The sequence below is a fragment of the Brucella pseudogrignonensis genome (assembly GCF_032190615.1).
Classification (GTDB): Bacteria; Pseudomonadota; Alphaproteobacteria; order Rhizobiales; family Rhizobiaceae; genus Brucella; species Brucella pseudogrignonensis_B.
The window spans coordinates 812,501-869,551 of record NZ_JAVLAT010000001.1; the positions used below are offsets into that span (position 1 = coordinate 812,501).

Genomic DNA, 57,051 nt, shown 5'->3' on the forward strand with positions numbered 1-57,051 from the left:
TCGATGATGCAGACATTGATGCAGCTGTAGACGGTGCCATGCTTTCAAAATATCGCAATGCCGGTCAGACCTGTGTTTGCGCCAACCGCATCTATGTTCAGCGCGGCGTTTACGACAAGTTCGCTGAAAAGCTGGCGCTCAAAGTGAAAGAGCTGAAAGTCGGCAACGGCACCGAGCCGGGCGTCGTCATCGGCCCGATGATCGAAGAAAAAGCCATCACTAAGGTCAAATCGCATATTGAAGATGCGGTTTCAAAGGGTGCGAAGCTTATTGCAGGCGGCAAGGAACTGGGTGGCCTGTTCTTTGAACCGGGCATTCTAACCGGCGTTACCTCGGATATGCTTGTTGCCAAGGAAGAAACCTTCGGACCGCTCGCACCGCTCTTTGCCTTCGACACTGAAGAAGAAGTGATTGCTGCTGCCAACGACACGATCTTCGGTCTGGCTGCCTACTTCTATACGGAGAACTTCAGCCGCGCGATCCGCGTCAGTGAAGGACTGGAATATGGTATGGTCGGACACAATACCGGCCTGATCTCCAACGAAGTCGCACCTTTCGGCGGCGTGAAGCAGTCGGGCCTCGGTCGCGAAGGCTCTAAATATGGCATCGAAGAATATCTCGAAACCAAATATATTTGCAGCGCCTACACGCGTTAAAATAGACTTGATCGACATTAAGAGGTGGCGCGCATTGTTCGTGCCACCTTTTTTATTTATAGAGAGTGCAAATATCCCCGAATGTTTGCACCTATAACAATCCGGAAAAATCATGCTGCGCCGACTCTATGACTGGACGATCTCGCTTGCTGCCCGAAAGTCTGCCGAATATTGGCTCGCTTTCATCGCTTTTGTAGAAAGCTCAGTGTTTCTGGTGCCCGCCGATGTGCTCTTTCTTCCGATGGCGCTCGCACGCCCTGAACGCGCCTATCGCTATGCGCTTGTGGCGACGATCTTTTCCGTGCTTGGCGGTATAGCAGGTTGGTATCTTGGCTATCATGCCTATGAACAGGTCGCGAAACCTGTGCTTGAAATGTATGGTAAGCTCGACACATTCGAGCAGATGCGTGGCACGACCAGCGCCGACATGATTTTGCTGATGCTTATCACATCCGGCCTATCGCATTTGCCGCCGATCAAAGTTGTCACCATTCTGTCCGGTGCTGCGGGCATAAATATCTGGCTATTTATTGCATCGGCAATTATCGCTCGCGGTGCACGCTTCTTCTTCCTTGCATGGCTGTTGAAGCGTTATGGCGAACCGATCCGCCACTTTATTGAAAAGCGCCTCGGCCTACTGGCTGGTCTGGTCGCCGTGGTGCTGATTGCACTGTTCCTAGCGGTTAAATATTTTCATTTTTGATTTTGCCTCAAGTCAGTCAAATTTAATTGCTTGGAAGCAAACTAGAATTCTAGACTACTGATAAAGCCAGTGTGGCGCAGGAAATTTCATATGGCATTTGCCCTTAATAGACCCGTGGGCAAAATTCAGGCTTGGACCGCAGGCATCATGACAGTCGGACTTGCAGCGACGGTCGGTACAGCTCTGGGCTTCGAGCATCTGGCTGGCTTTATGCCGTGTAAGCTCTGCCTTGAAGAACGCACACCATATTATATCGGCATTCCGGTTTTGGCTGCGGCTTTGGTTTCTTATGGCTTGAAGTGGCCACCGATCCTCACACGCGGTCTCATCCTGATCGGCGCGCTGCTGATGACCTTTGGTCTGGCACTTGCGATCTATCACACCGGCGTTGAGCTTAAATATTGGCCGGGTCCGGCTGATTGCAGTGCAGCCACCATGAAGGTCACACTCGATGCAGGCAATCTGCTTGGCGATCTCAACGCGACCCGCCCACCAGCATGCGATAGCGCGCCGGGCTTTTTCCTCGGCCTGTCATTTGCCGGATGGAACGTCGTCGCAAGCCTGCTCTTTGCAGCAATTGGCTACTACGGCGCTTTTGCAAAAGGTGAGAAGTAAGAGCGAATTCTGAGGAAGTTTTTCTTTCTTCGCAAGAGCTCAAGTATTTTGATCGAAAAGCGGCAGGCCGTGGCGAAAATGGTGATTTTCGAGTACCGAAATGGAGTGTACTTTTGGGTACATGAGCATCGGAACGCAGACAAATTGCCATTTGCAGACCGGCATGGCGACTTTTGGAACAGATACTAAGGTTCCAATTCGACATCCCAGTAAAGAAAGTCGAGCCAGCTATCGTGGAGATGGTTCGGTGGGAAAAGACGTCCGTTTTTATGCAGATCATGCATCGTGGGTTGAACCGGCTTCTGGCGTGGCCACATATGCGCGCGCGATGGCATCAAGCCGCCCTTGCGCAAATTGCATGGAGAACAGGCGGCGACCACATTTTCCCACGTCGTCGCACCGCCATGGCAACGCGGGGTAACGTGATCAAACGTCAGATCATGCGGTGAGCCGCAATACTGACACTCAAAACGGTCACGCAGAAAAAGATTGAAGCGGGTAAACGCCGGATGGCGCGGCGGCTGCACATAATCCTTGAGACAGATCACGCTTGGCAAACGCATGGAAAATGTTGGCGAGGATACGACCTGATCATATTCCGCCACGATATGCACGCGTTCAAGAAACACGGCCTTGATCGCATCCTGCCATGACCAAAGCGACAGAGGATAATAGCTGAGCGGCCTGTAATCCGCATTGAGAACCAGAGCAGGCAAACCACTGCTCGACACCGTTCGGGGAGAGACGGCTACATTCAAAGGCACACCTCCTTCAGAACAATTCCGAAAGAAAAGTGCGAATGGCTTTCCATGCGGAACTGCGCTTCTGACGAGAGCGCCGCGCGTCCATCATGGGCGCAACCTACGACGCTCCAACCTTGTAATAGCATTTCCAGCAAAAGTACGAAGCGGTTTTGCGTGGGATAATGCGTAGAAACAGATGGTTACAGCGGCCTTACCGCTGTAAGGCGGCAGTGCGATAGGCAGGGTACCAAGTTTCTGCGAATCGAAATGCCGTCATTCACCTGATGCGAATAATGTAATCCCGACATGACAGCATTGTGAAGCAGAAACGCATTTATGTCCCCGTAAACACGCAAGATTTACATAAGCGGCGCCGCCTCCCGCCCCTTGATCGCAGCGTAATATGACCAAAATAAACGCGCTGCCACACCGCGCCATGGCGACCAGTCTTCCGCAAGCAAGCGAAGCGCCTTTGTATCGGGTCTCGTTTCATGTGCAAAAGCGTGACCGACAGCCGTTTGCAACGCCACATCGCCAGCCGGAAACACATCCGGATGACCAGCGGCAAACAGCAGATAGACTTCAGCCGTCCATGGACCGATTCCTTTGATAGCGGTCAGCGCCTTGATCGCTTCTTCGGCAGGCAGATCGCACAGCCCATGCAGATCGATTGCCTCTTCTGCCAAAGCTTCACTCAAAGCAAACAGCGTTCTCTGTTTTGGCCGCGAAAGTCCGGCAAAACGCCATGCGTCTTCCCCGCCTGCAATATAAGCTTCCGGTGTCATCGGATCGATCACCTGCTTGAACCGCGCCCATATTGCTGCCGCGCTTGCAGTTGAAACCTGTTGCGCAACGATAATCGAGGCAAGACTTTCAAAACCCGGCTCAGATCTTCGAAGCGAAATAGCGTGGGACCGACTGCGGATATCAAGCAACCGTGCGTCGGCTAATCCCAATGCTTCAAGCCCGGCTTCAATATCATCCAATGTATCGATCCGCCGCATCGTCAGGCCTTTCATTTCAGTGTGGCACAACGTACCAATGCAGTCAGATGACAATCAACTGACATGATCATGACCCAGCCAGTATATCGCTTCGCTCCAAGCCCCAATGGGCAATTGCATCTTGGTCACGCCTATTCCGCCCTTCTCAATGCACAAATGGCGCAGACAAGCGAAGGGCGCTTTCTGCTTCGCATGGAAGACATCGACACCGCCCGCTGCACGCCGGAACTTGAACAGGGCATCTACGACGATCTCCACTGGCTCGGGCTTGAATGGGAACAGCCGGTACGCCGCCAGTCAGAGCATTTCGGCGAATATCGCAACGCCCTGACCAAGCTCGCCGACAAGGGGCTCGTCTATCCCGCCTTTCTGAGCCGCACCGAAGTGCGCGAGATTATCGGCGAAGCCCATGCCAAAGGCCAGGAATGGCCCACCGACCCTGACAGCACGCCGCTGTACCCGCATGGTGAACGAAACTTCAGCGAAAAAGAGCAGATGGAGCGCATCGTCTCCGGTGCGCCCTATGCATGGCGGCTCAATATGGAGAAAGCGCTCGAGGTGGCTGGCGAAACGCTGTTCTGGAACGAAAGCGGCTACGGCCCGAATGGCGAAACCGGTCGCGTGAACGCCGATCCCGCTCAATGGGGCGACGTGGTGATTGCCCGCAAAGACACCCCCACCAGCTATCATCTTTCCGTCGTGGTGGATGATGCGCTGCAAGGCATAACCCATATTGTCCGCGGACGCGATCTGTTTCATGCAACATCCGTGCATCGGCTTCTGCAAAAGCTTCTGGACTTACCGCAGCCACTTTATCATCATCATGATCTTATACTCGGCGATGATGGTTTGAAACTATCCAAAAGCCGCAAGGATACTGCACTCAGCAGCTTGCGCGAACAGGGCTTTACGCCTGACGATATCCGCGCAAGACTGTCGCTGTAAAAACTATTTTCGCCGCAGCGTCACAGATGATGTGCCCGCACGCTGATTGACGAAAGCGCGCTAAAGCGGTTCAAAGACAGCATGATAGCTGGCACTGAAGGGTGCTGGCGGTGATTTTGTTTATTTTGAAGGAGGCAGAGCCATGGTTTCTCAGAAAGCCGGTAACTACGTTGAGATAGAAGGCTTGCGCGTTGCCCCTGAACTGGTGGAGTTTCTGGCCAAGGAAGCAGCACCCGGCACTGGCGTTGAACCAGACGCCTTCTGGAAGGGCTTCGCTGCCATCATCCGCGATCTCGCACCGAAGAATCGCGCCCTCCTCAAAAAGCGCGACGACCTGCAGGCCAAGATCGATGCCTGGTACAAGGACAATCGCGACAAAGGCTATTCGCAGGCTGATTACCAGCAATTCCTGAAAGACATCGGCTATCTCCTGCCCGAAGGCGGAGAGTTCAAGGTTTCGACCGCCAATGTCGATCCGGAAATCATGCATATTGCAGGACCGCAGCTTGTCGTTCCGGTCATGAATGCCCGCTATGCGCTCAATGCCGCCAATGCACGCTGGGGTTCGCTCTATGACGCGCTTTACGGCACCGATGCTATTTCTGAAGATGACGGTGCGGAAAAAGGCAAAGGCTACAACCCGAAGCGCGGCGAAAAAGTCATCGCATGGGCCAAGAATTTCCTCGACGAAAGCGCACCGCTCAATGCGGGCAAGTGGGCCGACGTCACCGGCCTTTCCGTTAACGACGGCAAACTCGGCTTAACGCTTGCCGACGGTTCGGGCACCGCCTTGAAGGACGGGAGCCAGTTCAAGGGATATAATGGCGATGCGGCGGCACCGACCAATGTGCTGCTGGCCAAGAACAACATGCATGTTGATATCGTAATCAATGCGGACAGCCCGATCGGCAAGAGCGACCCGGCCCATATAGCAGACATGGTTCTGGAATCGGCGATCAGCACGATCCAGGATTGCGAAGATTCGATTGCAGCAGTCGATGCGGAAGACAAGGTTGCCGTCTATCGCAACTGGCTCGGCCTAATGAATGGCAAGCTCGAAGACACCTTCGAAAAGGGCGGCAAGCAGATGACGCGCCGCCTTAATGGCGACCGCAGCTATAAGGCTGCCGATGGCTCGGAACTTAGCCTCAAGGGCCGTTCGCTGATGCTGGTGCGCAATGTCGGCCATCTGATGACCAATCCGGCGATCATTGATTCCGAAGGTCATGAAGTGCCGGAAGGCATCATGGATGCCGCCTTCACCAGCCTGATCGCACTGCATGATATTGGCGCGAATGGTCGCCACATGAATTCGCGCGAAGGCTCGGTCTATATCGTCAAGCCAAAGATGCACGGGCCGGAAGAAGTGGCATTCGCCAATGAAATCTTCACCCGCACCGAAGAGCTGCTTGGTATGAAGCCGAACACGCTGAAAATCGGCATCATGGATGAGGAACGCCGCACCACGGTTAACCTCAAGGAAGCGATCCGCGCTGCCAAGGAACGCGTCGTCTTCATCAATACCGGCTTCCTTGACCGCACTGGCGACGAAATCCATACCTCGATGGAAGCTGGCCCGATGATCCGCAAGGGCGACATGAAGCAGGCTGCCTGGATCGGCGCTTATGAACAGTGGAATGTCGATATCGGTCTTGAATGTGGCCTTTCCGGCCATGCGCAGATCGGTAAGGGCATGTGGGCCATGCCGGACCTGATGGCTGCGATGCTGGAACAGAAAATTGCCCATCCGAAGGCTGGTGCGAACACCGCCTGGGTGCCATCGCCAACCGCTGCAACGCTCCACGCAACCCATTATCATCAGATTGATGTTGCAAGCGTTCAGGAAAAGCTGAAGAGCCGCCCGCGCGCCAAGCTCGACGATATTCTGTCGGTGCCGGTCGCCCCGCGTCCAAACTGGACGCCGGAAGACATCCAGCACGAAATCGACAACAACGCACAGGGCATCCTCGGCTATGTCGTGCGCTGGGTCGATCAGGGTGTTGGCTGCTCGAAAGTGCCGGACATCAACAATGTCGGCCTGATGGAAGATCGTGCAACGCTGCGTATCTCGGCACAGCACATCGCCAACTGGCTCTATCATGGCGTGGTTTCGGAAGCGCAAGTCATGGAAACGCTGAAGCGCATGGCAGCTGTCGTCGACAAGCAGAATGAAGGCGATCCGCTTTATCGTCCGATGGCCGCAAACTTCGACAATTCGATTGCTTTTCAGGCCGCTTGCGATCTGGTTTTCAAGGGCCGCGAACAGCCAAATGGTTACACCGAGCCAGTCCTGCACCGCCGCCGGTTAGAACTGAAAGCGCAAGGCTAATCAGGAATTATTCGGACAGAAAGAAAGCGGCGGGAGAAATCCCGCCGTTTCTGTTTTCGAAATCACTTGACTCCATTATAATAGATATTAATTCTAAGATAATGGAAAACATGAATGAGCATCTCGACAACGCCATTGGCGAAAATCTGCGCCGCCTGCGCCTTGCGCAAGGCATGACGCTGGATGCGCTTGGTGACGCGTCAGGTGTCAGCCGCGCCATGATATCGCGGATCGAGCGTGGCGAAACCAGCCCAACCGCACAGCTTCTGGCGCGCATTTGTGCAGCGCTCGGCACATCGCTCTCAGCTTTCTTTGCTGATGCGGAAGCCCCCGCCTATCCCTTGCTCACGCATGATCGCCAGCCAGTCTGGCGTGACCCGGATACGGGCTATATCCGGCGGTCTGTTTCGCCACCGGCAACGGGGTCGAATATCGACATGATCGAGGTCGAATTTCCCGCAGGCGCAAAGGTCACTTTTGCACCACAGGCAGCCAATGCAGGCATCACGCAGCATTTGTGGCTCCTGAATGGGCAGATGGAAATCACCGTTGGAGCAACCGCCTATCAGCTTCATACCGGCGACTGTCTTTATATGCCGCTCGTTGAAGGCATCACCTTTCATAATCCCGGCACCTCGACCGCACGTTATACAATCGTACTCGAACGCCGCAGCAGTCTCTGAAAGTACAATATGATTCGTGTCCTTAACTACGAAGATGCTGGCTCCTCGCTTCTCCCACTGGCAGAAATCCTGACCGATTGCGTTAATGATGGCGCGTCAGTTGGTTTCATGGCGCCATGTGAATGGCAGGGCTTCATCCCTTACTGGAACCACGTCTTTAATGAAGTAGAGCGAGGCGACACGGCCCTTCTGGTTGCCGAACATAACGGCGAAATTGTCGGTACAGTTCAGCTTGGTCTCGCACAGATGCCCAATCAGCCGCATCGCGCCGATCTTAAAAAACTGCTGATCCATCGTAAGGCGCGCGGCCTTGGTCTTGCACGCAAGCTGATGGAAGCCGTTGAAGAAGAAGCACGTAACCGACGCAAGACACTTCTCTGCCTCGACACGGCGACCGGCAGTCCGGCGGAGGCGATTTACACACATCTTGGCTGGGAACGTGTCGGCACTATCCCGAATTATGCGCTCTATCCTGACGGCAGCCCCTGCGCGACCACACTTTTCTATAAAGGCCTGTGAAATGACCCTCACCATCCGCTTTGCCAACGAAGCTGACCTCCCTGCTCTGCTTGCGATCTACAATGATGCAGTCGAGAACACGCTTGCGATCTGGAACGAAACGCTTGTCGATCTGGAAAACCGTCGCGAATGGCTCGAAGCCCGCAACCGCGACGGCTTTCCGGTTCTGGTGGCCGAACGTGAGGAACAGGTCGTCGGCTATGCGAGTTATGGCCCATTCCGCCCGTTTGAAGGTTTCCGCCACTCATCGGAACTCTCTGTCTATGTGGCAAGCGATGCACGCGGCGGCGGTATCGGACGCGCACTTTTGGCCGAGCTTGTGGAAGAAGCACGCGAGCGTAAAGTCCATGTGCTGGTGGCGGGCATTGAAGCAGGCAACACCGCATCCATCGCGTTGCACAAATCGCAAGGCTTTGAAGATAGCGGCACGCTGAAACAGGTCGGCCAGAAATTCGGACGCTGGCTTGATCTGACCTTCATGCAAAAGATACTCTAATCAGCACCGTGCAATAGAAAGCGCAGCGGGCCATTGCCCTGCTGCGCTTTTTTTGTTTATACAGGCGTATTCGCAAGGACCCGGTGAAAGCCCGGGTGGCTCTTCTGGCCGCCTATCCGCCAGACAACGCAACAACATCCCCCATTTTTACAATCGGCCATGTTGAATCGGACGGCTCTCAACGCCCGTCTTCTATTTGCGGAAAATTCAATGACACGTCTTGCTGCCTACCGCCGCGAGTGGTTTTCCAATATTCGCGGCGATATTCTTTCCGGCATCGTCGTAGCACTTGCCCTTATCCCGGAAGCCATCGGCTTTTCGGTCATCGCTGGCGTCGACCCCAAGGTCGGCCTCTTCGCCTCTTTCGCCATTGCCTGCGTTTCCGCCTTCACTGGTGGACGTCCTGGCATGATCTCTGCTGCAACCGCTGCAACTGCTGTGGTGATGGTCTCGCTCGTCAAGGAACACGGGTTGCAATATCTCTTTGCAGCCACGATCCTGATGGGCATTCTGCAAATCTTTGCAGGCTTTCTCAAACTCGGGCGCCTGATGCGGTTTGTATCGCGCTCGGTCATCACCGGCTTCGTCAATGCGCTTGCGATCCTCATTTTCATGGCGCAGCTGCCTGAACTCATTCATGTTCCGGTTGAGACCTACTGGATGATCGCAGGCGGTCTCACCATCATCTATCTCTTCCCGCGCTTAACCAAAGCCATCCCCTCGCCGCTCGTTGCGATTGCCGTGCTCACCACCCTTGCATGGACCAGCGGCATGGATCTGCGAACCGTTGGCGATCTCGGCGAGTTGCCATCCGCATTGCCGATCTTCGCGCTTCCACAAGTACCGCTGACGCTGGAAACGCTGCAGATCATCCTGCCTTACTCGATCACGCTGGCGGCTGTCGGCCTGCTTGAATCGCTGATGACGGCCCAGATTGTCGATGACATGACGGATACCAACAGCAACAAAAACCAGGAATGTATTGGTCAGGGCACCAGCAATATCGCATCCGCCATGATTGGCGGCATGGGTGGTTGCGCCATGATCGGACAGTCGGTGATCAATGTGTCGTCCGGCGGTCGCGGCAGGCTGTCGACCTTTGTTGCTGGCTCTTTCCTGCTGTTTCTCATCTTGGTTCTCGACGATCTTGTGCGGATCATTCCGATGGCCGCACTGGTGGCCGTGATGATCATGGTCTCTATCGGCACCTTCTCATGGCGCTCGATCCTCGATCTGCGCCGCAACCCGCCATCCTCCTCCATTGTCATGCTCGCAACCGTCATAACGGTGGTTTCCACCCATGATCTTGCCAAGGGGGTTCTGGTCGGTGTGCTGCTTTCCGGCGTGTTCTTCGCAGGAAAAGTCGCAAAGATGTTCCGCGTGAGCGAAACAACGAGCGAAGATGGAACCGAGCGCACCTATACCGTTCAGGGTCAGATCTTCTTTGCCTCGGCACAAAACTTCATTGCCGCGTTCGACTTTTCATCACCTGCAAAAAGGGTAACGATCGATGTCAGCAATGCCCATCTGTGGGACATCACCTCGGTCGGTGCGCTCGACAAGGTGGTACTAAAATACCGTGCCAGCGGTACCGATGTTTCGGTGATCGGCTTTAATGAAGCAAGCAGCGATATGATCGACCGCTTCGCTGTCCATGATAAAGAACCGGGCAGCGCAAAGCTCGCAACACATTAAACAAAGAAAAAGGGCCGCTTTTGCGGCCCTTTTTTTATCAGTTCGGCTGTGGAACGGCAGTCCCGGTCGAAAGCTCTGTCAGACCGATATCACCTTCAACCTGATCGCTGCGGGCCATCAGGTAGAGGCCGAGCACAGAGGTCAGAACCGCGATAAACACCAGATACCAGGCATGTGCCATCGGGTTGACCGCCAGAAGCGAGGTTACAATTACGGGAGTCAATCCGCCAAAAATCGCATAGGAAATATTGTAGGAAAACGACAGGCCCGAGAAGCGAACGGGTGCCGGGAATGCGCGCACCATCACATAAGGGACCGCGCCAACCATGCCCACCGAAAGACCCATCACCGCATAAAGCGCGAACAGAACAGGCAGGGAAACCGCCGCATAGGTGTAGAACACGAAAGTCGCAACACCGAAGAAAATGCCTGCAACCGCAAAGAAGCGGCCGCTGCCAATGCGATCAACAATCGCGCCAGCGCTCACCGTTCCGAACATCAGAAACAGCGTGCCGAAGCTTGTGGCGGCAAGCGACTGCAAAGGCGTGTAGCCATAAAGCTTCTGCAGGAACGTCGCAGTCATCAATGTGGTGACGACGATGCCAGCCGACAGAATCCATGTCAGCAGCACGGAAATGATAACGCCATGCATGTGGTTGCGCAGAACAGTGCCGAGCGGCAGCTTGTCCTTGAGAAGATGGCTGTTCTTCATCTCGGTGAAGATCGGCGTTTCAGCCAACCAGCGGCGCAGGTAAACGGCGAACAGGCCGAAAATACCACCGATGAAGAACGGAATGCGCCATGCGTAACCGGCAAGGTCTTCCGGCGTGAAAATCCAGTTGATGGCGGTCGCAATCAGCGAGCCGATCATGATGCCGAGCGTCAGGCCGGAACAAAGGAAACCACACGCCATGCCAACACGATTGGCAGGGACATGTTCAGCCACAAAGGTCCAAGCGCCGGGGACTTCACCACCGATGGCAGCGCCCTGCAACATGCGGAAGATAATCAGTAGGATCGGCGCGCCAACACCAAGCGTTGCATAGGTTGGCAGACAGGCCATGGCCAATGTCGAGATCGACATCAGAAACACCGAGAACGCGAAGACGCGCTTGCGGCCAAACTTGTCGCCAAAATGCGCCAGTACAATGCCACCCACGGGGCGCACCAGATAACCAGCTGCGAAAATGCCAAAAGTCTGGATCAGCACCAGCCAGTCCGGCATGTCAGGCGGAAAAAACAGATGTCCGATAACGCTCGCAAAAAATACAAAAATGATGAAATCATAAAACTCCAGCGCGCCACCCAATGCCGAAAGGCCAAGGGTGCGGAAATCCTGCCGGTTGAGCGGTCGGGGATTGATGCTTGTATGGGAGTTTGTCGATGCCATCGATTCGTTCTCTTCTGATCGGGAATCCTGATATGGAGCCTCGTTTAAAGGCTGCGGTTTAATGCGCCAATTATGCCTTCGCTGCAAGGCTTGACTTTTAGCCAGTAAAACTTATTTTAGAATTATTCTAAACTATGGATTTGAGAAATGCTCAGCCGGTTCTTCAGCAATGGTCGTCGCCCCTTTGATTCACTCTCCGAACAGGAGATACTAGCGCTCGCAATTTCGTCTGAGGAAGACGATGCGCGCATCTATCTTGCCTATGCGGATGGGCTGCGCGACGAATTCCCACAATCTGCGAAAATCTTTGAGCAGATGGCCGCTGAAGAGCATGAACACCGCGATGCATTGATTGAGCGACATCGCGCTCGTTTCGGCGATCGCATCCCGCTTGTTCGTCGCGAACATGTGAGCGGCTATTACGAGCGCAAGCCGGACTGGTTGGTGCGCCCGCTTGGCATCGACAAGGTGCGCGATGCGGCAGCGCAAATGGAAGAGCAGGCCTATCGCTTTTACATTGAGGCCGCAAAACGTGTGACAGATGCACAGACCCGCAAGCTTCTCGGTGATCTGGCCCAACAGGAAAAGAAGCACGAAGCAAAAGCAGAGTCGCTGGAGAACGAACTCACGCCCAATGCTGTTCAGGACGAAGAACGTGCGCTGGAACGCAAGCAGTTCATCCTGACTTACGTGCAGCCTGGGCTGGCGGGATTGATGGATGGCTCTGTCTCCACCCTCGCGCCAATCTTTGCCGCTGCTTTTGCTACACAGGACACATGGCAGACATTCCTCGTGGGCCTCTCGGCTTCAGTCGGCGCGGGCATTTCGATGGGGTTCACGGAAGCCGTGCATGACGACGGTAAGCTTTCAGGTCGCGGCTCTCCGATCAAGCGGGGCATTTCCTGTGGCGTGATGACGACGCTGGGCGGCCTTGGCCACACATTGCCTTATCTCATTAAAGATTTCTGGACTGCAACGAGCATCGCAGCAATTCTGGTTTTCTTTGAGCTTTGGGCAATCGCCTTCATTCAGAACCGTTATATGGAAACACCTTTCTTCCGCGCAGCCCTTCAGGTCGTGTTCGGTGGTGCGCTTGTTCTTGCGGCAGGCATATTGATTGGCAGCGCTTAAACCGACATAGCATCCTGCGGCAAGGAAACAGGACCAGCAAAATCATCGATGGAAATGCGGCCATGCCGGGAAACAGTGACGAAACTGTTTGCTGGCACAGCCATCCAGTTTGCAGCCTCACCGTCCAGCGGCTCGGATACAACACAGATGCCGGATACACTGCCGAGCGTCGCTGTATAAAGCGTCGGCGCAAATGCATCGGTGGCATAACGGATTGCATATAGCTGATTGCCATCGGAAAAAGCTGCTGTCAGCCGCAAGAATGGTGGCACTCCCGCACCTATAGCCTCTTCCACGATTGTTCCGACCATCCGCTTCATAGCCAACACGGGATCGCTTTCAAGACCAAATTCGAGCAAGAGCAGAAAGATCAGCTCCGAATCTGTTGCGCCATGTTTCTGACGATAAATGTCGTCGCTCAGATGGCCTTCAAGCCTCCGTCGCACCCGGTCAAAATTACCGATCTGTCCGTTATGCATGAAACTCCAGCGCCCGGAGACAAACGGATGGCAGTTGGAACGACTTGTCAAACCACCGGTCGAGGCGCGAACATGAGCAAGAAAAAGGCGCGACCGGATCTGCCGCGCAAGACTGTGTAAGTTCTGATCCGACCAGGCGGGCAGAATATCGCGGTAAAGCCCCGGCTCGCTCCGATTGCCATACCAGGCGACGCCGAAACCATCGCCATTGGTCCGCGTTTTGGCTTCATGTGCATCGTGGCTTTGCGCCACGAGCGAATGACAGGGAGACGAGATAATGTCTTCCAGATAGGTTTCAGGTCCGAGATAGGCGGCCCAACGACACATTTTCGATCCGGTGTTTACCGGCCCCGGTTATGAGTCCGCTCATAAAGCTGGCGAACAATTGTGCTCGCAGTCTTCTCGAACAAAAATGGCAAAATTGCATGAATGAGTGCAGCGAATGCTGCACAAAAAAGCTTGAATGAAAAACGACCAGCAAAGGCCATATGCTGAAAATAGGTTTCGTCGACTGACTCTGGATGTTCAGTAAAGAGGCGTGTGATGCGAGTGGTCATTGGAAATACTCCCGTCGATGAGCAATTTGTTCCCGTTTATCCAGCGCAATCGCGCCTTTCTGGAAAATCATTTTAGCAAAAGCGGGCGAGATGAAATCTCAATTTATCCTTGATAATTGACATTATATGAGACAATCATCCCAATATGAAACTCACTTTAGACGAAATTGATCGAAAAATCTTGAATGAACTGCAAATTGACGGCACTTTGTCCGTTGATTCTCTCTCCGAGCGCGTACACCTTTCCCGCAATGCCTGCTGGCGACGCGTCAAGCGCATGGAAGATGATGGAATCATCAAAGCGCGCGTTGCTTTGATTGATGCTGAAATGGCTGGTTGCGGCCTGTCCGTCTTCATTCTGGTTCGCACATCGAGCCACGACCCCGATTGGCTTGGCAAGTTTCGCAGCGCCATGACACGCTTTCCAGAGATTGTTGGCGTTTACCGCATGACTGGCGATCTTGACTATGTGCTCAAAGCACGCGTTTCCGACGTGAAAGCTTATGACCGACTCTATCAGCGATTGATTGCAAGCGTTCCCTTATCGGATGTATCAGCGTCTTTCGTCATGGAGGAGATAAAGGAGACGACAGCCGTGCCATTAGAGCGCGATTAATTCGCCACTAAAGGGTAACTCATGGTGTAAAAGCATGATCCTGTGCCGCACTATCATTGCAAAACTCAAAATAGGCGGTACACCTTTGATGTGTTTTCACGTATGAGCGTCGCCAATTTAACTTCACGTAGGAAAGGCCCCCTCATGACAGCACCAACGCTCGGCATTATTCGCCTTGAACATGCGGAAGGCCTTGAACTCCCCGCTTATGAAACGTCCGGCTCCGCTGGTATGGATCTTCGTGCAGCCGTTGCCGAAGACCGTCAGATCGTTCTTCTCCCAGGTCGTCGCACTCTGGTACCAACCGGCCTTATCTTTGAAATCCCGGACGGCTATGAAGTGCAGATCCGCCCGCGTTCGGGCTTGGCTTTCAAGAACGGTATTACATGCCTCAACACGCCGGGAACAATCGATTCTGACTATCGCGGCGAAGTGAAAGTGTTGCTCATTAATCTTGGCGATGAAGATTTCCGCATCGAACGCGGCATGCGTATCGCGCAGGCTGTCTTCGCTCCGGTCGTCCAGCCAAAGATCGAAGAGCGTTCACAGGTAAGTCAGACAGCACGCGGTGCTGGTGGTTTCGGCTCCACAGGGACTGCCTGATTAAGCAAGATCAGAAAATTCAGACAGCCGGGTTCAACCCGGCTTTTCTTCTGTGCTCATACATTTCAACAATCACATTTAAACCATAAAACAACCGCTTAAAGGTCCTTCATATTAGGACTTTTGGGCGCATGACAAATAATTAAGATGAATTCCTGACTGCGCAGGCATAGATATCCGCCTAACACTATTTTTAAAATTGATTTCTCAGGGGTTACCGGGTGCTTAAATCCACTCATTCACTTGCCACAGCTCGAAAAAAGACTGCCACACGCAAACGCAATCGTTTGTGGATCGGTTTGGCTGTTGCGGCCATTGCCTTGGGAGCAGGCTGGTATTTCCTCAGTGGCAAAGAAACAGGCAGCCAAAAAAGCACCTATCTCGCTGAGACTGTTGAGCGCGGAAATATCGAAAATTCAATCACTGCGGTGGGAACATTGAGCGCGCTACGCAGCGTCAATGTTGGTGCTCAGGTATCAGGCCAGCTCAAAAGCGTCAAAGTTGACATCGGCGACACTGTAAAACAGGGTGACCTTCTGGCCGAGATAGACCCCTCGCCTTTTGAAAAAAAGATGGAAATCGCCAGCGCACAACTCGATAATCTCAAAGCGCAACTAGTGAGCAAACAAGCACAGCTCACGCTCAAAAAAGCCAATGCTGCACGCCAGCGCTCTCTGCTTGCAAGCCGAAACGCATCGCAATCAACAATTGATCAGGCCGATGCCGAACTAGCCGTGGCCGATGCCGATGTAAAAGCACTCAGTGCACAGATTCGTCAGCAGGAAGCCCAGCTATCCAGTGCCAAAGTAGATCTCGGATATACCACGATATATAGCCCGATTTCTGGCACAGTCGTCGACCAGACTTCTAAAGAAGGCGAAACACTGAACGCAGTGCAAAGTGCGCCCACAATTGTAACTGTAGCCGACCTTACGGTGATGACCGTAGAAGCACAAGTATCAGAAGCCGACATCAGCAAGTTAAAGCCAGGGATGCCAGTTTATTTCACCCTGCTTGGCCAGCCTGAAAAGCGCTTTACAGGTAAACTCCGTCAAATCAAACCGACACCCGAAACTGACAATAATGTTGTTCTTTATTACGCGCTGTTCGACGTTCCCAACCCGACTGGCGAACTTATGATCAATATGAGCGCGCAGGTTTACTTCGTTCTCGACAACGCCGAGAATGTACTCATTGTTCCAACGGCTGCACTAAATACAAAGAATAACAAAGAGAGTAAGCCGGAGGTCACGGTACAAGTCGTAGACAAAAATGGCGGCACAACGGAACGCGCCGTTGAAGTTGGCGTGCGAAATCGTGTGCAGGCAGAAATCAAAAGCGGTCTTGAGGAAGGAGACAAGGTCGTCGTTACGTCAGCATCAGGAACTACGAGTTCCAGCCAGCGTGGTCGCAGACCTGGCGGTATGTTCTTCTGATGGAGCGCGCCATGACCGATACTCCGCTCATAAGATTGCTGGACATTCGCAAAACCTATCACAATGGCGATCTGGCGGTTGAAGTTCTGCACGGGATAACGCTTGACATTCATGCCGGTGAGTTTGTTGCCATCAAGGGTGCATCCGGCTCCGGCAAATCAACACTGATGAATATTCTGGGCTGCCTCGACAGTCCAAGCGGCGGTGCATATCTGCTTGATGGCGAGGATGTCTCGACACTGGATGCCGATGAGCTGGCAGGTCTGCGCCGGCGCACATTCGGCTTCGTGTTTCAGAGCTATAATCTCATTGCCACCTCCACCGCACTTGAGAATGTCGAGGTTCCTGCGATCTATGCTGGCATGCCAGCTGCTGAGCGTCACGAACGCGCGGCAGCACTTCTCGATACACTCAAACTCGGGGACCGTCTGGACCACCGCCCCAACCAGCTTTCCGGCGGACAGCAGCAGCGTGTTTCCATAGCGCGCGCATTGATGAATGGTGGCCGCATCATCCTAGCGGACGAACCGACCGGTGCGCTCGATAGCCAGAGCGGCGAAGATGTCATGGCGCTTTTGCGCTCGATGCACGAGCAAGGTCACACAATCATCGTCATCACTCACGCTCGCGAAGTCGCGGAACGTGCCGACCGGCTGATCGAAATTCGCGATGGCCAGATTCTGTCCGATACAACCAAGCATGAAATCCCGGACACCGAAGCACCCAAAAACCTCCAGCAGATCACGCAAAGCGGTGCAGCGCATATCGCCGACATTTCCGAAGCGGTCAAAATGGCAATGCGCGCGCTGCGCGCTAATATCTTCCGCACCGTTTTGACGTTGCTCGGCATCATCATCGGCGTGAGTTCCGTTGTGACGATGCTCGCAATCGGCACCGGCGCGCAAAATTCGATCCTCGATCGCATCAATGCGATGGGCACCGACCTTGTTTTGATTCGTCCATCCATGCCCGGTTTCCGTGGCTCAGGTTCCATAGCAACGCTCGTCCCTGAAGATGCCGATGCAATCCTGCAATTGCCCAATGTGAAAACCGCCGTGCCCGAAGTCACGGGCAGCGTCACTTTGAGACGCGGTAATGTGGATTATCAGTCGCAAGCCAATGGCACGGTCGCCGCTTTTTCAGAAGCCAAATCATGGAAGGTAGCCACCGGCGATTTTATTACCCAACACGACATGGAATCCTATGCGCCCGTTGCAGTGCTGGGTTCGACCGTGGTCAAAACTCTGTTCCCGGACGGCTCGAACCCAATTGGTCAATATATCTTGATCAAGAAAATACCATTTCAGGTGATCGGAACGCTGGAATCCAAGGGCGCAGGCTTCGGTGGCTCCGATCAGGATGACGTCGTGGTGGTCCCGCTCTCAACCGGAAATCTTCGCCTCTTCGGCCAAAAATATGTCCGAACCATCACCGTTCAGGTGAAAGATGCCGACCTGATCGATACGACGCAAGATCAGATTCAGGAACTTCTAGATCAACGTCACAAGCAGCGTGACACGATGATCACCAACATGTCGTCTATTCGAGACGATGCGGCTGCTATGGGATCGACCCTCACGCTGTTTTTGGGATCCGTAGCCGCAATCTCGCTTCTGGTCGGTGGCATCGGTGTGATGAACATTATGCTGGTCAGCGTCACCGAGCGCACGCGTGAAATCGGCGTTCGTATGGCAACGGGTGCAAGACGGCGGGACATCCTCCTCCAATTCATTACCGAAGCGCTTAGCGTATCTGCAATCGGCGGCGCATTTGGCGTGATACTTGGTGTGGGAGCAGCGACGCTGATATCCTTCGCAGGTGTGGCGGTGGCCTTCAGCGTCGGCCCTGTGCTGCTTGCATTTACTTGCGCATTCGCAACGGGCCTCGTGTTTGGGTTTCTACCGGCCCGCAAAGCTTCACGTCTCTTACCAGCAGTAGCGCTCTCATCCGAGTAGCCAGCCCGTCACGGAAATAGAAAAGCTGGCCCGTTTTCACGAGGCCAGCTTTTTTAAGATTGCTTTGCGGAAGTTACTTAAACTGAATCGGTACCGTAATCGGCATGCGCGGTTTGGCAATTGCAGCAGGCGGTGCTGGCACCGGTGATGAATTACGCGTGGCTTGCACCGCCAGTTCATCAACCTTCGGATTGCCCGATGAGCTGGCCAATCGAACGGACAGAATATTGCCCGATGGATCCACCACAAACGCAACCTGTGCCGTACCCTTTACACCTCTTCCAGCCTGACGCTGCAAAGAACGTGTGCGACGGAGCAAATGCGCATAAAGCTTGGACTGCCACTTGTTGGAACTAATGCCGGCAGAGGCATTGTTGTCCCCACGGCGATTGGCAACTGGCTTTGCGCCTGAATCCACATCCATGCGCGGGGCGCTTGCTTCACGCGTTTCAGCAGCCTTCTCAGCCTTTTTGGGCTTTGGCTTTTCAACCTTCTTTACCGGCTTGGGCTTTTCAACCTTCGGCTTCTCAACCTGTGCTTTTTCGACCTTCGGCTCAGGCTTCTCAACAGGCAGCGGCACAGCGACTTCAGGCTTCGGAGCTTCGACCACATCCGGAATGACTTCTTCCGGTTCCTCAACAGGTTCTGGCTCAGGCTCCGGTTCGGGTTCCTTGATCTCTTCTGGGACTGGTTCCGGCTCAACCTGCTCTTCAGGCGCCACGGCAGTTTCCTGCTGGGGTGCTTCTGATGCTACCTCTTCCATCGGCGCTTCAGGCTCAAGCGCAATCTCAACAACCATGGCTGCAACTTGCGCACCATCCGGCTGATCATCGTCCTGGCTCACACTGATAGCATAAGCACCGGCAGCATGAACCGTCAGAACAATTACGCCCGCACCGATCCACCGCCCCGCATCACGCCAAAATGAGTAATGATGGCTATCAGTTGATGCCACATTCTTGATAGGAGGATGTTCGGGCGGAAGCCTGTTCATTACTGGGCTCCCTGTATAGCAGGTGTGGCGTCAGACGCAGGAGCTGGAGCGACACCATCGGTGGCTCCAACGGTTTCAAGCCCAACAAGCGCGATCTTCAGATAACCCGCTTCCCGCAACAAGTTCATCACACGCATCAATTCGCCATAGCCAACCGTTTTATCCGCACGCAGGAATACGCGTGCGTCCTTGTTGTTTTCAGACACACCATCAAGCTTTGCGCCAAGGGCTTCCCGCACAACCGTGTCGTTACCCACACTGACAGTAAGATCGTCCTTGAGCGTCACATAAATCGGCTTATCGGGGCGTGGTGCAGGCGTTGCAGTCGACGCAGGGAGATCAACATTGATATCAACCGTCGCCAATGGAGCCGCGACCATGAAGATGATCAGCAGAACCAGCATGACGTCGATGAACGGCGTCACATTGATTTCGTGATTAAGCTCCAGATCGTCACCGCCGCCTTCGCGAATTTTGCCAGCCATTTTGCTTACTCCGCAGCGTGCAACTTGCCTTCAGAAACACCAGCGGTCCTGAAGTCGAAATCACGGCTAACAAGGCGCTCAACGCCAGCACTCGCATCAGCGAGCAGTGAGCGGTAGCCAGTGATAGAGCGTGCGAATACGTTATAGATAACAACCGCCGGAATAGCTGCGACAAGACCAATAGCCGTTGCCAGCAGCGCCTCAGCAATACCGGGAGCAACAACCGCAAGGTTGGTCGTCTGCGCCTGACTGATACCGATAAAGGAATTCATAATACCCCAAACGGTGCCGAACAAACCGACGAACGGTGCAACAGAACCGATCGTTGCCAGAATGCCGGTGCCTTTTGAAAGACGGCGTCCGGCTTTTGCTTCGATGCGTGACAAACGCGAGGACACGCGTTCTTTCAGACCATCGCCACCCGCGCGCGACAATGCCAGTCCCGATAGGCGAACTTCATCTTCTGCTGCACGCACAAGAATTGAAGCTGGACCTTTCACACCATCAAGCGAACGGACCGCCTCAACAAGCGTCGCAGAATGGCCAATAACTTTGAGTGCACGCTTGGCGCGACTGCGTGCACCAGCAAGTTCGAGCGACTTGGCAACCCATATGGTCCAGGTCGCAAGCGAAGCTACCGCAAGGCCGATCATGACCGACTTCACCACCCAGTCAGCCGCCATGAACATGCCCCAAGGCGAAAGATCATGTGGCAACACGAAAGCTGGAGTCGCTACTTCAGCCGATGTTACAGGCTGGGCCACTTCAGGTGACGCCTGTTGTACTGCGGCTGATTCACCTGCTGGCGCACCAACGGGCGGCGTTTCCGCTGCTGGCTGTTCAGCAGCTGGAGCAGCGGGTGCGGGGGTGGTCGGCGCCTGACTCGTAACCGCCGGGCTGGTCGTCGATGGCTCAACTGTACTTTGCGCAGCGGCAGAACCTGCAAATGCCAGCAGCCCAATGCCCATCGCCGCAGCCGTGAAGCTCTTTCGCCAGAAACCAGTCATTTTGATCGCCTTTTGATTGTTCAGGTTCAAGCGCACATGACAGATCATCCATGCAGACCATCCCGGCGCCTGATCGGCCTTTTCTTAACTCTCATTAACATGATGATGCAAGTCATGTTTCATCAAATACGGCATTTTCCCTATTTTTCGGGTATTTAGAAAAAGCAACTGCGTAGAAATAGCTATTGCGTAAGCAGTTCAAATCAGACCTGATACGACAATAACAGACAAACCGATATTTCAACTGAAATGCACGGATTTGCAAAAGGCTTGTGGAGGGCACATCAATGATGTTCAAAGACATTCAAACGCTCGAAAACGCAGCACGCACTGCAATGGCTGGCAATGATGACCCGTTGCCTGCACCTCAACCGCTTTTGAAACCATCGCATTATGGACTGGCTGCAATCGTGTTGATCGGAACTGCCTACCTGCTTTTCGCCTAAAGCATGTCGCGGAAACGTGGGAACCGGTTTTCCGACACCGGCATGCGTAAGAACGGGGACTCAGCGCGAGCGCCGTGAATACGAATAAGTGCAACACGCTCTAAGAACACAGCTTTAAGATAGCGGTCATCACCGGCGCATTTACCATGCCAGACGGTTCATGACACATTGTGTTGCCGATATACTGGTTTGCATGCAACCATTGGGCCTCAATAAACGTTATACTGGTCGAACTTTAAAATCCAAGATCAGTGATCGAACAGGAGGCCTGCCATGGCGCGCGGAACAACCAGCACGCGGAAGATCGAAGAAAAAATCGAAGACGCACTGACGGATTCGACAACGGACGACCTTCAGGCGCAGGTCGAGCAGCTTAAGGAAGATATTGCTGCAATTGCGGCCACGCTTACCAATCTTGGTTCGCAGACAGTACGCGATGCGAAGCGCACCGCAAAAGAAACCTATAAGAGCGCCTATATTCAGAGCGAAGACGTTGTTGGTGACTTGAAAAACAAGGCACACGACGTTGAAGCACAACTGACAGAAACAGTGCGTGCACGACCCATCGCTTCGCTCGCGACTGCAGTTGGCGTGGGCTATCTCCTAGCCCTTCTCTCACGTCGCTAAATTTTGTCATGCTGAAGCTATTAGCACCAGTCGTGGCAACGCTCGCCGGTGATGAGATTAAACTCCTCACCGGGCGAGCAAAAAGAGCAGCCATTTTCGGGACGGCGATTGCAATCTTCGGTCTGATTGCAGTGGTATTTCTGTGTGTCGCAGCTTTTCTGGCTCTCGCCGAGAATTATGGTGGTCCAATTGCAGCCCTCATTCTTGCTGGGCTTTCGCTTATTATTGCTCTGCTTATTTTGGCTGTTTTGAAAATTCAGGCCGCAGCAGAGGAGAAAAGACGCAAACAACGCATTGAAGCTGATAAGTCCGCCTTGGTGGCTACCGCTGCAATCGCAACGGTGCCTTCTATTCTAAAGCGTCCTATACTGGCGGTTGCTTTGCCGCTGGCAGGCATTGCGCTTGTGAGCCTACTCTCAGACAAGAAAAAGCGTTGAAAAATAAAAGCTCCCGCAAATTTCAGCGGGAGCTTTTTCATTGTGATGTTTCACTGTTTGTTTCTTTTTCATGCTCTTTAAGCCCCGACAGCCGTACAATAACGCGTGTTCCTGTTCCCCCTTCACAAGAGGAATAAACAGGCTTCTCACCGAACTGCATACAAAGCTGCTCAACAACCAGCGTACCCAAGCCGGCTTGGTCTTTGGTGCTGAGCGCCTCGTCGTGCTGCAAGCCAATCCCGTTGTCTTCAACAATCAAAACCAGCACACCAGTTTCATCGTCATGTTTAAAGCTGACGGAAATTGTGCCTTCCTGCTGGCCTTTGAAGGCGTGCTTAATTGCGTTCGTGATCAGCTCACCAAGAATAATGCCAATCGTCGTAACGTCACGCGCTTTCAGATCAAGCGGGGCCAGATCTGTCTGAAAGCTAATCTTGCGATCCTCGCCAATTGCATGGCGGATATCCTCGATCACCGTTTCCAGAAATTCATCAACGCGAGTCGATTCCATATCTTCGCCCAAGCGCAGCCGACGATGCGCCGTTGAAACCGTCTGAACACGATCGCGCGCAGCAGAAAGCGCAGCACGCGCTTCCGTGCTTCTCGTTTGACGCAGTTGAAGCCCCAGCAAGGAAGAAACTGTTGCGAGTGAGTTGCCAATACGATGGTTGGAGTCCTGTAACAATATTTCCACGCGCTTGCGTTCGCGTTCCGCAATAGAGCGCTCGCGTTCCAATTCCGCTGTACGCTCCCTAACCCGCTCTTCAAGCAATTCATTTTGAGATAGCAGGACCGATTGTCCTTCAAACAGAGCGCGAACGACTCTTTGGACACGTGAAAACAGCAAAAATGCCAGAATGGCGCCAGAAATAAGCGCCACTACGGAGGCCACCGTCATCCAATAGCGCATAGTGTCAATATGCTTATTGCGCTCAGCCAGTTCCTTTTCTTCTATCGTGATGAATTGCGATACGGTTTCGGTAAGCTGATCCATGAGGACCTTGCCCTCATCACTGCGCACCTTCTTGATCGCTTCCTGAACATTTCCAGCCTTGGCGAGATCAATTGTTTGTCGCACATCGTCATGTGCATGCTCAACCAGCGCTTTTATGATTCTGATTCGACCGTCCTGCTGTGGATTGTCTTTTGTCAAAACGCCGAGATCGGCTAGGGTCTGATCAATATTGACGATGGAGCGCTGATAAAGATCGAGATAGGCATCATCCAGAGTCAACAAATAGCCCCGGCGGCTCATTTCGATATTATAAGCAATACGCATGACTTTTCCGACCTGCTCACGCAGTTCGAAATTTTTAGAGATATCGACAATCTGATTGTTTACACCCGCTGACAAAAACAACGTGATCAAAGCGGACAACAGCACGAGGCTCAACGACACGATAACGGCTATCGGTCGTATGGATGGTTTTAACAGGCCGCTGGAAAATGGTGATGGCAAAGGTCAGTCCACGATCGAAATAATACGCTTAGTTTAGAATCTTCAAACCAGCGTCGAAAACCACTACAGTTTTCTGACGCTGGTTTGATAAGCAAACACGAGCGAAACATTTTATTCAAGTAGCCCTGCCTAGTGATTAGGCGAAGCTTCTTAACGTAGCGCGGGAAGAACTGGCATCCGGGCCGTAATCCGCTTCTCCATCGATTTGCAATATTTCCTGCAAACGCGTGCGGGCTCGACTAACGCGACTCTTGATTGTACCGACAGCACAACCGCAAATCTCCGCCGCCTCTTCATAAGCAAAACCAGACGCACCAATCAGGATAATTGCTTCACGCTGGTCATCAGGAAGCTGCTCAAGTGCCGCCTTAAAATCCTGCAGATCAAGCGTCCCATATTGCGAGGGATGAACAGCAAGTTGCTCGCTGAATACGCCATCCGTATCTTGCACTTCGCGACCGCGTTTGCGCATCTGTGTATAAAATTCATTTCTTAGAATCGTAAAAAGCCAGGCCTTGATATTGGTGCCCAACTCGAACGATTCCTGTTTGGCCCAGGCTTTCATAATAGTATCTTGTACAAGATCATCGGCTCGGTCGTGCTGCCCGATCAATGAAACTGCAAATGCGCGCAGACTGGGCAAAGACGCGAGAAGCTCGCGCTTGAACTGCGCCATCTCCTCAGCCGACGGAACCAGTGCTGTGCTCACGCGTACTCTCCTGTTCAGCCTGATCGAGTTTTTCCAACAAATCGAGAAAACGATCTGGAATGCTCTCGTCTTGTATCGAGCTATAAAGCGCTTTTAGTTTAAGACCGACCTCGCAGTTCGGACCCAAAATGTCCTTCTGGACGCGCCCGTTGAGCCGGATACCGGCCCCGTTCGCATGAAGGTGTTTCTTTTCAGTCATCTCTTATTCAATCCAGGCACATCGCCATTTATCAATTACCCAGCTGCTACTCAGATGGATTAATGCATCAACATCCATTAAGTTCCACAAATAACGTTCATTGCGTGGAACTTTTTCGACTGAGTGTAGTTTTAAATACCATAATGCCGCGCTCTCTAACATTAACCTCATGGCTTCAGCGCTGTCAGGTTGATGTGAAAAGAATGAAAACTGCGGCAACGAGGAGTTATATAATCATGACGTTATCGACGCGTATCGCGCCGCATCTTCCCTATCTCCGCCGCTTTTCACGCGCGCTTACAGGCACTCAGGTCTCTGGTGATGCGTATGTTGCAGCAACGCTGGAAGCTTTGATCGCAGATATAAGCATCTTCCCGCCGTGTTCTACAGACCGGATTGCGCTCTATCGCTTGTTCTGCAATCTTTATAAAACTGCATCCGTACAGGTACCCGAGCCTTCGTCCCAATTCGCTTGGGAAAAGCAGGCAGCACGCAATTTGTCCGTGATCGCACCATTGCCACGTCAGGCGTTTCTCTTGGTCGCAGTTGAAGGTTTTAATGATCGGGAAGCCGCTGAAATTCTGGAATTGAACGAAAAAGAATTCAGTTCCATCCTCGCTTCCGCCTCGACTGAAATATCAAAGCAAGTCGCAACGCGCATCATGATCATCGAAGATGAGCCATTGATAGCGATGGATATTGAGCAAATGGTTGAGAGCCTCGGTCATGAGGTTGTCGGCATTGCGCGCACGAAAGACGAAGCAGTCGCGCTTTACAACAAACAAAGACCAAGAATGGTGCTTGCCGATATTCAGCTTGCTGATGGCAGTTCCGGCATCGATGCCGTCAATGAAATTCTAACCGACGGCACCATCCCGGTGATTTTCATCACAGCGTTCCCAGAACGCCTCTTGACCGGAGAGCGTCCCGAGCCGACTTTCCTTGTGACAAAGCCATTTAACCCAGACATGGTAAAGGCGTTAATCAGTCAGGCTTTGTTTTTTGAAGAATCTGCCGAAGCAGCGGCTTAAAGAACAATTGTAGTCCGTAAGCTTATCCCCCTGCGAAGAATAGCCTTCACAGGGGGAGCTTGCTTTAAACAAAAGTCATCCGCTAAAAAGTGTGATTTTTTTGAGGTCTGGACCTTCAAATTGTCTATTTCGAGGAACCAAAAGCATAGGTGGGACGTTTCTCTTTCAATGAAAACAGAGGAGACCCAAAATGCTTTATTACGCTCTTGTATTTCTCGTCGTAGCTCTCGTTGCAGGCGCTCTAGGATTTGGTGGTATCGCCGGTGCATCAGCCGGGATTGCGCAAATACTGTTCTTCGTATTTCTGGCGTTGCTGGTTATTTCCCTTATCGCCTCGGTGGTTCGCAAGGCTTAACCATCAAGGGCGAGCGGCTAATTAATCCGGCTCGGCTTTCGAAAACTTCACGCCGTCTCGCACTGTTCGATGACGGCGTGAATAGTGAACTTAAAGATCATACTCTTTCGTTTAAATCTTCTTCGTGTATTTGCATTTCTCGATTTCTTGATGAAAACAACATAAATCAAAAATCGATATTTTTATCATTCCTTCAATCATTTGTACTCGATAACGGGCGGCAGTTGAGGCCTTCATGACAACACCTAACTCTTCCCGCAAAAATATCGAGACAGATGCATCCCGTCTTCGCGCCCTTCTGGGCGCTGTGAGAAACAACAATATCTGCGTTCTCTATCAATCGCCTGATCTGCTTTACATATGGGGTGAAAATATCCCTCCATACTGGCAGGAAAAGTGGAAAGCCGGCGGGCGGGATTGTGATTTCATTTTCTCAACGTCAATGTCTCGTCTGGAACATGCAAAGCGTGCCGCCTTAGAAACTGGCACCGCGCAAAATGTCGAACTGGCGATCAACGATGGCGATAAGTTACGCTGGATCGAATTCCATATCGATTGCGACCATGATTCGGATGGCAACGTACTCGGTCTCGTAACGACAGCGCTTGAAATCAGCGAGCTGAAACGTCGCGAGCAGGTCTTAAAAACGCTGCTACGCGAAGTCAGCCACCGCTCAAAAAACTTACTGGCCATCGTTCAAAGCATTGCAAGTCAAACGGCGCGCTTCACTGATAGCGTTGACGACTTCCTGCTAAAATTTCGCGGACGCATTCAGTCTCTCTCTTACTCGCAAGATCTCGTCACCGATTCCAATTGGCATGGTGCGCTCTTCCTCGACCTCGTGCATTCACAGATCGAAAAATACATCGATGTTACGGATGAACGCCTGACCATCGAGGGTGATGATCCTTATCTCTTCCCCGGCGCGGCGCTGCACGTTGGCCTGGCACTGCATGAATTAATTATCAACGCAACGTCTTTCGGTGGCCTGTCTATTCCTTATGGCCGCGTCGTCATATCGGCTAAGGTTCAGCGCAGCGATAAGGGCGACGAAGAGCTGATCTTGCATTGGGAAGAGACCAATCCGTCCATGCCTGAGATCAAACATGATCCCCGCTTTGGCAGTGCAGTTCTCCAGCGCATCGTACCCTCATCCGTCGGCGGGCGAGCCGAGTATCGTGTTGATGGCAACGGCGCTGTTTACACGCTGACCGTGCCCGCTGAGCAGTTCGATTCCTGACCATTTTTTCTCGGCTAAATGATCCAGCAAAAGAAAAGCCGTTGCGATCTTCTGTCACAACGGCTTTTCTTTAGAAAATGCGGAACGCCAGCTGCATAACGGGGGCTTCTGCGCGACATTCTCGCTGTTCACTTCATACGGGGAGGTCGAAGTAAACCATGAAGGTCGCTTGCGGGGCGGGTTGCGACCTTCATAATGAAAACGCCGGTCGCGATGATTGGTTCCATTAGGATTTTATTTTTTTGCAATAAAGTTCGAGACGATGATGCACAATCTCATAGCCAAGTTGGCGTGCGATCTCTTCCTGCAGCTTTTCGATTTTATCCGAACGAAACTCAACGACGTCGCCTGAGTCCATGTCAATGATATGGTCATGATGTGCGCCACTTGCTTGCTCAAAGCGCGATGGCCCACCTGCAAATGCATGACGGTGAATAGCACCCAACTCTTCAAGCAATTTCATCGTGCGATAGACGGTTGACAGCGAAATGCTGCTATCAATTACCACCGCCCGCCTGAAAATCTCCAGTGCATCTGGATGATCTTCAGTCTCGGTCAAAATGTTCAGGATAATCCTGCGAGGCCGCGTAATACGAACGCCTGCCTGCCTCAGTTCCTGCTCATAATCGGGCTTCTTGTGCGATTCACTCATAGATTGATTATGCACGCACGGTGTTCCAGTTGCAAATTTTTGCAACTGGATTGATCAACATCTCCCCAAGCCTTTTATTAAAATGTGCACCCGGGGAGGTTGTGGTTCATCAGAACCCGTTAAAAGAGTGACACAGCCTCTCATCCAGCGATTTATTCTGCCGCCTGGAAAACAAACGGCTTCACCTCCACAAAGGCATCAGAAGCCTCCCCGACAAGCACACGGCTCATATCCACACCAAGATCGAGTTTCAGCACCTTTGCTCCTTCAGAGAAATCAAGCTTCTTAAGATCGACCCAGAAAACATTTGGCGATGTCGCCGATTCTGCGTGAAATGTCAGACTCTTGTGGTCGGCCACAACGCGCCATCTTGTAGTCGAGAGATTGGGCGCATCAGGCAGACTAACTCCATAAGGCACTGAAGCATTGCGGATAACACTAAAAACTGCAGACGCAGCGATCCTCGGATCTTCAGTCTGCGTCACGGCATTGACATAGAACCCTGCGCGCACGAAACGATCCTCTGAGCGGCCACTGCCCGGAAGAAAGTTCAACAAATTGAGGGCGCTCCAATATTTCTGATTGGCAAGCTGGAAATCAAATGGCGGATCATTCGTAACCACCTGATACGAACGATCATGATGGATTTTAAGCTTTCCATCGATCCATTCCAACACGGCACTATCGCCGGAAGAATCGGACAGTGTCAGATGGAGCGGTGCGAGACTGCCCGGACGACCGGGCACTTCACCGCTCACCACATCAAATGGCTGGCTGCGGGTGTATTCTACAGCCTCAGCAACAGTCGCGAACTGATCCAGATAAAATTGTGCCCATATTGCCAGTGACATGCGAGGCGTTGCATCATCATCTTTTGGGAACTGGGTTGCGTTCAACCACAGCAGGCTTGCATTGAGGCCAGCTTCATTCATGCCGTCAACAGTAGAAATATCATAGCCCGACACAGCGAGGCTTCCATATTTCGACGTCCATTCCTTCGAGCGGGAACCGGCTTCACCATTGCGCTTCATCCCCCGCGGGAAGACCCAGAAATTGCTGACCATAGGATCCTTAAAATCCATATTTCGGCCCGTAAGCACGCGCCCTTGCTCTCCATGATAAACAATCCGGGTACAGGCCTGAACTTCAGCCGTCATTAACGCAGTTGCTGCGGTCAGCGCCGCAAGTACACGTGTGAAGCGGGACATCATGGACACCTATTCGTCAATTAATGAGATATTTCTATCGGTGGAATTGGGATAGCAAAACAACATGAAAACTATGTTTTCACCGCCACTTTATTTGCGCGCCCAATCCGGATCAATGCCATTTGTACCGATGATGCCATAATAGCCACCTGTGTTGATAAACCACACAGTAAAGGCCACACACAACACCAGGAAGATACTTATAGCGATCAACCGGCTCTTTTTTCGCGCCATCCGCCTCAAAGTGAGATAAACGCCAGCACTGAGTAAAGCAGATCCGATATAAGCCGCTATCATTCCATACTTCCTCAGTTCAATCAGGAATGTCTAAACCTTTTCGAGGGCGCCATAAAGGACCCGTCGAAAGTAAGCTCCCTCAAATATTATCCACAAAATTGGAATTGAAATAAGCAACATCTGATATCAACATAGCGCTTTAATATTGAAATGGGAGGATATTAACATGCGTAGAGTTGTTATATTGGCAACGATAATTGGAACCTTTAGCATTTCTTCTGTACAGTTCGCAGAAGCCGAAAATGCAGTCAAAACAAAACCACAAAACAACATAGCATGCGTTACCAGTGGGCGGAATGCACTTGATTGCGCTGTATACTGCACTGCTATTTTTGCTATCTGGAATATATGTTTCTAATAATATGGTTGTTGACGACAAATAATGAGAACCGCACATTTGCGGGGCCTGAACTATCTGGACAGCTATTAAACACAGAAAGCTTGAATTTGATATCGCATGAAAAAGGTAATTCTGTTTCTAACTCTTTTCTCCAGTATAATAAGTGTAACCAATATTAGCCTAACAGCAATCGGAGACGAATTGCCGTTTAATGACGATTGTGAGTATCATTATTGGGATGGGCAGCAGGTTAAATGTTGCCCGGACTTAACGGGTCGCTGGCACTGCAATTAAGCTGCCTCCAAAGGAGCCATCAATTCATTGGTACGCCCAAGGGGAATCGAACCCCTGTTTGCGCCGTGAGAGGGCGCCGTCCTGACCGCTAGACGATGGGCGCAAGCAGTGCTTGCTAATATAAGACCCGCAGCACGCAATGAAAAGGGCGGCAAATCTGCCGCCCGCATCCAAAACTATTCGACGTTGCCGAGCTTAATACGCCCAAGAATGCGCGATTCACGGTAATCATAAATGATGAGTTCCGTGCCACCATCGGGCAAAAGCGTTTCAAGCGAAAGCTGATCGCCAGACAGGCTCTGCGACAAAAGACGCGTGCCGGGTGTCAAATCGATTTGCGACTCGATCAGCTTCGGCGGTTCCGGTTTAATCGGCGTCGCCACCTGTCCCGGAATGTCTGAACGCGCAACTTCTGTCTCGGAAGTATCCGGTGCGCGATTGATCTTGTAGACAACGGCGACAAGCACAGCCATAAGACCAATCAACATAACACCGATGGAAACTGCAAGCAGCCGCACCATCTTACGACGGACTTTCTCCATCGCTGGATCAAGCGGGGGCTCCGGTTGTTGTTGGTCCGGGTAATAGCCCTGCTGATAGTCCTGATATCCAGAATCCTGATGATTCTGATATTTCGGATAGTGTGGATCCTGCATTAAATGACTCCGGTTCATGCTCCCGCGTGGGCGCGTGATAACGAAGGGAAGAGACAATTGAAAGAACTAATTGCCGACCTAGACGCTGCGGGTAAAAGATTAGACCAGTGGCTGGCCGCAGCATTGGGGCCGGAACTCTCCCGCAGTCGCGTCCAGTCCCTGATTGCTGATGGTCATGTGACCATCGATGATGTTCCCGCCAGTGGCGCGAAGCAAAAGCTGCGCGAAGGCATGAAGATTACCGTCGTGCTACCAGAGCCTGAACCTGCCGACCCACAAGGCGAGAACATCCCACTGGATATTCTCTATGAAGACGATGATCTCATCGTCATCAACAAGCCTGCTGGTCTGGTTGTCCATCCGGGCAACGGCAACTGGACCGGAACGCTGGTGAATGCTCTTATCTATCATTGTGGCGATAGCTTGTCAGGCATCGGCGGCGTGCGTCGTCCGGGCATTGTTCATCGTCTGGATAAAGACACCAGCGGCGTCATGGTTGTGGCCAAGAACGACCATTCCCATCGCCACTTGAGCGACCAGTTCGCCGATCATGGACGCACCGGCGATCTCGAACGCGCCTACAAAGCACTTGTTTGGGGTATGACCGAACGTCCACAAGGTTATATCGACGCCTATCTTGGCCGCTCGCACCGTGATCGCACCAAGCAAGCCGTTGTCAAAGAAGACCGCGAAGACGCACGCCACGCCATCACGCATTATTCGACCATCGAGAAATTCGCACCGCAAGAAGACGCCACATCACTTGCTTCACTGGTCGAATGCCGCCTTGAAACAGGTCGCACCCATCAGATTCGCGTTCACATGGCCCATATCGGTCATCCGCTTGTCGGGGACATGGATTATGGCGGCGCTTATAAGACCAAGGCCAACAAGCTGCCAGAGCCATTGAAAAATGCCGTGAACAGTTTTCAGCGTCAGGCGCTTCACGCCTGGCTTCTGGCATTCACGCATCCAACGACCGACGAAATCATGCGCTTTGAGGCCGATCTGCCTGAAGACATGGAGACGCTTCTGGAAAATTTCCGCAAGCACTCTACATAACGCTGTAAGTTCTCACAGTTTCAGAACGCCAGATTAAGTCTGTAAAGATTATGCCTTGAGGGCGAAAACGGGGTCTCAAAACAAGGCTTCACCCAAAATGGTTGTGGCCTCTCAGGAATGACAAGTGTTCACATTCTAGTGACACATTGTTTCATGAGGTTAGAGATCGTGTTTTCGCCAAAATCATGCCTATATATGTAAGTTCGCGAGGGAAGTGCAGGAGGCAGCCAGCGCGACAGGTTTGCCAGACGGGAACCTGAAACTATAAAGGAGGGTGCTTAATGGCCCGTACTAGTCTTCCAAGCATTACATCCGGTGACGGTGGCCTAACCCGTTATATGGAAGAAATCCGCCGTTTTCCAATGCTTCAGCCGCAGGAAGAATACATGCTGGCGAAGCGTTATCATGAACATAGCGATCCGAAAGCCGCACATAAGCTGGTGACCAGCCATCTCCGTCTCGTAGCAAAGATTGCCATGGGTTATCGCGGCTATGGCTTGCCAATTGGTGAAGTTATCTCCGAAGGCAATGTCGGCTTGATGCAGGCGGTCAAGCGCTTTGAACCAGAACGCGGCTTCCGCCTTGCCACATATGCAATGTGGTGGATCAAAGCTTCAATCCAGGAATATATCCTGCGCTCGTGGAGCCTTGTGAAGATGGGCACCACGGCCAATCAGAAACGCCTGTTCTTCAATCTCCGCAAGATGAAGAGCAAAATTCAGGCGCTTGATGATGGCGACCTCAACCCAGATCAGGTCAAACAGATCGCGACCAAGTTGAAGGTGAGCGAAGACGAAGTGGTTTCCATGAACCGCCGTCTGTCCGGTGATGCTTCGCTGAATGCGCCACTGCGTGCAGCCGAAGGTGAATCAGGCGAATGGCAGGACTGGCTTGTCGATGACAGCAGCAGTCAGGAACAGGTTCTGATTGAACAGGATGAGCTGGAAAGCCGCCGCTCGCTGCTCGAACAGGCAATGGATTCGCTCAATGAACGCGAACGCCGTATCTTCGAAGCGCGCCGCCTCTCGGAAGACCCGATGACACTGGAAGATCTTTCCGGTGAGTTTGGTATCAGCCGTGAACGTGTACGCCAGATTGAAGTCCGTGCCTTCGAAAAGGTACAGGCTGCAGTCAAGGCAGCAGCTTTCAAACAGCATAAGGCATTGACCCATGTCGAGGAAGCCAACGCATAATCCTGCTAATTTAGATTCCATTCTACTGCCGCGATTGGGGAACCATTTGCGGCAGTTTCGTTATGTGTCATCCAACTGATAAAAAACCGTCAAATATCTGTAATGCAATGTCTTTAGGCAACAGGTCGTATTTCACCGAAGCCTTAAAGGTCATGCTATGAAAAAGCTCCTGCTTGCTGCAACGCTCGCTCTTACTGCTGCCACTGCTGTATCTGCGTCTGAATATGTCTCTTATCTCGACTACCCGCAGAAAGAGCAGGACGGAAAAGAATTCTTCACTGCCATTGAAATTCCACAGGGCAGCTTCACCAAATACGAAATCAACGACAAGACCGGCCACATCATCGTGGATCGCTATCAGTCGATGCCGGTTGTCTACCCTGCCAATTACGGCTCGATCACCAGCACGCTCGCGGGCGATGGCGATCCGCTTGATGCGCTCGTTTATACCCGTGAGCCAATCGTGCCAGGTGCGATCATCAAGGTTCGCCCAATCGGCGTTTTGAAGATGATTGACGGTGGCGAGCAGGACGACAAGATCGTTGCTGTACCAACCTCAAAAATCGACCCGACCTATGACAACATCAAAGAACTTTCTGACCTGCCAAAGATTGAGCAGCAGCGCCTTGAAGCCTTCTTCCGCGTCTACAAGCAGCTTCCAGAAGGCCGTAAGACGGTCGAGCTGAATGGCTTTGATACTGCCGAAACTGCGGCTTCTGAAGTTGCAAAAGCCATCAAGGCGTTCTCTGAAAAGAAATAATCCGGCGTGATTGCCGGTAATAAAAAAGGCCGCGCGAAGCGGCCTTTTTATTTTATGATTAACCTGCACCCAACACGTCGTTAAACACCTTCTCGCCCGGAACACCCTTTTCAAGACTGATCAGAGCACGGCGACCATTGCGGTATGAGATCGGAATATCGATCCACTGCAAACGGCGCATCAGTGACAAATTGGTGTCCTGCGCTGTCGTCGCATCATTGAGCCAGATAATGAAGAAATTATCGGCAATCTTTGATGGCACAGCGATCAATGGATTACCCGCAGCCTGTTCCGTATCTTTGAACGTGATGCGCTGAACATTATCGACCGCGCCGCCCGGAAAATCATCTGGTAGAGTGAATACCATTTCAATCAAATGACTGGCAGGAATGGACTGATCCGTGTTCTTGCGAATGGTTAGTTTAAGCTCGGCTTTGGTGTCAGGCATCGTGATCGTGCCACGAATTGCCGGGGCAGCAGGTTCACCTTCGCCCGGGCTTTCCTGTATTTCCGACCAGACAACTGTTCCACGCTCAACCGAGCCAGTTTCCGTACCACCGCGCTCTTCATAAAGAAGCGCTTGCTGGCCAACGGCAACAGCTTGCTGGGCCTGTGGTTGGCTTTGCGTATTGGTCTGTTCCGCACCCGGCGTTGAAGCCGCCATTGACTTGCCTTCGCCAAGACCTGACTGACCGCCCGCTGGACCTTCGTCTTTCTCGCTGCCATCTTCCATCAGACGCTGCGTCATTTTCTGTTCTTGAGACGGCGCCGCTGGCTGGCCAGTCGGCGGCTGTTCAGAACCTGCGGTCTGCCCGGCTTCTGGCTGCGTTGTTCCCGTATCACCACTTGCTGGTGCATCGCTGCGACCAAGACTTGAGGCCAGTTCCTGCAACTTGTCTTTGTTCGCCCAAACACCGTAACCGGCAGCGCCAAGAACGAGCACAGCAATCAGGCCAATGATAGGGCCCTTGTAAGAGCGCTTTTCTTTAAAACGTACAGGGTCAGTATATTCACCGCGGCGTGCATAAGCAGGCTTGTCTTCCGTGCGATCCTGTTCGCGCTCTGCTGACCACTCATCCTGACGACGCGCCTGCACGGGTGCTGCATCTTCATCAGTATCAACGTCATGATCGGAATAGGACCGATTGCCAGCTACGAAAGGCGCCTCGTCCGAAGATGTTTGACTTGATTCGGCAAGAAAATCTTCAAGCGGATCATGCAACGGCTGCTCTGCAACAGGTGCGGCAGCTGGCGGCGCATAAAAGGCTTCGACTTCTTCGATAGCATCTTCAAGTATTTTGCGTTGGCGAACTGCCACAACTTGCGAAGCATTTGCTGTCACAAGCTTCTGTTCAATCGTCGCGCGCGCCTTTGCATAGACACGCTGCCGCAGTTCAGGCGACTTATCCGCCTGTGCATCGATTGTCTTTTTCAGAACCGCTACAAAATCAGCCATACGTCTTACCCAGTTTCCGCGCGTTCGAAATGCAGTAAATACCTCAATAATCACAATAATCGTTAGAAAGCAAAGGTTGCGGCAACGATTAAGTGAACGCATCCCGAAAAGTGTGAAGCGGTTTTCGGAAAAGATGCGTACTAAAATACAAAATTTGAGCGCCGATGTGATGCAATCAGATCGAAATGCGCTCTAACGCTTTCAAAATGATCGCGAAAAAACCTTAAAAAAAATACCCGGTCAGCCATAAAGGCAAACCGGGCTTGTTCTTTACAGAACGCAAAGTTCCGAACGACTAATCCTGAAATGGATCAGTCACGAGGATGGTGTCTTCGCGTTCCGGGCTCGTCGAGAGCATCGATACCGGCGCGCCGATCAGCTCTTCGATGTGGCGAACATATTTCACAGCCTGTGCTGGAAGATCGTTCCACGAACGTGCACCGGCAGTCGTTTCCGACCAGCCCGGAAGTGTTTCATAAATCGGCTTCACGCGGGCCTGCGCACCCATCGAGGATGGCAGATAGTCGATGCGCTTTCCATCAAGCTCATAAGCGACGCAGATCTTGATTTCTTCAAGACCGTCGAGAACATCAAGTTTGGTCAGTGCAATACCGGTAATGCCCGACGTGCGAACCGTCTGACGAACGATAACCGCATCGAACCAGCCACAACGACGCTTGCGACCTGTCACCACGCCAAATTCATGGCCCTTGGTGCCGAGGAATTCGCCAATCTCGTCATTGAGTTCGGTCGGGAACGGACCTTCACCAACGCGGGTGGTGTAAGCCTTGGTGATACCAAGAACATAACCGATTGCTGTCGGACCAAGGCCCGAACCGGCAGCAGCCTGACCGGCAACAGTATTGGATGAAGTGACGAACGGATAGGTACCGTGGTCGTTATCAAGCAACGCGCCCTGCGCACCTTCGAAAAGAATGCGGTCACCAGCCTTGCGACGTTCGTCGAGAACGCGCCAGACCTGATCGATATAAGGAAGGATCTTGTCTGCAACCGAGGTCAGCTCTTCAAGAATGGTGGCAACCGCGATTTCTTCGAGGCCCATGCCACGACGCAGCAGATTGTGATGCGCAAGCAGGCGCTCAACCTTTGGCTCTAACGTGTCCGGCTCGGTCAGATCGATGACCCGGATCGCGCGACGGCCAACCTTGTCTTCGTATGCAGGGCCGATACCACGCTTGGTGGTGCCGATCTTGAGGCCTTCCGTAGCGCCTTCACGCATCGCATCCAGTTCGCGATGAACGGACAGAATAAGCGGTGCGTTTTCTGCAATACGCAGAACTTCAGGGGTGATTTCGATGCCCTGGCCGCGCAGCTTTTCGACTTCCATGACAAAATGATGCGGGTCAACCACAACACCATTGCCGATCACGCTCAGTTTGCCGCGTACAAGGCCGGATGGCAGAAGCGAAAGCTTGTAGCTGACGCCATCGATGACAAGCGTATGACCCGCGTTATGACCGCCCTGATAGCGCACAATCACATCGGCGCGCTCGGACAACCAGTCCACGATCTTTCCCTTGCCTTCGTCGCCCCATTGCGACCCGACGACAACTACATTCGCCATTGAGAAAACTCCTCGGTACGGCATCTCAGCCGTCAATATAACCCAAGGATCGCAAGCAAACCCCGTCAATGAAACGCGAGGTGCTGATCCCTCGTCTCTATACAGACTCAATCCCGCTTGCGCGACTCTTTCATGCAGAAAATGTGAATATTTTCACGATAACGTGGAAAGGTAGCGTCAGATCGTCTGAGATTCTGGATATGGTGAGGCGAAAATGGTGTTCTTCGAGAACCGGAGCGGAGTGTACTTTTGGGTACATGAGCACCGGAAGCGGAGAAAAACGCCATTTGCAGACCGCCAGATCCAGAATATCTACGATCTAGCCGGCACGAACCATATAGAGCGCCTCATCCGAATAGCCTTTCAGCTTGTCTTCGAGTGCTGGCACATCGCGGGTAACGAAGCCCTTTTTCTCCCAAAAACCGTGCGAACTATTCACCGCGACAAGTGCCATGGTCGCAAAACCATCACGCTCTGCCTGAGCGCCCATCAGCTCAACAACGCGCGACGCCTGCCCGCCTGAACGTACTTCCGGCAAGAGTGCAATGTCGTGGATATAATAGGTGCTGATGTCTTTTGGCAGTTCGCCAAGAACGGAATTCAGTGCGGGAACCGAATCGAGTTTCCATGGATGACTGATGCCATAACCGACGATTTCACTGCCCTTTGCCAGCACAAAACAACCGGCTGGGTAGATGTTGAAGCGGTCCCGAAAGACCGCCTCATCTTCGAAGAAGTCGGGATGAACAATGTTGGCGACAGTCGTAACGCCTGCAAAATCCTGTGCCTGCATCCGCCGCCATTCAGCCTGCTCAATCCCGTCATTCATATCGTTTAAGCTTCCTCGACGTTAAATTCCAAAGGTCTTGCCGCCTTGATTGCCTCTTGTGCAATCAGTTCGTCAAGTGCTGCCTGTGGAATTCTGTCGTCGACGTAGAGCATCGCAATGGCATCACCGCCCGGATGATCACGTCCTAGAGCGAAGTTTGCGATGTTGATATCATGCTTACCGCAGATCGTTCCAAGCAGACCAATCATGCCCGGAATATCAACATTGGTGACATAAAGCATGTGCGGTCCAACTTCCGCATCAAGGTTGATTCCCTTGATCTGGATAAAGCGGGCCTTGCCGTCAGAGAAGCACGTTCCTGCAATCGAGCGTTCACGTTCAGTGGTCTTCACGGTCAGCTTGATATAGCCGTCGAAGATACCCGACTTGTCGCGCTTGATTTCGGAAACGATGATTCCACGTTCCTTCACCATGATCGGTGCAGAAACCATGTTTACGTCAGCAACCTGCGGACGGATCAGACCGGCAAGAGCTGCACTGACCAGAGCGCGTGTGTTCATGCCTGCAGTCGCACCATCAAAAAGCACTTCGACTTCCTGAATAGGCTCATCTGTCACCTGACCAACGAAAGCACCGAGAACTTCTGCAAGCTTGACGAAAGGCCTGAGACGCGGCGCTTCCTCCGCCGTGATCGACGGCATGTTGATCGCGTTGGAAACGGCACCCTTGACCAGATAATCCGACATTTGCTCGGCTACCTGAATGGCAACATTTTCCTGCGCTTCGGAAGTCGAAGCACCAAGATGCGGTGTGCATACCACGTTGGGCAGATTGAACAGCTCGTTCTCTGTCGCAGGCTCAGTCTCGAAAACATCAATACCGGCACCAGCAACATGACCGGATTTCAGTGCTGCAACCAGATCCTTTTCAACGATCAAGCCGCCACGTGCACAGTTGATAATGCGGACGCCCGGCTTGGTCTTCGGCAGTGCCTCGGCATTGATGATGCCACGTGTCTTGTCGGTCAGTGGCGTATGCAGCGTGATGAAATCGGCACGGGCCAGAAGTTCATCAAGCTCCAGCTTTTCAACGCCAAGCTCCTGCGCGCGCGCTTCAGAAAGAAACGGATCGAACGCAACAACCTGCATCTTGAGACCAATACCGCGCGCTGCAACCACAGCACCGATATTGCCGCAACCAACCACACCAAGCGTTTTGCCTGTGATTTCCACGCCCATGAAGCGGTTCTTTTCCCACTTGCCAGCGCGCGTGGAAACGTCAGCTTCGGGAAGCTGACGCGCAACTGCAAACATCAGTGCAATTGCATGTTCTGCAGTGGTGATCGAATTGCCGAAAGGCGTATTCATCACAATGATACCGCGGCGCGACGCCGCCGGAATATCGACATTGTCCACGCCAATTCCGGCGCGACCAATGACCCTGAGCTTCTTTGCTGCAGCAATCAGTTTGTCCGTCACCTTGGTTGCGGAACGGATAGCCAGACCATCATATTGGTCGATGACTTCAAGCAGCTTTTCTTTGTCCTTGCCAAGATCTGGAAGGTAATCAACTTCAACACCGCGATCTTTGAAAATCTGAACGGCGGTCGGCGACAATTTATCGGATACGAGTACGCGAGGTGCCATAAGGGCCTCCTTCGAATTGTACGATAATGAAAGGCAAGCAGGCTATGGCCGTCCCAACTCCGGCCACAGCTATCTACATCGCTTGCGATTATGCAGCGGCTTTCAGAGCAGCTTTCTGTGCAGCAAAGGCCCAGTCGAGCCATGCAGTCAGGGCTTCAAGATCAGAAGCTTCTACAGTCGCACCCGCCCATATACGTAAACCGGAGGGTGCATCGCGATACGCACCAATGTCGAAGGCAACGCCTTCTTTTTCGAGCGCCGAGACGATGCCCTTGGCAAAAGCCGCCTGTTCATCCGCTGACAATGCGGTCACTTCCGGGTCCACAATCGTCACGCAGACCGACGTGTTGGAGCGCGTTTCAGGCTTCTGAGCCAGATTAGCGATCCATGGCGTCCGCTCGATGAAGGCATTGAGCACGGCAAAATTCGCATCCGCACGTCCGACAAGACCGTCGAGACCGCCGACAGAACGCGCCCAGCTCAGCGCATCGAGATAATCTTCAACACAAAGCATCGAAGGCGTGTTGATGGTTTCGCCAACGAAAATGCCTTCGATCAGCTTGCCGCCAGAAGTCAGGCGGAAAATCTTTGGCAGCGGCCATGCTGGCTTATAGCTTTCCAGACGCGCAACAGCGCGGGGGGAAAGAATGAGAATGCCGTGTGCGCCCTCGCCGCCAAGCACTTTCTGCCATGAGAAAGTGACAACATCGAGCTTTGCAAAATCAAGACGCTGCGCGAAAGCAGCCGAGGTCGCATCGCAAATGGTCAGGCCTTCACGATTTGCAGGAATGAAATCTGCATTGGGCACGCGAACGCCGGACGTTGTGCCGTTCCAGGTGAAAACGACGTCACGGTCGAAATCAACCTCAGAAAAATCGACCAGCTCGCCATAAGGCGCAACAAAAGTGCGGGTGTCTTCCAGCTTAAGCTGCTTGATCACGTCTGTGACCCAGCCGGAGCCGAAGCTTTCCCACGCGACCATATCAACGCCGCGCTCACCGAGCAGCGACCACAAGGCCATTTCCACCGCACCCGTGTCGGATGCAGGCACAATGCCAATGCGGTAATCAGCCGGAACGCCGAGAATTTCGCGGGTAAGGTCTATAGCTTCTTTCAGCTTGTTTTTGCCGATTTTCGCGCGGTGCGAACGGCCAAGCGGCGCATCGGCGAGCGCTTGAAGCGACCAGCCGGGGCGTTTTGCACAGGGACCTGAAGAAAAATTAGGGTTAGCCGGGCGAACTGCCGGCTTCGCAATCGTCGTCATTTTGTTTCCTATCCTCACAGATAGCACGCGCCTCGTTGGGGAGGCGTGGCCCGCTGATGAAAATATCGGAAAGCAAAAATTTCACAAGACCGTCTAAGGCTTATTTTTTAAGCGCCGCGCGCTTGAACAGACGTACCAATATCGCTTTTACACTTTAAAATTACAGCATGATTTCACCTCAAACCGACTGAAGTTTAAGGATTTATGCTCTAAACCCGCCGGAATAGCACCGGCGGATTCGAATGCCAGAGGATTTACTTCTCGGATGGTTTTTCTTTCATGCGCGCATAATAGCTTGCGATGAGCGCACCGGAAACATTGTGCCACACGCTGAAAACGGCGCTCGGAACTGCCGCCAAGGGTGAGAAATGCGCATTGGCCAGCGCTGCACCAAGGCCACTGTTTTGCATGCCGACCTCAATGCTAATTGCCTTGCGCTTTGCCAGAGAAAGACCCGCAGCGCGTGCGGCGAAATATCCCAAAAGCAAACCAAAGCCGTTATGCAAAACGACCACCGCGAAGATCAATGCACCAGACTGGGCAATTGCAACCTTATTGACCGCAACAACAGCTGCGACGATCAAAACAATGCCGATCACCGAAACGAGAGGCAACATTGGAACGGCTGCCTTCACAAGACCCGGCATCAGCTTCTGCAGAATGAAACCAAGTGCAAGGGGTACGAGAATAACTTTGAGAATGCTGATGAACATACTCATCGCATCAACAGGCAAATACTGGCTTGCAAAGAACCAAACCAGAAATGGCGTTACCAGCGGGGCCAACAAAGTGGTCACGCTGGTACAAGCAACGCTAAGAGCCACATCCCCTTTGCTAAGATAGGTCATCACATTGCTTGCGGTACCTCCCGGGCAACAGCCAACAAGAATTACGCCCGCAGCCACTTCCGGCGACATCGGAATAATGCGCGTCAGCAAAACTGCAAGCAGCGGCATAATCAGAAATTGGGCGAAAACACCAATCAATACTTCAAACGGTCGTTTGGCGACCTCCGCAAAATCCTTGGTCGAAATCGTAAGTCCCATGCCAAACATAATGATGCCCAGCAACACGACAATCCAGGGCGCGAAAACACTGAACGTCGATGGCAACAGGAAACCAAGTACGGCGAAGACGATAATCCAGACAGCAAAAGAGCGGCCAACAAAATCTGAAAAAGCTACAAGCGCTTTCATTTCTCTCCCTTCAGACTGCGTACAGTCTCGAAAAATGCTTCTATAAGGCAACGCCTCTCTGATGCGGCCTTCTAAGGGCATTTCGGAAGATATGAAATAAAAAATAGCCAGATTACTAATTTATGGGCAATTTTGACGGGCTTATAGGATATAAAATGAAAAAAGCCCGGAGCGCTTCGGGCTTTATTTCAAGTTACAGTGTTTTAACCACCAAACATGTACCGAAGACCCACACGAACATCGTGGATATTCATGCCCTTGTCGTAACCGTCGCCAACGCCATAGTTTCCATTAAACATCTTGCCGCCGTTGATATGGCGGAAACGATAACCAGCATCAAGTTTGAGATTGTGTGTCAGATCGACAGACGCACCAGCCATAAGTGCGTAGGTGAAGCGCCAGTCAGCATCACCTGAGAGAACACCGCCATTGGTGGTATCGACGAGGTCGTTCCACTTCACGCGAGTGCCACCGATACCGGCGCCGACGTAAGGCGTAACGCCGCCGAAATTGCCGAGATCGACATAGGCGTTAGCCAGAAGCGATAAAGCAGACATCTTGCTTTCATCGCGATCGCTCGTGAATTTAGCGCGCGTCATATAGTCAAGCGTCAGGTCGGTACGAAAATAATCAGTGACCTGATAACCAACACCACCGCCAAGCAAAAACGAGCCTTTCAGCTTGCCGCCATGAATTTCGGGATCGCCGTCACCACAGGTGTTACAACCACTGCCACCCGGCAAGGTGTAGGTTGCGCCACGGAATTTCGCTGCGGAATAACCGATATCGCCACGCAAATACCAACCACCAACAGCTGGCGGAGCGACAACGACTTCCGGCACAGGTTCGATGTAATCTGCGGCGAAACCCGCAGGAGCCAATGCCATCATTGCAGCCGATACAGCAAGGCTTGCGCAAAAAGTTTTAATAAGACCGTTCATCTGTCTGTCCCATAAATCTGTCTCGTCGCAACTGCGTCGGAACTGAATTGTGGAAGCCACGCTAACGATGAAAAGTTAAATACAACTTAACGTTAAGTTTTGTATTATGCTATTATGTTAAGCGACTTAGTTAGCAACTGCTAAATGAAAGGAGTTTCTTAACCATAACTATTAATGGTTAAAGAAGGCTGTATTCATGAAAGAAACCTACATTTGCCCTACTGCATATTCTTATGTGCGAATGAGTACCCAACAGCAGTTGAAGGGGGATTCGCTTCGTCGCCAGCTTGAACGCAGTCGCGAATATGCAGCGAAAAACAATCTCCGTTTGGACAACACGCTGCACGATATTGGCGTCAGCGCTTACACTGGTGCAAACGTGCGATCCGGTGCGCTTGGCCGCTTTCTGGAACTCGTACAAAGCGGACAAATCAAACGCGGCAGTTATCTGCTCGTTGAGTCCTTGGATCGACTTTCACGACTGCAAGTTCGCAACGCCCTCGGCCCGTTCATCGATCTAATCAACGCCGGAATAACCATTGTAACCCTTGCAGATAATCAGGTTTACTCGGATGCGACCGTTGACGAGAACTGGACGCAATTAATGATGTCGCTAGCGATCATGTCGCGTGCACATGAGGAAAGCCAGACGAAGAGTGACCGACTGCAACGAGCAGCAGAAGGCAGACGCAAACGGGCACTTGCCGGTGAAACACGCTTTTCGCATCACATGTTCCGTTGGCTCGATCAAATCGAGATTGCACCGGACAAATATGAGTACCGGCTGAACAAACATGCCGACACTGTGCGGCAAATATACGAGTGGGCCGATGCAGGCATAGGCCAGATCGTAATTACTCGCCGTCTCAATGAGGCGAAGACCCCTACCCTGACGGGCAAAGATGTGTGGCAACAGCCAACGGTAGGGTTAATTTTACGAAATGAAGCGGTGATTGGAACGTATCAGCCGGTTCATCGCGTTAACGGAAAGTCACAACCATACAGCGAAGCGCTGCGCGGTTATCTTCCTGCCGTGATAAGCGAAGAACTCTTCTGGCGAGTGCAAAAGAACAAGCGTGTTCGTAATTCAGCTGGACGAAAAGGCGAACGGCTCACGAACCTAATTGGGCCGCTCGCAACATGCGCCCACTGTCAGGGTCGAATGCTCATTAAAACGGGCGGCGCTGCAAACAATCCTCAGAAGTACATTCGTTGCGACAACAATTACCGTGGCGGCACGTGTACCGGACCAACTGGGCAATTCCGATATGATAAGGTTGAGAGCGCCATTCTCGACCACGTTAAGGAGTTTCATTCGTTCTCTACATTTGCTCGTGAAAACAACAGCGCCGGAAAGCAGCAGTTGCAAGAGACGATTGCAAGCCACGAGACAACACTTGCAGGGTTGGAGAAGCAGCACAAAAACCTCATGGCGATCGCAGCAATGGCTGATGATGATGCAACTCGTGCCGATGTGATGCGCGCGATAAGCGAACGTCGAACCCGCGAGGACAGCGCGAAAGCCGAACTCGAAATATTGCGCGCCGATTTAATTACGCTGGACAGCGCTGAGCGAAACGCCAATTCCCTCGCCGAGCGAATCGTCAGTGAGCGCAAAGCGTGGGAAACCGGATCGGACGCGGAAGTTTACGAAAGCCGTTCAAAGATCGCGCAAGCACTCACGCAGATTATCGACTTCATATCCTTCGATATGGATACGCGACGCTTCCGGGTCATTATTGGTGCTGGCATCGTCGCATATGAATTCGACAAGCAAGGCCGACTGACGAACAAATTCGATCTTGCAACATCGCTTTCATCTATTGGCGTATCTCCGTTGAAGGTGGAACATTTCGCGCAAGGCGATAATTCGCGACATCAGAAACTGACGAAAGTCATGCGCGAGAAGCAGGATGCAGGAGAAGCAAAACACTTAAACACCGACGGACAGCCGATCAAAATGCTGTACGATTACGAGCAGGAGACGCATCGCAACAATGCTCTACAGGATGTGAAGTTAAAAAAGACGGTCCATCTGCGCGTACCCGAAAGGTTAATCCATCGGGATGCACCGATTAGGGCTTCTTACGAACAATACGATAATATTTTGCTTCCCGGAAAATGGGTCGAACTGCAGGATTATCCGGTTGAACCAATCCTTGAGAATTTCACAGCGCTCATGGACGCAGCAATCGTGTCCGGTTCGATAGTACTAATACGACGCAACGCCGAGAAATCCACGCTGATCGACGTCGAAATTGCACCCTTGAAAGAGTTAGTCCTCATGCACTTGAAGCATCTACGCGGTTTTCAGTAATTTCACTCTCCCCGCTGAATTATTAGTATAATAATATGGGCACTAAACGTCTGCAACCTAGAAATCCAAACTAATCTCCGAAGGAAGGAATTTGGCGGCAGCTAGTTGATGAACGCCAAGCTGTTTGTATACTTCTTTCTTCAAAGCCTCTTCATAACCAGTCCCAACAGCGGAATCGGTTACAAGCTTCTCAATCTCTGTGTCGATCCCTGAAGCCCAGTCAATAAATTTACTGATCGCTTGCTCCATTGTACGAGGCTGAGGACTGATGGAGAACGATGAGCGTCCCCACAATATTGCGCGAGTTATCGCTTCCGCGACCGAGCGAGAATGATTTTTTTCATATATCACTGCTCCATTTTTCATAACTACTTTGACGTCGATTTGATCCATGAATTGCGTCAAAGATATAGTCTTCAGAGATTTCTTTTCAAAGCTAAGAAATAGCTCCATATCCTGTACGTCGGAAAAATCTTCTGGAAAGTTTTTCAAGCTTATTTTGGTTGAAACGGCTTTTGCAATAGACTTTGCAACCGTGCCAATGCTATCATCTTTTTTCTTCTTTACCTTCTTATCTTTATCCTTTGCTACCGTAGATCGGGCAGCACAGACCTCACGTAAATCATCATAGAGCTTTTTCGTCGAAACAGCGCCACCTGCGCAGCTCAACAGAAAATTGTCGAGTTGTTGCAAAGCCGTACCAGGGTGCGATTTGCGATTTAGCCAATCTACGGGCTTTTCGCCGGTCCATACCGCTTCGGCCAGCGAAACGAGGTGAGCTCTTAGTTGGGGATCCAAAGCTCTTACATCAAACACCGGATATCGACGGAGTTGTGATGTTGGGGCCTCCAACGCTCCGGCCCCCATGTTGGTCGACCCATTTACCTCCAAAGAATAGCTGAAAAGCGTGCTGGTCAAGACAGCGGCGAGTTCTTTCCAGTTTATGCCATTTGGTTGTAGTCCGTTCAACCGTTGGTCAAGAAGCGCAGGTTTCTCGAACAAATAAGGTGAAAAGTTACCATTGACTGCCTTGCGAAGCGCAACGTGATATAGATGAGGGCGCGCCTTTGGAGCGTACCAAAGCTTCCCACCTTGATTCTGCAGCGCTTCCATAATTGTTTGTGACTTTCCGGCCTGCTTCTTCTTTATGGCGGGTCGATCACCCATCGCCTGTATGTACTTCAAAGCTCCGGTATTGCGAATATCTTCTTGTTTCTCCCGGCAGAGAAAAACCCATTGATTATTAACGGGGTCTTGAAGAAATGCGCCGCTATCCAAGGATTTCAGCATCAGGATGGGGGCGAGAAATCTGTCTTCTATTCCGTAGGTGTCGATCGTCGCATGATTGACATAAAAGAATGTGTTTTGAAGCGACTTGAAACCTAATCCAACTGTCGCCAACTCGGAAAGCTCTACGAACATCAAGCGTTCCTCTCAAATATTTCATAATAGGATAGTGGCGCACGCATGAATTTCGACCAGTTTCTTGCAGATTTGCGGTTGGCTTTTATCGCCGCACGTTCTGGTCCTGATTCGATTATCTTGATCCGATACATGTCAGTTTCAATTGAAATTTCGGAAGCCTCGATTTCATCAGCCAGTTTGATGACCTTATCCCAATATAATCCTGAGCCTTGCGTTAGCTTCTCAATTGGCTGTTTCAGCGTTACAAACCGAATTGGCTCATTTTTTTCAAGAGAGGCAACCTTTTCGGCGACGAGCAAAACGGCATTAATGTCTACCTGTGGAAAGAATGATTCAGCGTGAGAACTCACTACGGTAACAAGCTTGATCTCGCCGAGGAAAGCCTCTTGTAGTGAATAAGCGTAGTCCGCTGTCAGCCAACTCGCTGGTGTTACAAAACCCAAACGAGAACCGGGCTGCATGAAACGCATGGCATGATAGATAAAGAATGCGAACAAGTCCGTCTTCGCGGGCGCTTGAATGCCCGCACGAGCTGCAGCAGCAAATAATCTGGAACGGTACCCGCTGTCTAGGTCATCTTGATTCTGCGATCTCAGATACGGGGGATTACCAAGAATGCAATCAAAATAGGGGATCGGGATATCGATTTTTGTCGCGCCAGCAGTGATGCGAGGCGGTGGAAAAGGGACAGTGTCTCCCGGGTTCCTACTGAAAAAATCTCCAGTGACGATGCGCGGAAAGTTCTCGTACTCGGACATATTTTGACGATACAGATTTATGACTGCCAGTTCCGCAGCAAACGGACTTATATCAAATCCCCAAATGGTTGATAGTAACTCCTTGTGCGAAAGCCCCGTTGTATGTGCAATGTATCCATAAAGCGACATCAGAAATGTACCACTGCCGCATCCTGGGTCGAGGACCATGGGACGCGTACCGTCGACCGTCAGCGCGACAAGTAGGTCAGCAACATGGCGAGGAGTGTAAAACTGTCCAAGAAGCAGCTGCTCTTCTTGAGGTATCAGATGCTCAAAAATAGCCCCCAGAACGTCATCGGTTAGCGAGGCCCAATCATATGCACCAAGTTGTCTGACCAGCTGACGAATTATCGCTGCTGCTTCCGAAGGTATTGGTACTAGAGAGTCCAGCCGGTCCGGCTTGTATAGAGCCTCATAATCATATCGCCTGACTTCATTCCAATAAGGCTGCAGGGCATCTGGAAGCTTATCACTTGGAGAGAGTGTAATCTCCCTAAGGGAAGTGATCTTGCGACGTAATGCAAAATAAAAGAGAATTTGGCCGATTAGCCGATAGCCCATTTGGCCGGCAATGGCGTAGTTGATGTCTTGAACAAAACCTTTGAAACCCTGCTCGGCAGCAATTGAACTCAACGTTTTCCGAAGTGCTCGATTGGAGGCTGCGGCGTGTCTAAGGTCACGATAAAATAGCGTCCTTAGTCGCCGGATTGATTCGGTAAGACGACTGACAAATATTTCTGTATCTATAGCTTGACCTGCAACCTCTCCATTTGCTGCATGTATGAGAGCAGCATCAAGCATCTCTAATGCCTGAATTTTCAGTTCGCTAGTAAAAGGTTCATTGAACCAGTCTTCTACGCTATTTATGGACAGCGGGAGCGCAGATTGCATTATTGCTTCATGTGGTAGCGGTGCGCTGCCGGGCGCGGGAGTTCGGTAGACTTCAATCTCCCGCATGTTCCACATCGCGAAGTAGGGAGCGTGCCAATGCTGAGCTTTCTCGATCGCGTCTGCGAAAAATACCGGATCGTTGATCAAGGTATTTGGCGTTTTTAGCTCCACGGCTAAGAAAGCCGTTTCGCTCGCTCTGTCCTTCCAAATAACAAGATCGCTACGCTTGCCGGATTGCAAACGCGGTTTCTCCTGTGTTGCTTTGTCAATATTGATACCTTTACGCTTTAATATCTCGTTGTTAAGCCAGCTGATCACTTCTCCTTGAAACTCGAGCTCGTTGCTCAATTTTCTTCCAGACTTGGCCATTTTATCTGCTTTCATTAATTGCAGGGTCTGACGAGGACGTGAAATGAATCGCTCATATCATCGCAACATAATCAGCTCAGATCATATTGTCGTCAGGAATAGCTATTTTTTACACTGCTTCTGTGCACCAGCTCGCTCAAGCCATGGATAGGCCATATAAGAGATGTGGCAAGTAGCAGACTAAGGGTTTTACACGGTTCGTTTTTACGGGGCAGAGGAGCAATATCTGCTGGAGTTACCTCTTCTTCCAACTTACATTGATCTCAAGAGCGTCTCGGTGCAGCTCAAAATGCGGCTTAAATATGATAAATACAGGTGGAGCCAATCGTCACTTTCAGACAGTCACCGTCGGTAACCAACAGTAGTTGGTCCACCGAAATTAATCGCGTGGTCGAACCGCTTATCTCATTTTAATGTCGAGCGTCACAAAGAGGGAACGAAACCTCATAAAATGTGCATTTTCTTAGGTCTTCGACTTAGCTTTCCCTAAATTATTGCACCCATTGAATTTTTTACGGCACATTTCTACGCTCGCCCTTTTGGCGCAGTGGTTACATAACAAAAGGCATGGAAACACTGCCTTTTGTGAGGTCGCCATGAAACAAGCGCGTGTGCTGACGGACACGGAATTCAAACGGCTGCTTGCAGTGGTCGCACAGTCCCGACACTCGGGACGCAATCGATTGGCACTGATGCTGTCGCATCTCGCCGGGTTGCGCGTCGGTGAAATCGCCGCACTAACCGTGCGTGATGTCTTCGACGGTGATGGTGTTGTGCGGGCACAATTGCGGCTGCGCGCAGAGATCACCAAAGGCGGTCATGCGCGAGTAGTTTTTGTAAATGAAAAGCTGCGCCGAGAGATCGAACGCTATTGCGGTGAATGCCAAGTTGAACGCTTGCCGGATGCACCTCTGCTTCGGACGCAAAAGCGCACAGCATTTTCTGCTAACACGCTTTGTCAATTGATGGGCCAACTATATAGGCTAGCTGGCCTTGACGGTGCGACATCGCATAGCGGTCGCCGCTGGTTCATCACCCGTCTCGCGCATTCGGGTGTCAGCCCGAAAGTCATAATGACACTCGCGGGTCATCGCAATCTGACAACCACTCAGCGTTACATTGACGTGCGCGATGAAATGATGAAAGCCGCAGTCGATCTACTTTGAACCGATGAGACAGACAGCCCCAAATCCCGAATGCTTGCCCAGCGTGTTGCTTTCTCTGCAAACGCAGGCGATATTCCTCCAATGTTGTTCAGATATTTGACTTACGCTCGTTAAAGATTGGCGGCACGGGCGGGCGGGGGGATATGCCGGTAAGCTTAGATGAAAAAACAGGCGGCATAATAGCTGTTCTTCCTATTCACTTCGATCTCCCATCACACAATATTTCCCTATCGACGTTTGTTCAAACTGCCGAGCAGACCGCTGTTATCGTGGCAGCGCTCAACAGAGAGCTATTTGCTGGCAAGCTGAAGTATGAAATTCTCGTACTTCCTCCACAACAAGGATCATTCAAAAGTAAAATCGGTGTTTTGCTAGCGGTTGGTGGGATACTATGGGCTGGCCTTGAAAGCAGTGTTGGTCAAGCCTTTGTTAAAGGGCTTACCGGTCACGAACCAGCATACTGGGCAGAAATCGCCGGTAAGAAAACCAAAGAGTATTTGGAGGCTGAGAGTGAAGATAGTGCGCCCGAAAAGGCTAAGGGATCAGAAATAGCTGAACCCGAAAAGATTAAATGTATTGCGACTGGAGAAATTCTCATCGAAGCGACAAAGTCTTTTTTACAAAGTGAAGTGCTTGATTTAGAGGTTCTAGGGGTCACTACATCTCAGTTTCGAGATGCTTATGAAGCACGAAATGAGTTCTACCAAGCTTGTTTGAACACGCGCAATCTCCGCGCAGTTGGTTTTGAAGACGCGCCGGTATTCCCAATAAGTCGTCGAGATTTTACGCAATTGCAGATTGTTCTTCCGCCGCGAGAAGACGACACAGATGAGACGTGGCTGACTGCCATCGCCGACTTGAAGGTCACTTCGCCAAATTGGGACCGCGAAGACAGACATCGAAATTGGAAGGGGCGCGATGTCAACGGCAGAGATCGCTTTTTCAGGATTGATGACGAGCATTTTTGGCAGCTAGTTAAAGCCGAACGGCTCAACACGCACATTATCGATACAATCAAGGTGCATTGGGCTTTCCGTGGATCACCCGCCGCCCCCAAAAACATCCGGGTCTTGAAGGTGCTGGAGTTTAATGGTGAACGGCTAGCCCAACCATTGGACGACAATGCGCTCGATGCCATACTGGGCAACTATTTCGTAATAGAGACCGATCAACTCGATCTTTTCGGAGCCGCCGAGGATAAAACTTAGCCTATGGGCGACGCAAACTGATTATTTTAGCTTTTTGTATCTAGGATAAAACACTGTTTTAACCAGACTTACCTATCAGCCTTCGCCTGAGTGGGTGCCAGCATTATTCGTGCTGGCTTGATGTTGGGTGGGCTAATGGCTGATAAGAACAATCCGCGTTGGATGAATCTACTGGAAAAGATCGCGGATAGCTGGAGTGATGATGACCGTTCTAAGTCGGACAACATCAAGGATAAATCGGTCCACACGAATATTTTGCGGGGTCTTATCTCGGGAAAGCCGTTGAGTGATAAACAGGCAGCGGCTTTTGTCAGCAGTATTCGCAAACGTGTGCCGTTCAAGCATGACTTTTCATGGGACGGACAGATTTTTCTGACGCGTAAACAAGTGCGCTATATGCGGACGAGTGGGCTTTATGATAGATTGTCCGACAAGTTTTCCAAAGAGGTGCAAGGGCTTAAGGAGTTTGATCCAAAAAGTTTTGTCACCAATTTGTCACCTATTTCTTCCTCAATTGCTCCTGATTTGTCCCTTCTTTGTCCAAATAAGAGCGTGAAGTCGCTGGAAAACAAGGGGTTTCCAGCGCTTACAGAACTTAACGACACGAAACAAAACGCCACAGGTGGCTTAGCCACTTCTCAAGATGAAGATTCATACCCATCGACTGATGTCGGGGACAAGCCCCAACACCTGACGAGCGCTTCCATGCATTCGCATGTCGCGCATGTTTCGGCTACGCCATCGGGAATTGGGGAAGACACCTATATTGAATCTTCTCTGAAAGAAATAAATGCAATCGAAAATATCGGCGCGCCAGTTGTAAGCCCGGCGCCGCCACAGACGCCCGCCGCTGGCCCGGCCAGCAACGCTGCACAATTTGCGAACAACAACATACACGCTGCAGCCCATCACGGTTTCGCGTCATCTGATATCAAGATCGCGCTTTGGCGAACACCCGGTTCGCTGACAGGAACGATTATGATTGACAGCGAAGTCATGCAGCTGGATTTCCGTACCTTCCAACATCATGAAGATGCATTCTATCGGGCACATGGCGATGCCGCCGACAAGCAATGGTACCGTCGTGATTATGAACCGCTGCTTGCAACTGATCTTCGCGACTATGATCGGGATCGAAAGCTTCACGACAGGCCGGACTGGTTCCAGTTTGCCTTAAGCCCTCTCTATAAAGAGCGAAACAGCAAGGTCTTGGCCTACAGACGCTTCATAGTGCGTTGTGTATGGGGTGATAATCTAAACGGTGTAGATCCGACGGGCTGTATTCTTCTCCGGGAAAAGGACGAATTGCTCATACCGATTAAGCCGAACAACAAAAGTAAAAACCCCAAGGCACCTGATTATAAGAACTGACCCTATGGACCTGACGAAAACGGCCCGACGCAGACAGATGCGTTTTATACGAATGAACGAGCAACGCGGTCGCTGCTTTTATTGCGGCAACGCGATGTGGGAACGGGAAATCGAGCCGCGCGAAGATGCCTTACGCCGGTTTAATCCGTGCTATCCCGATGGAGATTTTCATTCTGACTCTCAGGTTCTGGAAGCCACAACCTGTACGCTTGAACATAAGCACCGTCAGGCCGAAGGCGGTACGGATGCCGTGGGCAACCTTGTTGCAGCCTGCGCACGTTGCAATAGCCGCCGCAACGGCCTTGCGGTCGAAGAGGTCATTGAGCGCGTAATGCAGACCTACGCCTCACCGGAATCGGGTCGTTCGCATTGGCCCGATGCGCTCACCAACACGATGATAAGGCGCAAACATACCTTTCATTGGCAACGTCTGGTCTGCGTCGAAGCAAGCGTCAACAATGTCAGCCTGTGGCGGCATACGGTTTCGCTTGAAGGCGGCAGCAATCCAAGTGGTAATCAGATAGCTGTAAGTTCAGATGACGCTCTTGTGTTTCCGGCGGCGCACATCGTTCCTAGGGAAATAGCTTACATCGGGCGAACAGCGATTGCGGGTGTCCGGGTGCTATTTGAGAACCCCGATCATGGCGCTCTGTTCGAACAGCATTATCGGGGCTTTGTCGTGTTCAGCACGAATAATGCCGGGTAGCCGGGGCGTAAGGTCACCCCGTATTACCGCGCTTTAATATTGGTTTACCATGCAATCAAAACTCAGTTGCACGAATCCCGAGTCCAATTAAAAGCCTATCCGTCGGTGTTGTTACCTGACGTTGTTTTCTTCGCCCTGCTGTCACTCACCCTGACTTCCGGGTTTCAAAAAGGTCAAGGAGCTTAGGCTCTGGAAACTGGGCTGTCGTGGCGGGTGCCGCGATACGCCACGGGAGCGGTTTTTCCCGAAGAAGGAAATCTCAAATGGTTACTAACGCTATCTCTTTGTCCACCAAGGGCGAACTCGAAATCCTGCGTGATGATTTCAATCAGGGCTTCAATCAGGTATTTGCAAAAGTCTCCACGCCGGCGGAACTGAGCGAGTGCCTTGAAAGAGGTCAGGCTTGGTCCAGCGTGGAAATGGCTCATCGCGGGCGAGGACACCGTTTGACGTATCAGGCCATAGCATTTGCGGTGGCGCTGGCTGAAGCGGTTCAATCCTCATCTGCCTTGCGTATAGCCTTTGACAAGGAGTGTGAGGCTCGCGGTATCGAACCACTCGATAAAGCCGCGAATCCCTTCACCACCTATCTCGGGGCAACGTTCGGACATTGGGTAAAGACCGAAAAGGATGGCAGCACGTCAAATAGTTGGATCAGGAATAAAACCTGGCTCAATCTGGGGGGCGCGTTACGGTATCTCGTGGAAAGCAAAATCCGTCCGGAGGATGTAGTTGACCACATTATGAATGCCGTGGAAAAGGATGCAAATGGGGCAGAGAAAACCAAGCTTGAAGCCCTCAAGATCCGGGACCGCAAAAAACATCCCGCGAAATCGCCTTCGGGTAAGACATCGTTCGGAAACGACGAGAACCGGCGCAAGGTAACCACATGGAAACCAGTCGCGACGGCCACAGTTGACCCCAAGGTGCTGAAACCCAACAGCGAAAACCTCACCCTGATGGTGGCGCGTGTGGACCCGGTGAACGGCAACGTGGAAGTTCTCTATGATGCCAATCTCGACCACGAAACCATTATGAAAGGTGTGCGTGAAGGACTTAAGCTCGGTTGATGACACGAAGGGGGAGCGACGGCTCCCCCTTTAGCTTTTTGGAGTGCCTACAACGTAGTCGCAAACCTCTTCGACAATATCGTCCCGACGCACAGATACGTCAGGAACCACAGCCCCCACGAATAATGCTGCAGGCGCAGCTACAAACAAAGGTGCCTATCGCTGACATCCGAGTTGAGGTTCATATGGCTATTGACTGAAGTTTTTCGGGCAAGGCTCTGAATCGTTCATTCAACATGCCTTCGACAAAGCGCCACGGAACAAGTGCTTCTCTTGAACCAAACGCATATGGCAATACATCGTACGGGCTGAAATTAACTGTTATTCCCTTTGGATCGAAATTGAACTGCCCGATCAGTTTCCATACAGTTTCGTCATCGTCCTTATGATGACCGAAGAAGGGACTGAGATCATTCTCTCCGTCTTCATTTTCGATAGCGATTTCAGCATCAATTATCTTTTCGCAATAATCGAGTATTTTCCTTGCCGATTTCGCATCGTGATAAAGCAGGTCCGGCATCGTAATAAGACCGAGGTGGCTGCCCCCAAAGTTGAACGAGCGGAGATAATGATTGGGATGGGCCGCACCGCTCCAGTAATAATAGGTATGCACGCGTGCAGACACAAATTCATCCTTTCGGAAAAATTCGTCACTGCTGAGTTCAAGTGTGGACTTATTGAACTCGGACACTTCACTTTCGTTCGTCAGAAAATCAACACGTATGTTGTAAAAGTCTTCCAAAGCGACCGAGGCCAGTTTGGCGTTTACGAATTCCCAATAAAGACCGGTTTCGTGATAGCGAAGATAATTCCCCTCACATTCGAATGTATCTGTCCGTTCAGAGAATTGAACCTTCTCCATACCACAATCTCCTTTAACCTGCTCTTCAACAGTGATCGTCGGCCCTTCGGACGAGGAAACCGGGCTTACTCCTGATGCCTTCTCAAGCGAAGCTTTTAGTTTTTCACGCCAGTCAGATCGAAAATAGTCAAGGTAATGAAATCTTAGCAAATCAATAGGAAGGCGAAACTCCTCAAGGCGGATAAACAACGCATACAATCGGCCAAATGGCTGATCATCTGCTAGTTTTAATGTATAACGAATTTCCCTTAAAACTACTCCGGAACGCTCAGTTATTTCCGGTGAACAGAGGTGGATCAAAAAATCTGCTTGATCCTGAGCTCTCCTGCGAACATCGTCCCATTGATCACCACCAACTAGAGAACGCTTGTCGAACCAAACCTCGTGCCCTTCCGATACGAGAAACGCATAAATTTCTTCTGCCGCCGCCAAACGTTCCGACGGATATCCCAAGAAAATCTTCATTCACTTACCCGCTCATCATCGACTCAGAAAAGAAAATCTAGCAGCCCCGTACAGAAGTGTCAGCGCTTCTGGCACTCGCTAACCTTATTGGCCACAAGCTGAGGCATCGGCATAAATAGAATGTGTGCAAGATGCTATTTGAGGGAGAAGACGCCCTTCCCAGCATGATAGCATTAAGCCCACGGTTCCATTTGAGCCCGGATTGTTTCCTAACAGCAATCCGGGTTTTTTCTGTTCCGCCATTAGGTTCTTTGGCAACTATCGGAATTTCCGACCACGAACATCCACAATAGATCGACGTGCAATATGCGCATTGATCGCATACTTGAGTTCTAACAGTTTTTTCGCTTGCTCCGTTGGCAGCCCCTCAACAAATCGTTCCAATCGCCACACCATACCGCAAAGAGTTGCCAACCCCGGCTCTCGCTTGGTTGCCAACAAATGCGAATAGTAGCGTGGGCTGCGACCAAGCCAGATTTTCGAGAATTCCATTTGCGATTTTGTAAGGCCTTTGCGTTGCATGGCCGAGTATATTTCTATGAGCTTCATTATATATATCCTATTGAAAAATATATTTAATTCAGAACATGGGAGGTGTTAAAATGGTGCTTTATAAATAGCACGTTATTTCAAAAAGGAGATTTTTATGACGAGTGTTATGTGGAAGCTAAGGAATGCGTTATGGGCCGCGCCCGGATACATCGATTGGGCCGACAAGAAGAGATTTCGCTGGCTCAGCGAGGGGAACGAACAGCAACGGACTGTGCTGATGGAAGCCCTCGGCTTCGGCCATCCGCTACGCGGAAAGGCTGCCCGCTGCGGAAGGATTGAGGATCCCGACACCAACTACATGCGGCGTTGCGGTATCCCATTGTGTCCGCGCTGCTTCATGACGGAGCGGAGCAAGCAGATAAAGCAAGCAACGCGGCAGCGGTTCGTCGGCGTGGCCAATGAGCAACTGGCGTTCGCGACGATCCTTTTGCCGGTGGCAACCACGCTTTCCGGTGTCTCCAATATCATAGACACTGAGAAAACGCGCATGCGCAATATGGTGAGCCTTAAACGCCGGAAGGACAGCCGCTGGAACAACTTCGAAATCCTCGGTTGGTGGGAGACCGACCGAATGACGTACAGCGATTTTGAAGAAATGGGCCGTAATTCGCAGATTGCGCTGAAACAGCTTGGCATTCCCTTGGTCTGGTATGACGACGCTACCATCTGGCGACCACACCTTCATGCGATTGTTCGGCTGGATCAACTCTCCGTTTCCGAGGTGGCCGATGCCTTCCGTAACAACGGATATGGCGCAGCCTATCAGGTCAATATCAAACCGTTTACGGCCAGCCAGAGGGTCGGCCTCAACATCAAATCAGTGATCCAGTACGCGCTGAAGTTCCGTATCGAAGCGGATTTCAAGTCGGCTGACAGCAACTGCAGTTCTGGAAAATATGATCTGGCCAACAGGAAGTGGTGGCCAGCTAAAGATGTCAAGGCATATGCGGAATGGCTCTGCGAGAAAAACTCGGGGTTTCAGTCGCTTCGCTTTTCCTTGGGCGTGA

56 protein-coding genes, 1 tRNA gene, 1 pseudogene and 1 other annotated feature (2 of these 59 only partly in view) are annotated in these 57,051 nt (G+C 51.7%); of the genes and pseudogenes, 30 read left to right on the forward strand and 28 right to left on the reverse strand.

Annotation, left to right across the window (positions count from 1 at the left end; translation table 11 throughout):
* The 3 genes from RI570_RS03980 to RI570_RS03990 all read left to right on the forward strand — a co-directional run.
* Window positions 1-656 carry the final stretch of an NAD-dependent succinate-semialdehyde dehydrogenase gene (locus RI570_RS03980; RefSeq protein ID WP_313827092.1) on the forward strand. 796 nt of this gene lie to the left of the window's left edge, so 656 of the gene's 1,452 nt are visible here — the last part of the coding sequence; its start codon lies off the left edge, out of view; it ends in the stop codon at window positions 654-656.
* Between the two features lie 112 nt (window positions 657-768).
* Window positions 769-1,359, forward strand: a complete 591-nt coding sequence (locus RI570_RS03985) for a YqaA family protein (protein ID WP_112807762.1) — start codon at window positions 769-771, stop codon at window positions 1,357-1,359.
* A gap of 90 nt (window positions 1,360-1,449) precedes the next feature.
* Window positions 1,450-1,974 carry a disulfide bond formation protein B gene (locus RI570_RS03990; RefSeq protein ID WP_313827093.1) on the forward strand — a complete coding sequence of 175 codons (525 nt, stop codon included), beginning with the start codon at window positions 1,450-1,452 and terminating at the stop codon, window positions 1,972-1,974.
* A 41-nt stretch (window positions 1,975-2,015) separates the two neighbouring features.
* On the opposite strand, the pseudogene RI570_RS21635 reads toward RI570_RS03990, so the two are convergent.
* From RI570_RS21635 to RI570_RS04000, 3 genes and pseudogenes are all read right to left on the reverse strand, one after another.
* Window positions 2,016-2,125, reverse strand: a pseudogene (locus RI570_RS21635) (flagellar basal body P-ring protein FlgI); the annotation flags it as partial.
* Window positions 2,126-2,159: 34 nt separating this feature from the next.
* Window positions 2,160-2,732 (reverse strand): HNH endonuclease, encoded by a 573-nt coding sequence (locus RI570_RS03995; protein WP_313827094.1) that lies wholly within the window; start codon window positions 2,730-2,732, stop codon window positions 2,160-2,162.
* A 344-nt stretch (window positions 2,733-3,076) separates the two neighbouring features.
* Window positions 3,077-3,721 (reverse strand): DNA-3-methyladenine glycosylase, encoded by a 645-nt coding sequence (locus RI570_RS04000; RefSeq protein WP_313827095.1) that lies wholly within the window; start codon window positions 3,719-3,721, stop codon window positions 3,077-3,079.
* Between the two features lie 69 nt (window positions 3,722-3,790).
* Between RI570_RS04000 and gluQRS the strand changes: the two genes are divergently transcribed.
* The 6 genes from gluQRS to RI570_RS04030 all read left to right on the forward strand — a co-directional run bounded on the left by gluQRS (window position 3,791) and on the right by RI570_RS04030 (window position 10,388).
* Complete coding sequence (gene gluQRS / locus RI570_RS04005; protein ID WP_313827096.1) at window positions 3,791-4,666, forward strand: tRNA glutamyl-Q(34) synthetase GluQRS; 876 nt, start codon at window positions 3,791-3,793, stop codon at window positions 4,664-4,666.
* A 142-nt stretch (window positions 4,667-4,808) separates the two neighbouring features.
* Window positions 4,809-6,995 (forward strand): malate synthase G, encoded by a 2,187-nt coding sequence (locus RI570_RS04010; RefSeq protein ID WP_313827098.1) that lies wholly within the window; start codon window positions 4,809-4,811, stop codon window positions 6,993-6,995.
* A 110-nt stretch (window positions 6,996-7,105) separates the two neighbouring features.
* Window positions 7,106-7,678, forward strand: a complete 573-nt coding sequence (locus RI570_RS04015) for an XRE family transcriptional regulator (protein WP_313827099.1) — start codon at window positions 7,106-7,108, stop codon at window positions 7,676-7,678.
* Window positions 7,679-7,687: 9 nt separating this feature from the next.
* A complete protein-coding gene (locus tag RI570_RS04020) occupies window positions 7,688-8,197 on the forward strand; it encodes a GNAT family N-acetyltransferase (protein WP_313827101.1) in 510 nt (169 codons plus the stop codon).
* A 1-nt stretch (window position 8,198) separates the two neighbouring features.
* On the forward strand, window positions 8,199-8,693 hold the full coding sequence (locus RI570_RS04025) for an N-acetyltransferase family protein (RefSeq protein WP_313827102.1): 495 nt from the start codon (window positions 8,199-8,201) through the stop codon (window positions 8,691-8,693).
* A gap of 73 nt (window positions 8,694-8,766) precedes the next feature.
* Window positions 8,767-8,822 (forward strand) — a sequence feature (sul1 is cis-regulatory element that is thought to sense ions involved in sulfur or methionine metabolism; They are found in Alphaproteobacteria).
* 81 nt (window positions 8,823-8,903) lie between these two features.
* On the forward strand, window positions 8,904-10,388 hold the full coding sequence (locus tag RI570_RS04030) for a SulP family inorganic anion transporter (RefSeq protein ID WP_313827104.1): 1,485 nt from the start codon (window positions 8,904-8,906) through the stop codon (window positions 10,386-10,388).
* Window positions 10,389-10,425: 37 nt separating this feature from the next.
* Here RI570_RS04030 and RI570_RS04035 read toward each other — a convergent pair whose 3' ends face one another.
* Window positions 10,426-11,778 (reverse strand): MFS transporter, encoded by a 1,353-nt coding sequence (locus RI570_RS04035; protein ID WP_313827105.1) that lies wholly within the window; start codon window positions 11,776-11,778, stop codon window positions 10,426-10,428.
* 147 nt (window positions 11,779-11,925) lie between these two features.
* Here RI570_RS04035 and mbfA point away from each other — a divergent pair, with 147 nt between their 5' ends.
* Window positions 11,926-12,909 (forward strand): iron exporter MbfA, encoded by a 984-nt coding sequence (mbfA, locus tag RI570_RS04040; protein ID WP_313827106.1) that lies wholly within the window; start codon window positions 11,926-11,928, stop codon window positions 12,907-12,909.
* Here the strand turns inward: mbfA and RI570_RS04045 are convergent.
* Complete coding sequence (locus RI570_RS04045) at window positions 12,906-13,715, reverse strand: class II glutamine amidotransferase (protein WP_313827107.1); 810 nt, start codon at window positions 13,713-13,715, stop codon at window positions 12,906-12,908. The two genes, mbfA and RI570_RS04045, sit on opposite strands and share 4 nt — an antisense overlap.
* 14 nt (window positions 13,716-13,729) lie before the next feature.
* Window positions 13,730-13,945, reverse strand: a complete 216-nt coding sequence (locus tag RI570_RS04050; RefSeq protein WP_064321024.1) for a DUF6356 family protein — start codon at window positions 13,943-13,945, stop codon at window positions 13,730-13,732.
* A gap of 145 nt (window positions 13,946-14,090) precedes the next feature.
* Between RI570_RS04050 and RI570_RS04055 the strand changes: the two genes are divergently transcribed.
* The 4 genes from RI570_RS04055 to RI570_RS04070 all read left to right on the forward strand — a co-directional run bounded on the left by RI570_RS04055 (window position 14,091) and on the right by RI570_RS04070 (window position 18,555).
* The gene (locus RI570_RS04055) at window positions 14,091-14,561 is read left to right on the forward strand and encodes an Lrp/AsnC family transcriptional regulator (protein ID WP_313827109.1); all 471 of its coding nucleotides are present in this window, start codon (window positions 14,091-14,093) and stop codon (window positions 14,559-14,561) included.
* 144 nt (window positions 14,562-14,705) lie between these two features.
* The gene (gene dut / locus RI570_RS04060; protein ID WP_313827111.1) at window positions 14,706-15,164 is read left to right on the forward strand and encodes a dUTP diphosphatase; all 459 of its coding nucleotides are present in this window, start codon (window positions 14,706-14,708) and stop codon (window positions 15,162-15,164) included.
* Window positions 15,165-15,385: 221 nt separating this feature from the next.
* Window positions 15,386-16,600 (forward strand): efflux RND transporter periplasmic adaptor subunit, encoded by a 1,215-nt coding sequence (locus RI570_RS04065; RefSeq protein ID WP_313827113.1) that lies wholly within the window; start codon window positions 15,386-15,388, stop codon window positions 16,598-16,600.
* An 11-nt stretch (window positions 16,601-16,611) separates the two neighbouring features.
* Window positions 16,612-18,555: a MacB family efflux pump subunit gene (locus RI570_RS04070; RefSeq protein ID WP_313827114.1), complete on the forward strand. Its 1,944-nt coding sequence runs from the start codon at window positions 16,612-16,614 to the stop codon at window positions 18,553-18,555.
* A gap of 73 nt (window positions 18,556-18,628) precedes the next feature.
* Here the strand turns inward: RI570_RS04070 and RI570_RS04075 are convergent, their stop codons facing one another.
* From RI570_RS04075 to exbB, 3 genes are read right to left on the reverse strand one after another with little or no spacing between them, the layout of a single operon-like run.
* Entirely contained in the window at window positions 18,629-19,549 is a 921-nt protein-coding gene (locus RI570_RS04075) for a TonB family protein (RefSeq protein WP_313827116.1), read from the reverse strand.
* Window positions 19,549-20,034: a TonB system transport protein ExbD gene (gene exbD, locus RI570_RS04080; protein WP_313827117.1), complete on the reverse strand. Its 486-nt coding sequence runs from the start codon at window positions 20,032-20,034 to the stop codon at window positions 19,549-19,551. The genes RI570_RS04075 and exbD overlap by 1 nt, the downstream gene beginning before the upstream one ends.
* Before the next feature lie 5 nt (window positions 20,035-20,039).
* Window positions 20,040-21,041 (reverse strand): tonB-system energizer ExbB, encoded by a 1,002-nt coding sequence (gene exbB / locus RI570_RS04085; RefSeq protein WP_409558616.1) that lies wholly within the window; start codon window positions 21,039-21,041, stop codon window positions 20,040-20,042.
* Window positions 21,042-21,328: 287 nt separating this feature from the next.
* Between exbB and RI570_RS04090 the strand changes: the two genes are divergently transcribed.
* The 3 genes from RI570_RS04090 (at window position 21,329) to RI570_RS04100 (ending at window position 22,551) form a co-directional block, all read left to right on the forward strand.
* A complete protein-coding gene (locus RI570_RS04090) occupies window positions 21,329-21,487 on the forward strand; it encodes a hypothetical protein (protein ID WP_313827119.1) in 159 nt (52 codons plus the stop codon).
* 273 nt (window positions 21,488-21,760) lie between these two features.
* A complete protein-coding gene (locus RI570_RS04095) occupies window positions 21,761-22,114 on the forward strand; it encodes a DNA gyrase subunit B (protein WP_313827120.1) in 354 nt (117 codons plus the stop codon).
* An 8-nt stretch (window positions 22,115-22,122) separates the two neighbouring features.
* The gene (locus RI570_RS04100; protein ID WP_313827121.1) at window positions 22,123-22,551 is read left to right on the forward strand and encodes a hypothetical protein; all 429 of its coding nucleotides are present in this window, start codon (window positions 22,123-22,125) and stop codon (window positions 22,549-22,551) included.
* Window positions 22,552-22,588: 37 nt separating this feature from the next.
* On the opposite strand, the gene RI570_RS04105 is transcribed toward RI570_RS04100, so the two are convergent.
* The 3 genes from RI570_RS04105 to RI570_RS04115 all read right to left on the reverse strand — a co-directional run bounded on the left by RI570_RS04105 (window position 22,589) and on the right by RI570_RS04115 (window position 24,918).
* Entirely contained in the window at window positions 22,589-24,010 is a 1,422-nt protein-coding gene (locus RI570_RS04105) for a sensor histidine kinase (RefSeq protein ID WP_313827122.1), read from the reverse strand.
* Window positions 24,011-24,146: 136 nt separating this feature from the next.
* Complete coding sequence (locus RI570_RS04110; protein ID WP_313828543.1) at window positions 24,147-24,686, reverse strand: RNA polymerase sigma factor; 540 nt, start codon at window positions 24,684-24,686, stop codon at window positions 24,147-24,149.
* A 4-nt stretch (window positions 24,687-24,690) separates the two neighbouring features.
* The gene (locus RI570_RS04115; RefSeq protein ID WP_313827123.1) at window positions 24,691-24,918 is read right to left on the reverse strand and encodes a NepR family anti-sigma factor; all 228 of its coding nucleotides are present in this window, start codon (window positions 24,916-24,918) and stop codon (window positions 24,691-24,693) included.
* 236 nt (window positions 24,919-25,154) lie between these two features.
* Here RI570_RS04115 and RI570_RS04120 point away from each other — a divergent pair, with 236 nt between their 5' ends.
* The 3 genes from RI570_RS04120 to RI570_RS04130 all read left to right on the forward strand — a co-directional run bounded on the left by RI570_RS04120 (window position 25,155) and on the right by RI570_RS04130 (window position 27,544).
* The gene (locus RI570_RS04120) at window positions 25,155-25,949 is read left to right on the forward strand and encodes a response regulator (protein WP_313827124.1); all 795 of its coding nucleotides are present in this window, start codon (window positions 25,155-25,157) and stop codon (window positions 25,947-25,949) included.
* A gap of 190 nt (window positions 25,950-26,139) precedes the next feature.
* Window positions 26,140-26,304: a DUF1328 domain-containing protein gene (locus tag RI570_RS04125; RefSeq protein WP_187544061.1), complete on the forward strand. Its 165-nt coding sequence runs from the start codon at window positions 26,140-26,142 to the stop codon at window positions 26,302-26,304.
* 235 nt (window positions 26,305-26,539) lie between these two features.
* Window positions 26,540-27,544, forward strand: a complete 1,005-nt coding sequence (locus tag RI570_RS04130; RefSeq protein ID WP_313827125.1) for a sensor histidine kinase — start codon at window positions 26,540-26,542, stop codon at window positions 27,542-27,544.
* Window positions 27,545-27,770: 226 nt separating this feature from the next.
* Here RI570_RS04130 and RI570_RS04135 read toward each other — a convergent pair whose 3' ends face one another.
* The 5 genes from RI570_RS04135 to RI570_RS04155 all read right to left on the reverse strand — a co-directional run bounded on the left by RI570_RS04135 (window position 27,771) and on the right by RI570_RS04155 (window position 30,991).
* Entirely contained in the window at window positions 27,771-28,196 is a 426-nt protein-coding gene (locus RI570_RS04135; RefSeq protein ID WP_313827126.1) for a Fur family transcriptional regulator, read from the reverse strand.
* A 152-nt stretch (window positions 28,197-28,348) separates the two neighbouring features.
* Complete coding sequence (locus RI570_RS04140) at window positions 28,349-29,404, reverse strand: linear amide C-N hydrolase (protein ID WP_313827127.1); 1,056 nt, start codon at window positions 29,402-29,404, stop codon at window positions 28,349-28,351.
* A 90-nt stretch (window positions 29,405-29,494) separates the two neighbouring features.
* Window positions 29,495-29,701 carry a hypothetical protein gene (locus RI570_RS04145; RefSeq protein WP_313827128.1) on the reverse strand — a complete coding sequence of 69 codons (207 nt, stop codon included), beginning with the start codon at window positions 29,699-29,701 and terminating at the stop codon, window positions 29,495-29,497.
* 662 nt (window positions 29,702-30,363) lie between these two features.
* Window positions 30,364-30,438 (reverse strand) — tRNA-Glu (locus RI570_RS04150).
* A gap of 73 nt (window positions 30,439-30,511) precedes the next feature.
* The gene (locus RI570_RS04155; protein ID WP_250041076.1) at window positions 30,512-30,991 is read right to left on the reverse strand and encodes a hypothetical protein; all 480 of its coding nucleotides are present in this window, start codon (window positions 30,989-30,991) and stop codon (window positions 30,512-30,514) included.
* Window positions 30,992-30,994: 3 nt separating this feature from the next.
* Here RI570_RS04155 and RI570_RS04160 point away from each other — a divergent pair, with 3 nt between their 5' ends.
* The 3 genes from RI570_RS04160 to RI570_RS04170 all read left to right on the forward strand — a co-directional run bounded on the left by RI570_RS04160 (window position 30,995) and on the right by RI570_RS04170 (window position 34,006).
* Window positions 30,995-32,053 carry an RluA family pseudouridine synthase gene (locus RI570_RS04160; RefSeq protein ID WP_313827129.1) on the forward strand — a complete coding sequence of 353 codons (1,059 nt, stop codon included), beginning with the start codon at window positions 30,995-30,997 and terminating at the stop codon, window positions 32,051-32,053.
* Between the two features lie 281 nt (window positions 32,054-32,334).
* The gene (gene rpoH, locus RI570_RS04165) at window positions 32,335-33,246 is read left to right on the forward strand and encodes an RNA polymerase sigma factor RpoH (protein WP_310015233.1); all 912 of its coding nucleotides are present in this window, start codon (window positions 32,335-32,337) and stop codon (window positions 33,244-33,246) included.
* A 157-nt stretch (window positions 33,247-33,403) separates the two neighbouring features.
* Window positions 33,404-34,006, forward strand: a complete 603-nt coding sequence (locus tag RI570_RS04170; RefSeq protein WP_250041079.1) for an inorganic diphosphatase — start codon at window positions 33,404-33,406, stop codon at window positions 34,004-34,006.
* Between the two features lie 58 nt (window positions 34,007-34,064).
* Here the strand turns inward: RI570_RS04170 and RI570_RS04175 are convergent, their stop codons facing one another.
* From RI570_RS04175 to RI570_RS04205, 7 genes are all read right to left on the reverse strand, one after another.
* Window positions 34,065-35,462, reverse strand: a complete 1,398-nt coding sequence (locus tag RI570_RS04175) for a transcriptional regulator (RefSeq protein WP_313827130.1) — start codon at window positions 35,460-35,462, stop codon at window positions 34,065-34,067.
* A 295-nt stretch (window positions 35,463-35,757) separates the two neighbouring features.
* Window positions 35,758-37,047, reverse strand: a complete 1,290-nt coding sequence (locus tag RI570_RS04180; protein ID WP_313827131.1) for an adenylosuccinate synthase — start codon at window positions 37,045-37,047, stop codon at window positions 35,758-35,760.
* Window positions 37,048-37,366: 319 nt separating this feature from the next.
* The gene (locus RI570_RS04185) at window positions 37,367-37,876 is read right to left on the reverse strand and encodes a GNAT family N-acetyltransferase (protein WP_313827132.1); all 510 of its coding nucleotides are present in this window, start codon (window positions 37,874-37,876) and stop codon (window positions 37,367-37,369) included.
* 5 nt (window positions 37,877-37,881) lie between these two features.
* Window positions 37,882-39,483: a phosphoglycerate dehydrogenase gene (serA, locus tag RI570_RS04190; protein WP_313827133.1), complete on the reverse strand. Its 1,602-nt coding sequence runs from the start codon at window positions 39,481-39,483 to the stop codon at window positions 37,882-37,884.
* A gap of 88 nt (window positions 39,484-39,571) precedes the next feature.
* On the reverse strand, window positions 39,572-40,747 hold the full coding sequence (locus RI570_RS04195; RefSeq protein WP_313827134.1) for a phosphoserine transaminase: 1,176 nt from the start codon (window positions 40,745-40,747) through the stop codon (window positions 39,572-39,574).
* 254 nt (window positions 40,748-41,001) lie between these two features.
* Complete coding sequence (locus RI570_RS04200; RefSeq protein WP_313827135.1) at window positions 41,002-41,943, reverse strand: bile acid:sodium symporter family protein; 942 nt, start codon at window positions 41,941-41,943, stop codon at window positions 41,002-41,004.
* A 203-nt stretch (window positions 41,944-42,146) separates the two neighbouring features.
* Entirely contained in the window at window positions 42,147-42,884 is a 738-nt protein-coding gene (locus RI570_RS04205; protein WP_313827136.1) for a porin family protein, read from the reverse strand.
* 196 nt (window positions 42,885-43,080) lie between these two features.
* Between RI570_RS04205 and RI570_RS04210 the strand changes: the two genes are divergently transcribed.
* A complete protein-coding gene (locus RI570_RS04210) occupies window positions 43,081-45,201 on the forward strand; it encodes a recombinase family protein (RefSeq protein WP_313827137.1) in 2,121 nt (706 codons plus the stop codon).
* A 57-nt stretch (window positions 45,202-45,258) separates the two neighbouring features.
* On the opposite strand, the gene RI570_RS04215 is transcribed toward RI570_RS04210, so the two are convergent.
* Window positions 45,259-46,623, reverse strand: a complete 1,365-nt coding sequence (locus RI570_RS04215) for a hypothetical protein (protein WP_313827139.1) — start codon at window positions 46,621-46,623, stop codon at window positions 45,259-45,261.
* Window positions 46,623-48,644 (reverse strand): restriction endonuclease subunit M, encoded by a 2,022-nt coding sequence (locus tag RI570_RS04220; protein WP_313827140.1) that lies wholly within the window; start codon window positions 48,642-48,644, stop codon window positions 46,623-46,625. Before RI570_RS04220 ends, RI570_RS04215 begins: the two co-directional genes overlap by 1 nt.
* 596 nt (window positions 48,645-49,240) lie before the next feature.
* Between RI570_RS04220 and RI570_RS04225 the strand changes: the two genes are divergently transcribed.
* From RI570_RS04225 to RI570_RS04245, 5 genes are all read left to right on the forward strand, one after another.
* Window positions 49,241-49,810, forward strand: a complete 570-nt coding sequence (locus RI570_RS04225) for a site-specific integrase (RefSeq protein WP_313827141.1) — start codon at window positions 49,241-49,243, stop codon at window positions 49,808-49,810.
* Between the two features lie 143 nt (window positions 49,811-49,953).
* Window positions 49,954-51,018 (forward strand): hypothetical protein, encoded by a 1,065-nt coding sequence (locus RI570_RS04230; protein ID WP_313827142.1) that lies wholly within the window; start codon window positions 49,954-49,956, stop codon window positions 51,016-51,018.
* A 135-nt stretch (window positions 51,019-51,153) separates the two neighbouring features.
* Entirely contained in the window at window positions 51,154-52,389 is a 1,236-nt protein-coding gene (locus tag RI570_RS04235) for a hypothetical protein (protein ID WP_313827143.1), read from the forward strand.
* A 52-nt stretch (window positions 52,390-52,441) separates the two neighbouring features.
* Window positions 52,442-53,095, forward strand: a complete 654-nt coding sequence (locus RI570_RS04240) for an HNH endonuclease signature motif containing protein (RefSeq protein ID WP_313827144.1) — start codon at window positions 52,442-52,444, stop codon at window positions 53,093-53,095.
* Between the two features lie 263 nt (window positions 53,096-53,358).
* A complete protein-coding gene (locus tag RI570_RS04245; protein WP_313827145.1) occupies window positions 53,359-54,165 on the forward strand; it encodes a hypothetical protein in 807 nt (268 codons plus the stop codon).
* 181 nt (window positions 54,166-54,346) lie between these two features.
* Here the strand turns inward: RI570_RS04245 and RI570_RS04250 are convergent, their stop codons facing one another.
* Both RI570_RS04250 and RI570_RS04255 read right to left on the reverse strand, forming a co-directional pair.
* On the reverse strand, window positions 54,347-55,492 hold the full coding sequence (locus tag RI570_RS04250; RefSeq protein ID WP_313827146.1) for a TIR domain-containing protein: 1,146 nt from the start codon (window positions 55,490-55,492) through the stop codon (window positions 54,347-54,349).
* Between the two features lie 258 nt (window positions 55,493-55,750).
* Window positions 55,751-56,041: a DUF6626 family protein gene (locus tag RI570_RS04255; protein ID WP_313827147.1), complete on the reverse strand. Its 291-nt coding sequence runs from the start codon at window positions 56,039-56,041 to the stop codon at window positions 55,751-55,753.
* A 97-nt stretch (window positions 56,042-56,138) separates the two neighbouring features.
* Between RI570_RS04255 and RI570_RS04260 the strand changes: the two genes are divergently transcribed.
* Window positions 56,139-57,051, forward strand: partial view of a hypothetical protein gene (locus RI570_RS04260; RefSeq protein ID WP_313827148.1) — the 5' portion only. Its footprint extends 449 nt past the window's final position; 913 of the gene's 1,362 nt are visible here — the first part of the coding sequence; it begins with the start codon at window positions 56,139-56,141; its stop codon lies beyond the right edge, outside the window.

Bases quoted from the DNA above. Each gene is read 5' to 3' on its own strand.
- RI570_RS04230 (WP_313827142.1), top strand. From the start codon at position 49,954: ATGCCGGTAAGCTTAGATGAAAAAACAGGCGGCATAATAGCTGTTCTT.
- RI570_RS04145 (WP_313827128.1), bottom strand. From the start codon at position 29,701: ATGATAGCGGCTTATATCGGATCTGCTTTACTCAGTGCTGGCGTTTAT.
- RI570_RS04055 (WP_313827109.1), top strand. From the start codon at position 14,091: ATGAAACTCACTTTAGACGAAATTGATCGAAAAATCTTGAATGAACTG.
- RI570_RS04050 (WP_064321024.1), bottom strand. From the start codon at position 13,945: ATGACCACTCGCATCACACGCCTCTTTACTGAACATCCAGAGTCAGTC.
- RI570_RS04200 (WP_313827135.1), bottom strand. From the start codon at position 41,943: ATGAAAGCGCTTGTAGCTTTTTCAGATTTTGTTGGCCGCTCTTTTGCT.
- RI570_RS04195 (WP_313827134.1), bottom strand. From the start codon at position 40,747: ATGACGACGATTGCGAAGCCGGCAGTTCGCCCGGCTAACCCTAATTTT.
- exbD (WP_313827117.1), bottom strand. From the start codon at position 20,034: ATGGCTGGCAAAATTCGCGAAGGCGGCGGTGACGATCTGGAGCTTAAT.
- RI570_RS04205 (WP_313827136.1), bottom strand. From the start codon at position 42,884: ATGAACGGTCTTATTAAAACTTTTTGCGCAAGCCTTGCTGTATCGGCT.
- RI570_RS04235 (WP_313827143.1), top strand. From the start codon at position 51,154: ATGGCTGATAAGAACAATCCGCGTTGGATGAATCTACTGGAAAAGATC.
- rpoH (WP_310015233.1), top strand. From the start codon at position 32,335: ATGGCCCGTACTAGTCTTCCAAGCATTACATCCGGTGACGGTGGCCTA.
- RI570_RS04140 (WP_313827127.1), bottom strand. From the start codon at position 29,404: ATGTCCCGCTTCACACGTGTACTTGCGGCGCTGACCGCAGCAACTGCG.
- RI570_RS04125 (WP_187544061.1), top strand. From the start codon at position 26,140: ATGCTTTATTACGCTCTTGTATTTCTCGTCGTAGCTCTCGTTGCAGGC.
- RI570_RS04255 (WP_313827147.1), bottom strand. From the start codon at position 56,041: ATGAAGCTCATAGAAATATACTCGGCCATGCAACGCAAAGGCCTTACA.
- RI570_RS04045 (WP_313827107.1), bottom strand. From the start codon at position 13,715: ATGTGTCGTTGGGCCGCCTATCTCGGACCTGAAACCTATCTGGAAGAC.
- RI570_RS04070 (WP_313827114.1), top strand. From the start codon at position 16,612: ATGACCGATACTCCGCTCATAAGATTGCTGGACATTCGCAAAACCTAT.
- RI570_RS03985 (WP_112807762.1), top strand. From the start codon at position 769: ATGCTGCGCCGACTCTATGACTGGACGATCTCGCTTGCTGCCCGAAAG.
- RI570_RS04095 (WP_313827120.1), top strand. From the start codon at position 21,761: ATGGCGCGCGGAACAACCAGCACGCGGAAGATCGAAGAAAAAATCGAA.
- RI570_RS04210 (WP_313827137.1), top strand. From the start codon at position 43,081: ATGAAAGAAACCTACATTTGCCCTACTGCATATTCTTATGTGCGAATG.
- RI570_RS04075 (WP_313827116.1), bottom strand. From the start codon at position 19,549: ATGAACAGGCTTCCGCCCGAACATCCTCCTATCAAGAATGTGGCATCA.
- RI570_RS04250 (WP_313827146.1), bottom strand. From the start codon at position 55,492: ATGAAGATTTTCTTGGGATATCCGTCGGAACGTTTGGCGGCGGCAGAA.
- RI570_RS04135 (WP_313827126.1), bottom strand. From the start codon at position 28,196: ATGAGTGAATCGCACAAGAAGCCCGATTATGAGCAGGAACTGAGGCAG.
- RI570_RS04155 (WP_250041076.1), bottom strand. From the start codon at position 30,991: ATGCAGGATCCACACTATCCGAAATATCAGAATCATCAGGATTCTGGA.
- dut (WP_313827111.1), top strand. From the start codon at position 14,706: ATGACAGCACCAACGCTCGGCATTATTCGCCTTGAACATGCGGAAGGC.
- RI570_RS04015 (WP_313827099.1), top strand. From the start codon at position 7,106: ATGAATGAGCATCTCGACAACGCCATTGGCGAAAATCTGCGCCGCCTG.
- RI570_RS04160 (WP_313827129.1), top strand. From the start codon at position 30,995: ATGACTCCGGTTCATGCTCCCGCGTGGGCGCGTGATAACGAAGGGAAG.
- serA (WP_313827133.1), bottom strand. From the start codon at position 39,483: ATGGCACCTCGCGTACTCGTATCCGATAAATTGTCGCCGACCGCCGTT.
- RI570_RS04090 (WP_313827119.1), top strand. From the start codon at position 21,329: ATGATGTTCAAAGACATTCAAACGCTCGAAAACGCAGCACGCACTGCA.
- RI570_RS04030 (WP_313827104.1), top strand. From the start codon at position 8,904: ATGACACGTCTTGCTGCCTACCGCCGCGAGTGGTTTTCCAATATTCGC.
- RI570_RS04245 (WP_313827145.1), top strand. From the start codon at position 53,359: ATGGTTACTAACGCTATCTCTTTGTCCACCAAGGGCGAACTCGAAATC.
- exbB (WP_409558616.1), bottom strand. From the start codon at position 21,041: ATGACTGGTTTCTGGCGAAAGAGCTTCACGGCTGCGGCGATGGGCATT.
- RI570_RS04120 (WP_313827124.1), top strand. From the start codon at position 25,155: ATGACGTTATCGACGCGTATCGCGCCGCATCTTCCCTATCTCCGCCGC.
- gluQRS (WP_313827096.1), top strand. From the start codon at position 3,791: ATGACCCAGCCAGTATATCGCTTCGCTCCAAGCCCCAATGGGCAATTG.
- RI570_RS04130 (WP_313827125.1), top strand. From the start codon at position 26,540: ATGACAACACCTAACTCTTCCCGCAAAAATATCGAGACAGATGCATCC.
- RI570_RS04035 (WP_313827105.1), bottom strand. From the start codon at position 11,778: ATGGCATCGACAAACTCCCATACAAGCATCAATCCCCGACCGCTCAAC.
- RI570_RS04240 (WP_313827144.1), top strand. From the start codon at position 52,442: ATGAACGAGCAACGCGGTCGCTGCTTTTATTGCGGCAACGCGATGTGG.
- RI570_RS04170 (WP_250041079.1), top strand. From the start codon at position 33,404: ATGAAAAAGCTCCTGCTTGCTGCAACGCTCGCTCTTACTGCTGCCACT.
- RI570_RS04180 (WP_313827131.1), bottom strand. From the start codon at position 37,047: ATGGCGAATGTAGTTGTCGTCGGGTCGCAATGGGGCGACGAAGGCAAG.
- RI570_RS04010 (WP_313827098.1), top strand. From the start codon at position 4,809: ATGGTTTCTCAGAAAGCCGGTAACTACGTTGAGATAGAAGGCTTGCGC.
- RI570_RS04115 (WP_313827123.1), bottom strand. From the start codon at position 24,918: ATGACTGAAAAGAAACACCTTCATGCGAACGGGGCCGGTATCCGGCTC.
- RI570_RS04220 (WP_313827140.1), bottom strand. From the start codon at position 48,644: ATGGCCAAGTCTGGAAGAAAATTGAGCAACGAGCTCGAGTTTCAAGGA.
- RI570_RS04020 (WP_313827101.1), top strand. From the start codon at position 7,688: ATGATTCGTGTCCTTAACTACGAAGATGCTGGCTCCTCGCTTCTCCCA.
- RI570_RS04225 (WP_313827141.1), top strand. From the start codon at position 49,241: ATGAAACAAGCGCGTGTGCTGACGGACACGGAATTCAAACGGCTGCTT.
- RI570_RS04215 (WP_313827139.1), bottom strand. From the start codon at position 46,623: ATGTTCGTAGAGCTTTCCGAGTTGGCGACAGTTGGATTAGGTTTCAAG.
- RI570_RS04025 (WP_313827102.1), top strand. From the start codon at position 8,199: ATGACCCTCACCATCCGCTTTGCCAACGAAGCTGACCTCCCTGCTCTG.
- mbfA (WP_313827106.1), top strand. From the start codon at position 11,926: ATGCTCAGCCGGTTCTTCAGCAATGGTCGTCGCCCCTTTGATTCACTC.
- RI570_RS04100 (WP_313827121.1), top strand. From the start codon at position 22,123: ATGCTGAAGCTATTAGCACCAGTCGTGGCAACGCTCGCCGGTGATGAG.
- RI570_RS04000 (WP_313827095.1), bottom strand. From the start codon at position 3,721: ATGCGGCGGATCGATACATTGGATGATATTGAAGCCGGGCTTGAAGCA.
- RI570_RS04175 (WP_313827130.1), bottom strand. From the start codon at position 35,462: ATGGCTGATTTTGTAGCGGTTCTGAAAAAGACAATCGATGCACAGGCG.
- RI570_RS03990 (WP_313827093.1), top strand. From the start codon at position 1,450: ATGGCATTTGCCCTTAATAGACCCGTGGGCAAAATTCAGGCTTGGACC.
- RI570_RS04110 (WP_313828543.1), bottom strand. From the start codon at position 24,686: ATGGCGCAGTTCAAGCGCGAGCTTCTCGCGTCTTTGCCCAGTCTGCGC.
- RI570_RS04185 (WP_313827132.1), bottom strand. From the start codon at position 37,876: ATGAATGACGGGATTGAGCAGGCTGAATGGCGGCGGATGCAGGCACAG.